At 36.2% G+C, this 57,671-nt stretch carries 49 protein-coding genes (1 of these 49 only partly in view); 22 read left to right on the top strand and 27 right to left on the bottom strand.

Going from position 1 to position 57,671, the window contains the following annotated elements:
* Window positions 1-195: 195 nt before the first annotated feature.
* The 4 genes from carB to EG359_RS00455 form a co-directional block, all read right to left on the bottom strand.
* Window positions 196-3,378, bottom strand: coding sequence for a carbamoyl-phosphate synthase large subunit (gene carB, locus EG359_RS00470; RefSeq protein WP_076354280.1), 3,183 nt, complete (start codon window positions 3,376-3,378; stop codon window positions 196-198).
* Window positions 3,379-3,437: 59 nt separating this feature from the next.
* Window positions 3,438-3,791, bottom strand: coding sequence for a four helix bundle protein (locus EG359_RS00465; protein ID WP_076354278.1), 354 nt, complete (start codon window positions 3,789-3,791; stop codon window positions 3,438-3,440).
* A gap of 41 nt (window positions 3,792-3,832) precedes the next feature.
* A complete protein-coding gene (locus tag EG359_RS00460; protein WP_076354276.1) occupies window positions 3,833-4,906 on the bottom strand; it encodes a carbamoyl phosphate synthase small subunit in 1,074 nt (357 codons plus the stop codon).
* 167 nt (window positions 4,907-5,073) lie between these two features.
* Window positions 5,074-5,964, bottom strand: coding sequence for an aspartate carbamoyltransferase catalytic subunit (locus EG359_RS00455; protein WP_076354274.1), 891 nt, complete (start codon window positions 5,962-5,964; stop codon window positions 5,074-5,076).
* A 240-nt stretch (window positions 5,965-6,204) separates the two neighbouring features.
* Here EG359_RS00455 and EG359_RS00450 point away from each other — a divergent pair, with 240 nt between their 5' ends.
* Window positions 6,205-6,666, top strand: a complete 462-nt coding sequence (locus EG359_RS00450) for an Lrp/AsnC family transcriptional regulator (protein ID WP_076354272.1) — start codon at window positions 6,205-6,207, stop codon at window positions 6,664-6,666.
* A 413-nt stretch (window positions 6,667-7,079) separates the two neighbouring features.
* Here the strand turns inward: EG359_RS00450 and argH are convergent, their stop codons facing one another.
* The 8 genes from argH to EG359_RS00410 form a co-directional block, all read right to left on the bottom strand.
* A complete protein-coding gene (gene argH / locus EG359_RS00445) occupies window positions 7,080-8,384 on the bottom strand; it encodes an argininosuccinate lyase (protein WP_076354270.1) in 1,305 nt (434 codons plus the stop codon).
* Between the two features lie 268 nt (window positions 8,385-8,652).
* Window positions 8,653-9,735: a M20 family metallo-hydrolase gene (locus EG359_RS00440; protein ID WP_076354268.1), complete on the bottom strand. Its 1,083-nt coding sequence runs from the start codon at window positions 9,733-9,735 to the stop codon at window positions 8,653-8,655.
* Window positions 9,710-10,504 (bottom strand): acetylglutamate kinase, encoded by a 795-nt coding sequence (gene argB / locus EG359_RS00435; RefSeq protein WP_076354266.1) that lies wholly within the window; start codon window positions 10,502-10,504, stop codon window positions 9,710-9,712. Before argB ends, EG359_RS00440 begins: the two co-directional genes overlap by 26 nt.
* Before the next feature lie 91 nt (window positions 10,505-10,595).
* On the bottom strand, window positions 10,596-11,549 hold the full coding sequence (locus tag EG359_RS00430; RefSeq protein WP_076354264.1) for an N-acetylornithine carbamoyltransferase: 954 nt from the start codon (window positions 11,547-11,549) through the stop codon (window positions 10,596-10,598).
* A 227-nt stretch (window positions 11,550-11,776) separates the two neighbouring features.
* Window positions 11,777-12,916 carry an aspartate aminotransferase family protein gene (locus EG359_RS00425; RefSeq protein ID WP_076354262.1) on the bottom strand — a complete coding sequence of 380 codons (1,140 nt, stop codon included), beginning with the start codon at window positions 12,914-12,916 and terminating at the stop codon, window positions 11,777-11,779.
* Window positions 12,917-13,199: 283 nt separating this feature from the next.
* Window positions 13,200-14,165, bottom strand: a complete 966-nt coding sequence (gene argC, locus EG359_RS00420; protein ID WP_076354260.1) for an N-acetyl-gamma-glutamyl-phosphate reductase — start codon at window positions 14,163-14,165, stop codon at window positions 13,200-13,202.
* A gap of 51 nt (window positions 14,166-14,216) precedes the next feature.
* Window positions 14,217-15,413, bottom strand: a complete 1,197-nt coding sequence (locus EG359_RS00415; RefSeq protein ID WP_076354387.1) for an argininosuccinate synthase — start codon at window positions 15,411-15,413, stop codon at window positions 14,217-14,219.
* Window positions 15,385-15,981 carry a GNAT family N-acetyltransferase gene (locus EG359_RS00410; RefSeq protein ID WP_228435047.1) on the bottom strand — a complete coding sequence of 199 codons (597 nt, stop codon included), beginning with the start codon at window positions 15,979-15,981 and terminating at the stop codon, window positions 15,385-15,387. Before EG359_RS00410 ends, EG359_RS00415 begins: the two co-directional genes overlap by 29 nt.
* 161 nt (window positions 15,982-16,142) lie before the next feature.
* On the opposite strand from EG359_RS00410, the gene EG359_RS00405 reads away from it, so the two are divergent.
* The 12 genes from EG359_RS00405 to nhaA all read left to right on the top strand — a co-directional run bounded on the left by EG359_RS00405 (window position 16,143) and on the right by nhaA (window position 31,596).
* Complete coding sequence (locus tag EG359_RS00405; RefSeq protein WP_076354259.1) at window positions 16,143-16,559, top strand: IS1/IS1595 family N-terminal zinc-binding domain-containing protein; 417 nt, start codon at window positions 16,143-16,145, stop codon at window positions 16,557-16,559.
* Between the two features lie 215 nt (window positions 16,560-16,774).
* Window positions 16,775-18,154, top strand: coding sequence for a porin (locus EG359_RS00400; protein WP_076354258.1), 1,380 nt, complete (start codon window positions 16,775-16,777; stop codon window positions 18,152-18,154).
* Window positions 18,155-18,206: 52 nt separating this feature from the next.
* The gene (locus EG359_RS00395; protein WP_076354257.1) at window positions 18,207-19,787 is read left to right on the top strand and encodes an MFS transporter; all 1,581 of its coding nucleotides are present in this window, start codon (window positions 18,207-18,209) and stop codon (window positions 19,785-19,787) included.
* Window positions 19,788-19,830: 43 nt separating this feature from the next.
* Entirely contained in the window at window positions 19,831-20,058 is a 228-nt protein-coding gene (locus EG359_RS00390; protein WP_076354256.1) for a DUF6814 family protein, read from the top strand.
* Window positions 20,059-20,133: 75 nt separating this feature from the next.
* Window positions 20,134-20,328 carry a hypothetical protein gene (locus EG359_RS00385; protein ID WP_076354255.1) on the top strand — a complete coding sequence of 65 codons (195 nt, stop codon included), beginning with the start codon at window positions 20,134-20,136 and terminating at the stop codon, window positions 20,326-20,328.
* The gene (locus tag EG359_RS00380; protein WP_076354254.1) at window positions 20,321-23,023 is read left to right on the top strand and encodes an ATP-binding protein; all 2,703 of its coding nucleotides are present in this window, start codon (window positions 20,321-20,323) and stop codon (window positions 23,021-23,023) included. Before EG359_RS00385 ends, EG359_RS00380 begins: the two co-directional genes overlap by 8 nt.
* Before the next feature lie 9 nt (window positions 23,024-23,032).
* On the top strand, window positions 23,033-23,398 hold the full coding sequence (locus tag EG359_RS00375; RefSeq protein WP_076354253.1) for a response regulator transcription factor: 366 nt from the start codon (window positions 23,033-23,035) through the stop codon (window positions 23,396-23,398).
* A 22-nt stretch (window positions 23,399-23,420) separates the two neighbouring features.
* Complete coding sequence (locus EG359_RS00370; protein WP_076354252.1) at window positions 23,421-25,307, top strand: AMP-binding protein; 1,887 nt, start codon at window positions 23,421-23,423, stop codon at window positions 25,305-25,307.
* Between the two features lie 186 nt (window positions 25,308-25,493).
* Window positions 25,494-27,401: an acetate--CoA ligase gene (gene acs, locus EG359_RS00365; RefSeq protein ID WP_076354251.1), complete on the top strand. Its 1,908-nt coding sequence runs from the start codon at window positions 25,494-25,496 to the stop codon at window positions 27,399-27,401.
* Window positions 27,402-27,730: 329 nt separating this feature from the next.
* Window positions 27,731-28,096 carry a hypothetical protein gene (locus EG359_RS00360; RefSeq protein WP_076354250.1) on the top strand — a complete coding sequence of 122 codons (366 nt, stop codon included), beginning with the start codon at window positions 27,731-27,733 and terminating at the stop codon, window positions 28,094-28,096.
* 108 nt (window positions 28,097-28,204) lie between these two features.
* On the top strand, window positions 28,205-30,415 hold the full coding sequence (locus EG359_RS00355) for a RelA/SpoT family protein (protein ID WP_076354249.1): 2,211 nt from the start codon (window positions 28,205-28,207) through the stop codon (window positions 30,413-30,415).
* A 2-nt stretch (window positions 30,416-30,417) separates the two neighbouring features.
* Window positions 30,418-31,596: a Na+/H+ antiporter NhaA gene (gene nhaA, locus EG359_RS00350; protein WP_076354248.1), complete on the top strand. Its 1,179-nt coding sequence runs from the start codon at window positions 30,418-30,420 to the stop codon at window positions 31,594-31,596.
* Here the strand turns inward: nhaA and EG359_RS00345 are convergent.
* Window positions 31,593-32,606: a YihY/virulence factor BrkB family protein gene (locus tag EG359_RS00345; protein WP_076354247.1), complete on the bottom strand. Its 1,014-nt coding sequence runs from the start codon at window positions 32,604-32,606 to the stop codon at window positions 31,593-31,595. The two genes, nhaA and EG359_RS00345, sit on opposite strands and share 4 nt — an antisense overlap.
* 364 nt (window positions 32,607-32,970) lie before the next feature.
* On the opposite strand from EG359_RS00345, the gene EG359_RS00340 reads away from it, so the two are divergent.
* Window positions 32,971-33,444: a 23S rRNA (pseudouridine(1915)-N(3))-methyltransferase RlmH gene (locus tag EG359_RS00340; protein WP_076354385.1), complete on the top strand. Its 474-nt coding sequence runs from the start codon at window positions 32,971-32,973 to the stop codon at window positions 33,442-33,444.
* A gap of 54 nt (window positions 33,445-33,498) precedes the next feature.
* On the opposite strand, the gene EG359_RS00335 is transcribed toward EG359_RS00340, so the two are convergent.
* The 4 genes from EG359_RS00335 to EG359_RS00320 all read right to left on the bottom strand — a co-directional run bounded on the left by EG359_RS00335 (window position 33,499) and on the right by EG359_RS00320 (window position 35,829).
* Window positions 33,499-33,954 carry a tRNA (cytidine(34)-2'-O)-methyltransferase gene (locus EG359_RS00335; protein WP_076354246.1) on the bottom strand — a complete coding sequence of 152 codons (456 nt, stop codon included), beginning with the start codon at window positions 33,952-33,954 and terminating at the stop codon, window positions 33,499-33,501.
* A 154-nt stretch (window positions 33,955-34,108) separates the two neighbouring features.
* Window positions 34,109-34,924, bottom strand: a complete 816-nt coding sequence (locus tag EG359_RS00330; protein WP_076354245.1) for a tetratricopeptide repeat protein — start codon at window positions 34,922-34,924, stop codon at window positions 34,109-34,111.
* Complete coding sequence (locus tag EG359_RS00325) at window positions 34,921-35,487, bottom strand: phosphatase PAP2 family protein (RefSeq protein ID WP_076354244.1); 567 nt, start codon at window positions 35,485-35,487, stop codon at window positions 34,921-34,923. Before EG359_RS00325 ends, EG359_RS00330 begins: the two co-directional genes overlap by 4 nt.
* 3 nt (window positions 35,488-35,490) lie before the next feature.
* Complete coding sequence (locus tag EG359_RS00320; protein WP_076354243.1) at window positions 35,491-35,829, bottom strand: Sec-independent protein translocase subunit TatA/TatB; 339 nt, start codon at window positions 35,827-35,829, stop codon at window positions 35,491-35,493.
* A 267-nt stretch (window positions 35,830-36,096) separates the two neighbouring features.
* Between EG359_RS00320 and EG359_RS00315 the strand changes: the two genes are divergently transcribed.
* On the top strand, window positions 36,097-37,044 hold the full coding sequence (locus tag EG359_RS00315) for a hypothetical protein (protein ID WP_076354242.1): 948 nt from the start codon (window positions 36,097-36,099) through the stop codon (window positions 37,042-37,044).
* Window positions 37,045-37,168: 124 nt separating this feature from the next.
* On the opposite strand, the gene EG359_RS00310 is transcribed toward EG359_RS00315, so the two are convergent.
* Window positions 37,169-38,389, bottom strand: coding sequence for a TCR/Tet family MFS transporter (locus tag EG359_RS00310; protein ID WP_076354241.1), 1,221 nt, complete (start codon window positions 38,387-38,389; stop codon window positions 37,169-37,171).
* Window positions 38,390-38,619: 230 nt separating this feature from the next.
* The gene (secD, locus tag EG359_RS00305; protein WP_076354240.1) at window positions 38,620-41,514 is read right to left on the bottom strand and encodes a protein translocase subunit SecD; all 2,895 of its coding nucleotides are present in this window, start codon (window positions 41,512-41,514) and stop codon (window positions 38,620-38,622) included.
* 216 nt (window positions 41,515-41,730) lie between these two features.
* Between secD and EG359_RS00300 the strand changes: the two genes are divergently transcribed.
* Complete coding sequence (locus EG359_RS00300; RefSeq protein WP_076354239.1) at window positions 41,731-43,104, top strand: PQQ-dependent sugar dehydrogenase; 1,374 nt, start codon at window positions 41,731-41,733, stop codon at window positions 43,102-43,104.
* Between the two features lie 115 nt (window positions 43,105-43,219).
* Here the strand turns inward: EG359_RS00300 and hemN are convergent, their stop codons facing one another.
* The 3 genes from hemN to EG359_RS00285 form a co-directional block, all read right to left on the bottom strand.
* Window positions 43,220-44,578: an oxygen-independent coproporphyrinogen III oxidase gene (hemN, locus tag EG359_RS00295; protein ID WP_076354238.1), complete on the bottom strand. Its 1,359-nt coding sequence runs from the start codon at window positions 44,576-44,578 to the stop codon at window positions 43,220-43,222.
* A 205-nt stretch (window positions 44,579-44,783) separates the two neighbouring features.
* Complete coding sequence (locus EG359_RS00290) at window positions 44,784-45,794, bottom strand: WD40/YVTN/BNR-like repeat-containing protein (RefSeq protein WP_076354237.1); 1,011 nt, start codon at window positions 45,792-45,794, stop codon at window positions 44,784-44,786.
* Window positions 45,795-45,839: 45 nt separating this feature from the next.
* A complete protein-coding gene (locus EG359_RS00285) occupies window positions 45,840-47,357 on the bottom strand; it encodes an amino acid permease (protein WP_076354236.1) in 1,518 nt (505 codons plus the stop codon).
* Window positions 47,358-47,521: 164 nt separating this feature from the next.
* Between EG359_RS00285 and pnuC the strand changes: the two genes are divergently transcribed.
* From pnuC to EG359_RS00260, 5 genes are all read left to right on the top strand, one after another.
* Window positions 47,522-48,193 carry a nicotinamide riboside transporter PnuC gene (gene pnuC, locus EG359_RS00280; protein WP_076354235.1) on the top strand — a complete coding sequence of 224 codons (672 nt, stop codon included), beginning with the start codon at window positions 47,522-47,524 and terminating at the stop codon, window positions 48,191-48,193.
* Window positions 48,194-48,197: 4 nt separating this feature from the next.
* The gene (locus EG359_RS00275) at window positions 48,198-48,881 is read left to right on the top strand and encodes a hypothetical protein (protein ID WP_076354233.1); all 684 of its coding nucleotides are present in this window, start codon (window positions 48,198-48,200) and stop codon (window positions 48,879-48,881) included.
* A gap of 91 nt (window positions 48,882-48,972) precedes the next feature.
* The gene (gene dapF / locus EG359_RS00270; RefSeq protein ID WP_076354231.1) at window positions 48,973-49,740 is read left to right on the top strand and encodes a diaminopimelate epimerase; all 768 of its coding nucleotides are present in this window, start codon (window positions 48,973-48,975) and stop codon (window positions 49,738-49,740) included.
* Window positions 49,741-49,773: 33 nt separating this feature from the next.
* A complete protein-coding gene (gene mltG / locus EG359_RS00265; protein WP_076354229.1) occupies window positions 49,774-50,799 on the top strand; it encodes an endolytic transglycosylase MltG in 1,026 nt (341 codons plus the stop codon).
* A 132-nt stretch (window positions 50,800-50,931) separates the two neighbouring features.
* Entirely contained in the window at window positions 50,932-53,541 is a 2,610-nt protein-coding gene (locus tag EG359_RS00260; protein WP_076354227.1) for a TonB-dependent receptor, read from the top strand.
* Window positions 53,542-53,587: 46 nt separating this feature from the next.
* Here the strand turns inward: EG359_RS00260 and EG359_RS00255 are convergent, their stop codons facing one another.
* The 5 genes from EG359_RS00255 to EG359_RS00235 are packed head-to-tail and all read right to left on the bottom strand — an operon-like array spanning window position 53,588 to window position 57,395.
* Window positions 53,588-54,040 (bottom strand): adenylyltransferase/cytidyltransferase family protein, encoded by a 453-nt coding sequence (locus EG359_RS00255; RefSeq protein ID WP_076354225.1) that lies wholly within the window; start codon window positions 54,038-54,040, stop codon window positions 53,588-53,590.
* A gap of 11 nt (window positions 54,041-54,051) precedes the next feature.
* A complete protein-coding gene (locus EG359_RS00250) occupies window positions 54,052-54,816 on the bottom strand; it encodes a methyltransferase domain-containing protein (protein ID WP_076354223.1) in 765 nt (254 codons plus the stop codon).
* A gap of 12 nt (window positions 54,817-54,828) precedes the next feature.
* A complete protein-coding gene (galE, locus tag EG359_RS00245; RefSeq protein WP_076354221.1) occupies window positions 54,829-55,851 on the bottom strand; it encodes a UDP-glucose 4-epimerase GalE in 1,023 nt (340 codons plus the stop codon).
* A 9-nt stretch (window positions 55,852-55,860) separates the two neighbouring features.
* A complete protein-coding gene (locus EG359_RS00240; RefSeq protein ID WP_076354219.1) occupies window positions 55,861-56,271 on the bottom strand; it encodes a hypothetical protein in 411 nt (136 codons plus the stop codon).
* Window positions 56,271-57,395, bottom strand: coding sequence for a DegT/DnrJ/EryC1/StrS family aminotransferase (locus EG359_RS00235; RefSeq protein WP_076354383.1), 1,125 nt, complete (start codon window positions 57,393-57,395; stop codon window positions 56,271-56,273). Before EG359_RS00235 ends, EG359_RS00240 begins: the two co-directional genes overlap by 1 nt.
* Window positions 57,396-57,483: 88 nt before the next feature.
* Between EG359_RS00235 and EG359_RS00230 the strand changes: the two genes are divergently transcribed.
* Window positions 57,484-57,671 carry the start of a S8/S53 family peptidase gene (locus tag EG359_RS00230; RefSeq protein ID WP_076354217.1) on the top strand. Its footprint extends 1,417 nt past the window's final position, so 188 of the gene's 1,605 nt are visible here — the first part of the coding sequence; it begins with the start codon at window positions 57,484-57,486; the stop codon falls past the right edge of the window.

The following is a 57,671-nucleotide window of genomic DNA, read 5'->3' as shown; positions in this document are numbered from 1 at the left end:
AGTCAAGAACATTCTGCAAGTTCTATTATGAAAATAAAACTTAAAAATCCTATAGTAATTGACTTTATCCTCATTGTATTGAAGTTTAAATGGCTTTTGCAAAAGTAAACACAATTCTTTGTTTTCCCGGATTAATTGATAAAAAACCCCGCAAGAAAACTTACGGGGCTTATACTATTTATTTTGTATTCGAAATTACATCGTCTCCATTTTGAAGCTCATGCTTTCAATTACTTTTAAGATTGCTTCTACAGTATCCATTGACGTTAGACAAGGAACACCGTTTTCAACACTCATTCTTCTGATCTGGAATCCGTCTCTTTCAGCTTGCTTCCCCTTTGTAGTGGTATTCACAACATACTGAACTTTTCCTTTCTGGATCAGATCGATAAGGTTTACACTTTCTTCTCCTATTTTGTATCCGATTTTGCAAGGGATTCCTTTTTCTCCAAAGAATTTCGCTGTTCCTTCTGTAGCCCAGATTCTGAATCCTACTTCATGGAATCTTGCTGCTAAGTCAGCCGCTTCTTCTTTATGCTTATCTGCCACTGTGAAAAGGATAGATCCGTGCATAGGAACTTTTCTTCCTGCTGCTACAAGACCTTTGTAAAGCGCTTTTTCAAGGGTTGTATCTTTCCCCATAACTTCTCCTGTAGACTTCATTTCTGGTCCTAAAGAGATATCAACTTTTGTTAGTTTTGAGAAAGAGAATACCGGTACTTTTACAAAAACACCCTCTTTGTTTGGTACTAACCCGTCTTTATAGCCTAGATCTGCAAGTTTCTGACCTAAGATTGCTTTTGTAGCAAGGTTAGCCATTGGAACCTCTGTAATTTTGGATAAGAAAGGAACTGTTCTTGAAGAACGTGGGTTCACTTCGATTACATATACGTTTCCTTCAAAAAGTACGTATTGAATGTTCATCAATCCAATAACCTTAAGGCCTTTTGCCAGTCTTCTTGTATAATCTACTAAAGTATCAATTTCGCTTTGTGAAATATTCTGTGGCGGATATACTGCGATAGAGTCTCCGGAGTGAACTCCCGCTCTTTCGATATGCTCCATAATCCCAGGGATTACCACTGTTTCACCGTCGCAGATTGCATCTACTTCAATTTCCTTTCCTACCATGTATTTGTCAACCAAAACAGGGTGTTCAGGACTTGCATCTACTGCATTCTCCATATAGTGAGCCAGTTCTGCTTCTGCGTATACAATTTCCATTGCTCTACCTCCAAGAACGTAGCTTGGACGAACCAATACGGGATAACCAATTTCGTTGGCAATTTTTATAGCTTCTTCCTTAGAAGTGGATGTTCTTCCTTTTGGCTGAGGAATTCCCATCTCCTGCAGGGCTTTTTCAAATTTATCTCTGTTTTCAGCTCTGTCAAGGTCTTCCAGAGAAGTTCCCAGAATCTGTACTCCGTGAGAAGCCAATTTATCTGCAAGGTTAATTGCAGTTTGTCCTCCAAACTGAACCACCACTCCTTTTGGCTTTTCAAGATCGATGATATTCATTACATCTTCTTCTGTAAGAGGCTCGAAGTATAGTTTATCTGAGATTGAGAAGTCTGTGGAAACCGTTTCAGGGTTGTTATTGATGATGATTGCTTCGTACCCCATTTCTTTGATTGCCCAAACTGAATGAACTGTTGCGTAGTCAAATTCAACTCCTTGTCCGATTCTGATTGGCCCTGAACCTAGTACAATGATTTTTTCTTTATCTGAAACTACACTTTCGTTTTCTTCCTCGTATGTTCCGTAGAAGTATGGTGTTTCACTTTCAAATTCAGCAGCACAAGTGTCTACCATTTTGTAAACCGGCATCACTCCGTTTTCTTTTCTGAAGTTGAAAATTTCACGTTCTTTTACATCCCAAAGAACAGCAATGTTGATATCTGCAAATCCTAACTTTTTAGCTTGGATCAGCGTTTCTTTATCAAATTTATTTTCAGCAATTACTTTTTCGAAGTCAACTAGTTTTTTCAGTTTCCAGATGAAGAATTTATCAATTTTACTCCATTCTACAATCTGTTCCCAGTCGTAACCTCTTCTTAAGGCATCGCCAATGATGAATAATCTCTCATCATCACAAACTCTGATTCTTCTTTCGATTTCTTCAGCAGTAAGTGCCTGAGCTTGTTTTGTTTTTAATCCTAAGTGCTTGATTCCTGTTTCTAAAGAACGGATTGCTTTTTGTAAAGACTCTTCAAAGTTTCTTCCAATTGCCATTACTTCACCCGTTGCTTTCATTTGGGTAGAAAGTCTTCTGTCCGCAGTTTCGAATTTATCAAATGGGAATCTTGGGAACTTAGTTACCACATAATCCAGAGCAGGTTCGAAACATGCGTATGTTTTTCCTGTTACCGGGTTCATGATTTCATCCAGTGTTAATCCTACCGCAATTTTTGCAGCGATCTTTGCAATCGGATACCCTGTTGCTTTACTCGCCAGCGCTGATGAACGGGAAACTCTTGGATTCACCTCAATGATATAATATTCGAAAGAGTGTGGATCTAAAGCCAACTGTACGTTACATCCACCCTCAATTCCAAGGGCTCTGATAATTTTAAGAGAAGCATTTCTCAGTAACTGATACTCTCTGTCTGAAAGTGTCTGAGAGGGTGCCACTACAATTGAGTCTCCTGTGTGAACTCCTACAGGATCTATATTTTCCATGTTACAAACCACAATCGCATTGTCATTTGCATCACGCATTACTTCGTATTCAATTTCCTTGAAACCTGCGATTGATTTTTCAATAAGACATTGTGTAACAGGGCTGTATTTCAAACCAAGTTCAGCAATTTCCTTTAATTCTGCCTCTGTAGAAGCAATACCACCTCCGGTACCTCCCATTGTAAAGGCAGGACGAACAATTACAGGATAACCAATCTCATCAGCAAAGGCAATAGCTCCTTCTACTGTGTTTACAATATCAGACTCAGGAACCGGTTCGTTCAATTCTCTCATCAGTTCACGGAAAAGGTCTCTGTCTTCTGCTCTGTTGATTGCGGAAAGCTTGGTTCCTAATACCTCCACTTTACATTCTTCAAGAATTCCTGATTTTTCCAACTCAACCGCCATGTTCAGACCAGTCTGACCTCCAAGTGTTGGTAATAATGCATCCGGACGCTCTTTTCTGATGATGTGGCTTACAAACTGTAATGAAATCGGCTCGATGTATACTTTATCAGCGATTTCCACATCCGTCATGATTGTTGCAGGGTTTGAATTGATCAAAATTACCTTGTAGCCTTCTTCCTTTAAAGACAGACAAGCCTGCGTTCCTGCGTAATCAAATTCAGCTGCCTGACCAATAATGATAGGTCCTGAACCGATTACTAAAATTGTTTTTATATCTGTACGTTTTGCCATTTTTCTTTTTTTAGATACAAGATGTTAGATGTCAGATTTCAGACATCCAACAGGATGTTTTACTTTTTTAAATTAGATTTGAATGTATAAATCATTCTTTGAATTTCATTCAGGTTTGATATTAAACTGTTAACTTTTTCTACATCAAGTAAATTTAATTCTCTAGTTAAAATTAACTGGGTCTGCAACTCAAAAGAGGAAGCATTTGCAATACCAAGAAAATGATAAAATTCTGTATCATTATTTCTTCCTGCGCCTTCCGCTATATTTGAAGGAATGGAGATTGCAGATCTTTTAATTTGAGAAATCAAACCAAACTTTTCATCTTTGGGTAATTCTAAACAAATGATATAAACCTGTTTTGCAAGTTCAATCGATTTTTGCCAAAAAACTAATTTCTCAAAGTTATGCATGATAGAGTCTGTTATCTGATGTCTAATATCTGAAGTCTTTCTTACTTTTTAAAGTCTTCCATCATTTGAATAAATTCATCAAACAGGTAGTTTGCGTCCTCTGGACCTGGGCTAGCTTCAGGGTGATACTGAACAGAGAAGCAAGGATGAATCTTATGTTTTAGACCTTCGTTTGTTCTGTCGTTCAGCGCGATGTGCGTTTCGATAAGGTCTGTTCCTTTTAAGCTTTCCTGATCTACCGCATAACCGTGGTTTTGAGAAGTTATTGCTACTGTATTTTTCTCCAGATCCAATACCGGGTGGTTTCCTCCTCTGTGTCCGAATTTCAATTTGAAAGTTTTTGCACCGCAAGCAAGACCGATCAATTGGTGTCCTAAGCAGATTCCAAAAATTGGAACTTTTCCTAGTAAGCCTCTGATCATATCTAAAGCATGTGGTACATCTTCCGGATCTCCAGGACCGTTTGAAAGCATGATCCCGTCTGGATTCATCAATAGGATTTCTTCTGCTGTTGTATCATGAGACACTACAATGATATCACAGTTTCTTTGTGATAATTCTCTGATGATTCCCAGTTTTGCACCGAAGTCTACCAATACTACCTTGAAACCTCTGTTTGGGTTTGCATAAGGAGTTTTTGTAGAAACCTCCTCTACCTGATTGGTTGGGAAACTTGTAGACTTCAGCTCAGAAGCTACTGCAGTTTCATCAGCATCAGCGTTTACAATTTTTCCTTTTACTACTCCAGAGTTACGAAGAATTCTTGTCAGTCTTCTTGTATCAATTCCTGAAATTCCTGAAAGGTTTTTCTTTTTAAATAATTCATCTAAAGTAATCTGAGTACGGAAATTGGAAGGAAGATCGCAAAGTTCTTTTACGATAAGCCCCTTGATTGCCGGCTCGATACTTTCATAATCATCACGGTTAATACCATAATTTCCGATAAGCGGATAGGTCATACAAACTATCTGACCACAATACGATGGGTCAGAAATCAATTCCTGATACCCTGTCATTCCGGTATTGAAAACTACTTCTCCTGCAGTTTCCAATTCTGCGCCGAAACCTTCTCCATGAAACACTTCACCGGACTCCAGTATTAATTTTTTCTTCATTTTTAAAAATTAGATTTTCTATTATTTTCTTTTTGTACAATGTCAGCTGTAAAATGTATCTTACCTGCCTGCTGTACTTTTACTATTCTTTTTTTTATAATGTCGGATGTACAATGTACTTCGCCCCGATTTGTATCTTGTACTTTTTACACTATACTTTTTACAATTTACTTAAACGTAAACCCTTTTTCTTCTAACGCTTCTTTCAAGATTGCCATTCTTGCAAAGACTCCGTTTTCCATTTGCTTGAAAACTCTTGAACGTTCACATTCCACCAGATCAGAATCTATTTCTACCCCTCTGTTGATAGGCGCCGGGTGCATGATGATTGCTTGTTTCTTCATCGCCTGCTCTCTTTCTTTAGTCAAGCCGTATCTTTTATGATATTCAGATGCAGTAAAACTCATTGCCGCATCATGTCTCTCATGTTGGATTCTTAATAGCATCAGAACATCTACTTCAGCAATAAGCTCATCAAGCGCAAGGTAAGTTCCGTTGATTAAAGCTCCCTCATCAAACCAGTGTTCCGGTCCCGAGAAGTATACCTTAGCTCCTAATCTTCTTAAGGCCTCAGCGTTTGAATTGGCTACACGACTGTGTTTTACATCTCCTACAATTCCTACTTTTAACCCCTCAAATTTTCCAAACTCCTGATAGATCGTCATCAAATCCAGCATACATTGCGATGGATGATTTCCAGTTCCGTCTCCTCCATTGATCACAGGAATCTTAATATTCTTTAATTCCTCGAAGTATCTGTCCTTTTTATCACGGATGACAACCAAATTTACTCCCAGGCTTTCAATGGTCTTCACGGTATCATAAAGACTTTCTCCTTTATTTACAGAACTGTGCGAAGCATCAAATGGAACAACCTGAAGTCCCAGTTTTCTTTCTGCAATATCAAAGCTTGTCTTTGTTCTTGTACTGTCTTCGAAGAAAAGGTTTGAGCAAAAAACTTCTCCTTCAATTTTAGCAGTTTTCCCGTTTGCAAAAGCTAGTGCTTCTGTCAGTATACTGTTGATTCTCTCGGTACTTAGTTCTGTAATCGTAAACATAATTCTAATTTTTGGGCATAAAAAAAGCGAAGACAACAATCTTCGCTAATAACAATAAATATCGTAAAGGGCGCTTTCGCCCGGTAAATCTAATGATATAAATGCTTTTTTATTCATTAGGTGCAAAGATACAGAAATTTTATGAACCTACAAAATCAAAGTTTCAAATAAATTAAAACCTTTGGTATTTTCTTATTCTCATTTAAAAGTGATATTTTTGTTAAAACTCAAATTAGTTTTATGGATTTAAAAGACAAAATGATTCTCAGCATTATACAGGAAGACTCCACTTTATCTGTTAAGGAAATTTCAGAAAAGATTGGTCTTACCTTTACTCCAACGTATGAAAGAATCAAACAATTGGAGAAGCACGGGATCATTGAAAAGTATGTTGGCCTCTTAAACCGTGAAAAACTGGGTTTAAATATTGTAGTCTACTGTAACGTTCGTCTCAAGGAACAATCCAAGAAAGTATTGGAAACCTTTGAAAAACATATTGGAAGTCATGATGAAGTACAGGAAATCATCAGTCTTTCCGGAGAGTACGATTATATGTTAAAGATTATTGCAAAAGACATCAACTCTTATAATGAATTTGCGGTTAATGTGATTTCCAATCTTCCAAACATTGGGCAATACCACAGTTCCATAGTTTTGCATGAGGTAAAAAAATCTACCAAGTTCAAGATTGATCTGGAATAATCCCTTTTATTTTAAACTCATTATTAATTCCTATTTCACTTGCTGAAAATCTTAGATTTTCTTGCGTTTTGAAAATGCTTTGCGTTTTCCAACAGTTTTTTCTGATCTTTTATTTTATTAGAAAAACGCAAAGACGCAAAAGAAAATTATAAACTTTATGCTTTAAGGCGCAAAGATTTTATCTCTGATAAAATTGTATGCAGAAGATTTTCTTAACTTACCTTCAAGTCTTCATCCACTTAATAGTTCAATTTATCAATCATCAAATTCAAAGAGCGGAATAAAAAACCATTAAGACAGCCTAAATAAATAAGATTAAGGATTTACAAACGATAAAAAAATAAGGCGTGATCTAAAAGTAATTTTAGATTGTATGTCTACTCAGGCCTTTTATTATCTTAATGGTTTATGTTTTAGCCCAATAATTTATTTTTCAATTTATTGAACTGATATTCTATTTTATCCAGGCAAAGATTTCCTATACTTCCCTGGTGGGTATGATCTAAGTTTCCTAGCTCAAAGTCAAACTCATTGTTTTCAATCTCCTGTCCTACTTTTACATAAGCATCACGGAAAGAACTTCCATTTTTCACTTCTTCATTAATCTTCTCTACGCTGAAAAGGTATTTGTACTTTTCATCCTCCAGAATACCATCCTTTACCTGAATATTCGGCAAAGTATAGCTTAAGATCTCCAGACATTCCTTCAGGGAATCTATTGCAGGGAAGAGAATTTCCTTGGTCAATTGTACATCTCTGTGATATCCTGACGGAAGATTGTTGGTCAATAGGATTAACTCATTTGGTAAGGACTGGATTCTGTTGCATCGTGCACGAACCAGTTCAAAGATATCCGGGTTCTTTTTATGTGGCATAATGCTGCTTCCTGTTGTAAACTCCTTTGGAAAGCTTATAAAATCAAAATTTTGATTCAAATACAAGCACACATCATAGGCAAATTTCCCCAGTGTTCCAGCTAAGGTAGCCATTGACATCGCCAGTAATTTTTCTGACTTTCCACGGGTCATCTGGGCATATACCGAATTATAATTCATCGACTGAAATCCCAGGTTATAGGTAGTACTTTCACGATTAATAGGGAAAGACGAACCATATCCTGCAGCAGATCCCAATGGGTTTTTGTTGATGATATTTTTTATTGAAAACAGCATTTCCACATCATCCAAAAGAGCTTCTGCATAAGCTCCAAACCATAATCCAAAGGATGATGGCATAGCAATCTGCAAGTGGGTATATCCTGGAAGCAGAACATTTTTATGCTGGTCTGCCAACTGAATTAAAATCTGGAAAAACTCATCAGTAAGCGCTGTTATTTCACGAATTTCATCTAATAGGTACAGTTTAATATCCAACAAAACCTGATCATTTCTCGATCTTGCGGTGTGGATTTTCTTTCCTGTATCTCCTAATTCTGCAATTAGGATTGCTTCTATCTGAGAATGGATATCCTCAGCATCTTTATCAATTTCAAAACTCCCATCTTCAATTTTATTTAAAATATCATTCAGTACAGATAGCATCTGTTCTGATTCTTCGTTGGAGATAATTCCGGTTTCTGCAAGCATTTTGCAGTGCGCCATGGAACCTTTGACATCATATTTTGCCAAACGTTCATCAAAGTCAAGATCCTTTCCTACTGTAAAGTTATTGACTAATATATTGGTGGCCAGGTCGTCCTTTTGCCATATCTTTTTCATATTATTATTGATTTTTCTGAGATCATCTACAACCTTGTAACGGCTTCACAATGATCTGATTTAAAATATTTGATTGATTTTGACATGCCCAGCGAGGCGATCCTTATTACTATTAACTATAAAAAAACATGTCCTTAATGTAAAGTCGTTGTTTCTAATTATTCTTTTTTGCATAAATCCTTATTAAAAACGTAAACTTTAATGCCTGCTGAGCGTAGTCAAAATATATATTTCAGAGGTTAGCTATTAAAAGTTTCTAAGCCCTCTTTTATAACACTTTTCCCAAAGTTTGGATGTAGATATCAATCCCTTCTTCTATTTCATTAATATAGATGAATTCATCCGCTGTATGGGAGCGCCTACTGTCTCCAGGTCCCATTTTCACTGATGTGCATGGAATAATTGCCTGATCTGAAGAGGTTGGCGAACCGTATGTTGTCCTTCCTATTTCAATCCCGGCCTTTACAAATGGATGATCCATTTCTATTTTTGAGGAATTCAGCCTGAAAGACCTTGCAGTAAGTGTTGACTTCATTTGCGACTGAATGATTTCAAAGGCTTCTTTATTAGAATAAGCATCTGTTACTCTTACATCCAGTGTAAAATTACATGACTCAGGAACTACGTTATGCTGTACTCCGGCATGAATTCCTGACAGGGTAATTTTAACTTCACCCAGATATTCTGAAACCTTTGGAAATTTAAAGTCTAAGATATTCTGAAGATCCTGCATACATTTTACAATCGAATTATCATCATTGGGATGAGCAGCATGAGAAGGAGTTCCTTTCATTTCCCCGTCTATCACAAGCAATCCTTTTTCTGCAATCGCCAGATTCATCTGCGTGGGTTCTCCTACAATGGCGAATTCTATATTAGGTAGTTGTGGAAACAGGGCCTCAATTCCGTCAAAACCTGAAATCTCCTCCTCTGCCGTCAAAGCAATCACTAAATTATATTTTAAATCTTCTTTATCATAAAAGTGCAGAAAAACCTGCGCCATAGAAACCAAAGAGGCCCCGGCATCATTACTTCCCAATCCATACAGCTTTCCGTCTTTTTCTATTGGAACAAACGGATCCAAAGTGTAAGCTTTGTTGGGCTTCACTGTATCATGATGCGTATTCAGCAGAACAGAGGGTTTGAAAACATCAAAGTTCTTATTGACCGCCCAAATATTATTCTTGAAACGCTTTGTCGGGATCTGATGCTTTTTGAAAAAATTCTCAATCTCTACAGATGTATTGAATTCATCTTTACTGAATGAAGGAATTTCAATCAAATTTTTAAGCAATCCCACCGCATTATTCAACAATTCTTCTTTATTATAAACAGATTTCAGTTCCTGCATGATGACTCTCTATATGGTTTTTCAATTCGGTTTCTTTAATAAGAAACACTTTATTTACATTATTCTTTATTGCTCCAAGAGCATTTTCAAGTTTGGGCAAAATCCCTTTGTGCAGCTTTCCTTTTTGTTTTAAAACAGTAAAGTCCTCTTCGGAAATACTTTTAATAAGGGATTCGGGATCGTCAACATTTTCCAGCACTCCCACCTTATCAAAACAATACAACAACTCTACTTCATATTTGGATGATAATGCCTGTGCCATTACTGATGCAATGGTATCTGCATTGGTATTGAAGAGATTTCCCTTTTTATCATGAGTAATGGCAGAAAACACAGGAACAAGGTTAAGCTTAATTAATTTTGAAAGCAGTTTCTTATTCACACTTTTTTTATCAATGTCCCCTACAAATCCAAAATCTATTTCCGGATGTTCTCTTTTCTTAGCCTTGATCAAATTCCCGTCTGCACCGGAAAATCCTATGGCATTGCATTTTTTTTGCTGTAATTTTTCAACAACATTCTTATTGATTCCTCCTGCATACACCATTGTTACAATATCCAATGTATCTTTATCCGTAATCCTCCTTCCGTTGATCATCTTTTGCTCCATGCCAAGCCTAGCTGCCAATTCTGTAGCTAATTTTCCTCCGCCATGAACAAGGATTTTCTTTTCTTTTATCTGGGAAAACTGATCTAAAAACTGATCCAGTAATCGTTCATCATCAATGAGCGCTCCGCCTATTTTTATGATGTACATTTTATTTTTCATAAGATTAAAGGATTTAATAGATGCGTCTTATTTTATTATTCAAAAACGCGTTTTATACAATGGATTAAATGGTTATCACCTGATTCAATTACTACTTTATATTATCTAATATTTCACTAAACACTGCTTGTGCCGAGAAAATACGGTTCTTTGCCTGCTGGTAGATGATTGAGTTTTCCCCATCCATTACCTCATCGCTTAGTTCAACATTACGACGAACAGGAAGGCAGTGCATTACTTTTGCCTGATTGGTGTTCGCTAATTTTTCATTCGTCAGCATCCAGTCCCCTTTTACTTCGGGCATTGCGGCATAATCATCAAATGAAGACCAGTTTTTCACATAGATAAAGTCTGCATCTTTTAAAGCCTCATCCTGATCGTGGATTACTTGTACGTCTTTCGTAAAGTTCTTATCAAGATCATATCCCTCAGGATTAGCAATTACCAGTTCAACATCCATTTCCTGCATCCATTCTGCAAATGAATTTCCTACAGCATGAGCAATTGGCTTAATATGGGGAGCCCAGGTTAAAACCACTTTGGGTTTATGATCTTTTTTCCAGTTTTCTGTAATGGTGATACAGTCTGCCAGACTTTGCAACGGGTGACGGGTTGCTGATTCCAAGGAAATAACAGGAACTTTTGCATGCTTTTCAAATTGACTTAGAATACTTTCATTCACATCATCTTCTTTGCTCTTCATTCCTGCAAAACAACGTACTGCAATAATATCACAGTATTGATTCAACACTTCAATAGCATCCTTAATGTGCTCTACTGTATCTCCGTTCATCACAGCTCCATCAGCAAATTCAAGATTCCAGGCTTCCTGTGCTGCATTTAAAGTCAATACATTCAATCCTAGGTTTTGTGCTGCAATCTGGCTGCTCAAACGGGTTCTCAGACTTGAGTTTAAGAATACCAGACCTATTGTTTTTCCTTTTCCTTTTTCCGTTTCGGAAAGAGGGTTTTCTTTTATTTGTAAAGCTTTTTTTATGATTTCCTGTAAGTTTTCAACATCACTTACAGCGGTAAAATTTTTCATTTTAAATTGATTTTAAAGATTTTGTTTACACATTAATTGTTGTTTTAACCCCAATTTTTATTAAAACACTTTAGAACACTTAGTTTTCAAAGTTTATTATTTTGAAAATATGTAAGCTCACATAAGATGAAAATCAAAGATTTTCAAAAACTTTAGTGCACTCTTTAAGCACTTAGTATTTTCTTACAATCACCTAAGTGTTTAAACTCTTTTGTGACTTTTGTGGTTTAAATTTTCTCCAATACTGTTTTCAGAGCATTGATGAAAAGATCAGTTTCCTCTTTTTTGATATTAAGTGCCGGAAGAATCCTTAAGACACTTTTATCATTAGAGTTTCCTGTGAAAATATGATGATCGTAAAGTAAACTACTCCTTACTTCCGAACAGTCCCTGTCAAGTTCTATCCCGATCATCAGTCCTTTCCTTCGGATTGATTTAATATGTGGTAAATCTTTAATTTCATTTTCAATATATTCGCCCATTTTCTGAGCATTTTCGATGAGACTTTCATCTTTCATCACATCCAGCACAGCAATTGAAGCCGCACATGCCAGATGATTTCCTCCAAAAGTAGTTCCTAACAAGCCATTACTTGCCTGAAATTTTGGACTGATTAGCACTCCGCCAACCGGAAAGCCATTCCCCATTCCTTTCGCAGTTGTAATGATATCTGCTTCTACTCCGAATTCCTGGTGAGCAAAGAAATATCCGCTTCTTCCGTATCCTGATTGTACTTCATCTAAGATCAAAACAACATCATATTTTTCACACAATTCTTTAATCTTAGATAGAAATGCTACAGTAGGAATCATGATTCCTCCCACTCCCTGAATTCCCTCAATGATGATGGAGGAAATTTCGCTTCCATGCACTGCAAAAGTTTCTTCAAGCTGTTCAATATTATTCCATTCAGATTTGATGAATCTTTCTGAAAAGTTGACAGGAGCCACAATTTTTGGGTTATCCGTTACAGAAACTGCAGCAGATGTTCTTCCGTGAAATGAACCCGAGAAGTAAAGGACCTTACTTTTTCCATTATGAAAAGAAGCCAGTTTTAAGGCATTTTCGTTGGCTTCAGCTCCTGAGTTACACAAGAAAAGGTTATACTCTTCATATCCTGAAAGTTGTCCTAATTTCTCAGCCAATTCAGCCTGCAATTCATTCTGAACAGAGTTGGAATAGAAAGAAATTTTTTCTAATTGCTCTTTAAGTTTATTCTGATAATGCGGATGATTATGTCCGATGGAAATTACTGCGTGACCACCGTAAAAATCAAGATATTGTTCTCCTTTATCATCCCAAAGAAAAGATCCCTGAGCTTTAACCGGATTGATATTAAATAATGGATATACGTTGAATAAATTCATTTTTTATTTTTTTATATTTTTCTTTTGTCTTGAAACAAAAGAAACAAAAGTTCAAGACGTGGAAACTTTCGCTAAAAAATATTTTTGTTCTCTAAAAATTCTAAAACTTGTGCGAAATCGGCATTTGTTCTTCGGTTCGACATTTTTGTCGCACTTCGAACAGTAGAATTTTCTTAACATTCACAAAATTATTTTTCTTAACGCTCCATTTTCCTAGGTCGACTTTGATTAAGCTTTAAAAATTCACGATTAGCTTATTGACAATTGACTTTTAAGTTTTCTTTTAAAATGCAATAGGTTTTAAGTTTAATCCTGCATTTTCTTCCCAGTTCATCGCAATATTCATATTCTGTACTGCCTGCCCTGAAGCTCCTTTTAACAAATTGTCAATCGCTGAGTGAATAACAACAACATTTCCACTCTTTTCAATCTGAATCACACAGCGATTGGTATTGACAACCTGTTTTAGGTCCATTGCCCTTTCACTGATGGTAACAAAAGGCTCCTCTGCATAAAAATCCTGATACAATTGCTCTATTTCCTCTAGCTCCAAATTTGTTTTCACTGTAGAGCTTGTAAAAATCCCTCTTGCAAAATCTCCTCTCCATGGAACAAAATTCAGGTTTACTTCTTTATTATTAAATGAAATCAGCTGTTGTAAAATCTCATCCACATGCTGATGCGTCAAAGTTTTATAAGCTGAAACATTATCATTTCTCCAGGTAAAATGAGTGGTTGGCTGCAGGGATTGTCCGGCTCCTGTAGAACCCGTGATCCCTGTGGTGAAAACCTCATCCAACAACCCTTTTTCCGCCAATGGAAGCAATGCTAACTGAATGGCTGTTGCGAAACATCCCGGATTTGCAATACTTTTTGCACCTTTCAGTTGTTTTTTATTAATTTCAGGCAGTCCGTAGATAAAATCTCTGTTTTCAAAATTTCCATCCAAACGGAAATCATTTCCCAAATCAATTACTACTGTTTCATCCTTAACCGGATTTTGGGTTAACCAATTCTGACTTTCCTTATGGGGAAGACATAGAAAAAGAATATCTACCTCTTCAGGCTTATCCGTCAACACCTTTTCACAAACCGTCGTTAAATCCGGGTACAGATCCGAAATTTTTGTTCCCGAATTTGAACGACTATATAAAAAACTCAATGTCACATGGGGATGAAAAGCCAGTAAGCGTATCAACTCACTTCCTGTATAGCCATTGGCTCCTACAATTCCTACTGTTTTCTTCATATTTTAATCAATAGGACTTGTCCTATCTTTTATTAAATCGTCCCTTCGGAACTAGTTGATATTTTGGTTAATCTGATGATATATATTTAAGGAATTGCTTACAATTTTTGTATACCCTTTCACATCATCTCCTGTCCATGCTCTGTTCGCCTCTCCATAACTCCCGAATTTATCAGACATCAGGTCGTGATCAGATTCAATTCCGTTTAAGATAAATCTGTACGGGTGAAGGGTTACGAATACTTTTCCACTTACCGTTTTCTGGGAATCTCCTAGGAAAGACTCAATATTTCTCATCACAGGATCCAGGAAAAGCGCTTCGTGAAGCCAGTTTCCGTACCAGTCGGATAATTGAGACTTCATCATTTGCTGATATTTTGAAAGCGTATGTTTTTCCAATAAATGATGGGCTTTGATAATCACTGAGGCCGCTGCTGCTTCAAATCCTACTCTTCCTTTAATTCCTACAATGGTATCTCCTACATGAATATCACGCCCAATACCGTAAGCAGAAGCCAATTCTTCTATTTTTTGAATCGCATATACGGAATGTTCAAAACTTTCTCCGTTTACAGCAACCACTTCTCCATTTTTAAATTCAATCTCCAATTCTGATGGTTGAGTTTCCTTAATTTGCGATGGAAATGCTTCTTCCGGCAGGTAATTTCTTGAAGTTAAAGTCTCTTTTCCTCCTACAGAAGTTCCCCAAAGTCCTTTATTCACTGAATATTGTGCTTTATGGAATTCCATTTCATAGCCATGACCTTTCAGGAACTCAATTTCTTCCTCTCGGGATAAGGCCATATCACGAATAGGCGTAATGATCTCAATATTAGGACACATCACTTGGAAAATCAAATCAAAACGAACCTGATCATTTCCGGCACCTGTACTTCCGTGAGCAATGGCATCAGCCTTTACTTCAAGGGCATATTTTGCGATTTCCTGCGCCTGAATCGTACGTTCAGCACTTACAGAAAGAGGATAAGTGTTATTTTTCAACACATTCCCGAAAATTAAATACTTCACACAAGAATTATAGTAGTCCTCCTGAGCATCTACGCACCTGTACTCCTTTACCCCAAGATTTAAAGCTTTTCTCTCCAACTCTTTTTCCTCTTCCTTAGAAAAACCTCCGGTATTTACAGTAACTGCATACACATCATATCCCAGTGTTTCACTAAGATATTTAGCACAATAGGAAGTATCCAGACCTCCACTAAACGCTAAGATGACTTTTTTCTTCATAATATTTATTTTCAGGCTGATTGTTGACAGCCTCATTTCCTTTTATATTGTCCGGAACAAATAACATAGCTGTACAAAGACAGTTTTTACGTTCCTTTTTCATTAATATTTCATAATTCACACAGTTCTTGCAGCCGTTCCAGAATTCCTCGTCCTGAGTCAGTTCTGAATAAATCACCGGCTTATATCCCAAATCACTATTGATTTTCATTACGGCAAGCCCTGTTGTTAATCCGAATACCTTGGCTTCCGGATATTTTTCTCTAGATAATTGGAAAACCTTATGCTTGATTTGAGTAGCAACACCTCCGTTCCTGAATTTGGGCGAAACAATCAAACCCGAATTGGCAACAAATTTCCCATGTGACCACGTTTCTATATAACAGAAACCTACCCACTCCCCGTTTTCAGTGGCTACCACAGCATTGCCCTCTGAAATCTTTTTACTCAAATATTCGATGGAACGTTTTGCGATTCCCGTTCCTCTACGCTGTGCAGAATCATACATTTCCTGCTGTATTTCACTCACATACATTAGATGTTCGCATGAGGAAACTTCTATTTCCATTTATTTATCTAATTTTTTTGGCAAATTTAAAATATAATTACTTTAAAAACCAAATAAAAAAGATATTTTTTTTTGTTTTAAAAATTTATACAGGTAAAATTATCTTTATTGGAAAATATACATTTGCTAATTTATAATATATTTGCTAAAATAATATAGTTATGGAAAATACATGTCCTAAATGCCAGAGCGACAAAGTAGTTAAAAGTGGCATTATCAATGAAAAGCAACGCTTCCACTGCAAGAACTGCAACTATTATTTTACCGTTAAAAAACTCGGGAAACAAATTGATGATTATTATGTAACCAAGGCTCTTCAACTCTATCTTGAAGGTCTAAGTTATCGTGAAATTGAGAGAATTATTGGCGTTTCACATGTTACTATAAGTTCATGGATCAAAAAATACAACATTACAAGACCCCCTCATTCCGAGTTTCATCCTGTATATAAAATATTAAAACAAAATGAACTAATTGAATATATAGCTCAGGAAGAGAACATTAAAAATTCCGGGATTATTATTACCCAATTCGCTGATAAATACATGCTGATTAAATGGGAAAGGTTTAAGAAATAGATAATGAAACTTAGATTTAAGAATCAAGACTTCAGACATCAGACTTCAAAAAAATAGACATAAAATAAATCTCAAATAACTCAATAACTAACTGATAATCAACAATAATATTAATGTAACTATACTATTAGCAATAATATATATTAAATTTTCATAAATAAATTATTAATTACAATTTGGCTTTCACAAAAAACAACGCCAAAAATTGATAATTTATGAAGAAATTACTTACATTTATTGGATTAGCCTTAATCAGCGGATCAATGTATTCGCAGGGTTCTCCTGATTATGGCAGCGGACTGAAAGTAAACCTCAATCCTGAGGGAGACAAATTCATCAGATTTATTTTATGGGACCAGCTTTGGCTAAGAAACACCTCCATGAATCCCGGAAGTATGGTTGGAGGTGAGCCTACGGATAACTCCTGGAGCATAGGAAATAGAAGGTTACGAGCTTTAACATATGCACAGATCTCTAAAAGATACATGATCCTCCTCCATTTTGGAATCAACAATCAGACTTTCATCAATGGTGGTGCTACGGGAACTTCAGGAACGGGAGGCTATGGAAACGGAAAGAAAACCCAACTGTTTTTTCATGATGCCTGGAATGAGTACGCAGTTATTTTACCTGGAGAAGCGGGAAAATTCAGTTTATCTTTAGGAGCGGGGCTTCATTACTACATGGGACTTTCCCGTATGACCATGGCTTCCACACTTAATTTCCTTACGGTTGATTCTCCTGTTTTCTCATGGCCTTTAATTGATAATTCTGATCAGTTTGCAAGGCAGCTCGGAATGTTTGCAAAGGGTAAATACGGAAAGCTTGAATATCGTTTCAGCTTAAACAAACCATTTGCAACAGACCTTACACCAGTAAATGTAACTGACCCTTCAAGAGCTGTAGCCGTAGACAATAACGGAAATCCCAGTTTTTCAAAGGCTGGATATGTAGAGTATCAATTCCTTGATGAAGAATCTAATACACTCCCATTCAAAGTAGGATCTTATCTGGGAACTAAAAAAGTATTCAATGTTGGTGCAGGGTTTTATCATCAAGCCGATGGAACAAGAACCTCTGTTAATTCCAATATTGAAAAGCATGATATTACTCTTTTTGCTGTAGATGCTTTTGCAGATATACCATTGGGAGAAGCAAAAAACAAAATGGCAGTTTCTGCCTACGCCGGATATTACAACTATAATTTTGGACCTAATTATGTAAGAAATCTGGGAACCATGAACATTGCAGCTTCTGATCCTAATTTCATCGGAAACAAAGCCATAGCAGGTCCGGGAAATCTACAGCCAACCATCGGAACAGGTAATATTATCTACGCACAGGCCGGTTTACTATTACCAAGTCAGGCAGAAAAGCCAAAAATCAGGATACAGCCATTTGCTGCGTACACTCATAAAAGCTTTGAAGCATTCGACAAATCTTCTTCACAGTTTGACATAGGAGCCAACTGGTTTATAGACGGACATCACGCAAAAATCACTACACAATATTCCACAAGGCCGGTTTACACTAGCCCTACAGAAAGTCCATCCTCAAAAGGAGAATTCATTCTACAGTTTCAGATTTACCTATAATCCGGAAATGGATTCAATTATCATTTTCTACTAACATCAAAAACTAATCAATATGAGCGAAAATCATCACGAAAGCTACGAGAATATGACCGATAAGCAGAAAAACCGCACCATTTGGAGCGTGATCACTGCTTCATCTCTCGGAACATTGATAGAATGGTATGACTTCTATATTTTTGGGAGTTTGGCCATTGTTTTAGCCACAAAGTTTTTCCCTGCAGATAATCCTACAGCAGCATTTTTATCTACACTAGCCACCTTTGCAGCAGGATTTGTTGTAAGGCCTTTTGGCGCCTTGTTCTTTGGACGGCTGGGAGACATTATCGGAAGAAAATATACATTTCTTGTTACGTTACTCATCATGGGATTCTCTACATTCCTTATCGGATGTATCCCAAGTTATAAAACCATTGGGTTTATGGCTCCTGTTTTGGTTTTAATCCTAAGATTGTTACAAGGATTAGCTCTTGGAGGTGAATACGGAGGTGCCGCAACCTATGTTGCAGAATATGCACAACCTCATCGAAGAGGCTACTGGACTTCATGGATCCAAACCACCGCTACGGCAGGACTTTTCATTTCACTGATTGTTATTTTAATTACAAAAACCTCACTTTCTCCGGAAGAATTTGACAACTGGGGCTGGAGGGTTCCTTTCTGGATCTCTATTTTGATGGTAGGTGTTTCTTATATCATCAGAAAAAACATGAAAGAATCTCCACTTTTTGCAAAGGCTAAAAGTGAAGGGAAAACTTCTAAAAACCCTTTAAAGGAAAGCTTCGGTAATAAATATAACTTTAAATTTGTTCTTCTGGCCTTGTTTGGAGCCGCAATGGGACAAGGGGTAATCTGGTATACAGGACAATTCTACGCCATGAGCTTCCTGCAAAAGGTAATGAATGTAGATTCTATGCAGGTAGATTATTTAATGGCCACTGCCTTATTTTTAGGGACGCCATTCTTTGTATTTTTCGGTTGGCTATCTGATAAGATCGGAAGAAAAGCCGTTATGATGACGGGAATGCTGATTGCTATCTTGGCTTACAGGCCTATTTATGACAGCATGTTTAAAAGTGTTAATCTTGAGAATAAAACGATTGCTTCCAACGGAATTACCGAAAAAAGAATAGCAAAAATCCATAACGACATCGCAACAGACAGTTTGGTTACTTTCCACAAGGAAACTCTTTATACTGATGGAACTTTAATCAAAAAAGACAGTATTATCCACTGGTCTCCGAGCGGACCTGTAATGAAAGATGGAAAAGCTGAAGAACCGAAAGTATCCCAAACTTTAAAACTAAGTGATGATACAAAATGGTATTTGGTGTTCCTTGTATTTATTCAGGTCATTTTTGTAACCATGGTTTACGGACCTATCGCAGCATTCCTTGTTGAAATGTTCCCTGTGAGAATCCGATACACCTCAATGTCTTTACCTTATCACATTGGAAACGGGGTGTTTGGAGGACTTCTTCCGGCAGTAGCCACCTATCTTGTAACCACGGGCAAGGAAGCAGGACATGCAACGTGGTACCTTGAGGGACTTTGGTATCCGATTGGAGTTGCAGCAGTATGTTTGATCATCGGGTTATTTTATCTTAAAAATAAGAACAATAATCTTCATGATTAATCATTAAATCACTCAAATTTTTATTAATTTTAAAACTACTAAAATGAACAGACTAAAAAAAATATTAGGCATTCTCTGGATCGTAATAGCGGCGGTTGTAGGATATTTCGGAATTACAGTACTGGGAATTCCAAAGATCACCTCAGGAAAGCAGGAAGATTTGGTTTTCGGGATCATTATCTTATTTGTACTAATGCCTATTATCTCAGGCGGAATGGCCATCTTCGGATATTATGCTTTAACAGGAGAATATTCTGACGACAAAATATAGTTATAAAAATAAGTGATAATTGATGAATGATACACCAATATCCATTCATCAATTATCTTTTACAAACCATCATCTATGAAAAAAAGACACGAACAAAAACTGGTTATCCTGAGCATCGGACTGATGATTGCTTTCAGTATTCCCATATCATTGCTTTTCAACAGTGACCGGGAAGTTTTAGGGTATCCAATGATCTTGATCTACCTGTTCGCTGTCTGGATGACCTCCATCATCATTTCTTTTGTAATCGTAAAAAAATATGATGAGTAGTTTTGCATTATTTTTCGTAGTTCTGTTTTACCTGGCTCTTTTATTCTTAGTTGCTCATCTGGCAGAGAAGAAAAGAAGTAAGCTCTGGATCAACAATCCTTACATTTATGCACTGTCTTTGGCTGTGTATTGTACGGCATGGACTTATTACGGAAGTATTGGTGTGGCTGCTACAAGCGGATTAAACTATCTACCCATCTACATTGGTCCCATTATGATTATCCCAGCCTGGATCTACATTAACACAAGAATTGTAAGAATTTCCAGGGTTAATAAAATCAGTAGTCTTGCAGATTTTATTTCTCTTCGATACGGAAACAGCAGAAGCCTTAGTGCCATCATCACGATAGTCTGTCTTCTGGCCATTGTTCCTTACATCGGGCTACAGATTAAGGCGATTTCTGAAACTTTTCATTTGGTGACAGAAACTCCACTGTCTAAGGATATTTTAACGGATAATGCTACTTTTGTTGTAGTTCTCATTGCATTATTTTCGTCTTACTATGGAACCCGTTATGTAGATGCTTCGGAAAAGCGTTTAGGCATTATTTCAGCTATTGCCCTTGAAAGTTTTTTAAAGCTGTTTTTCATCATCATTCTTGGGCTGTTTGTAATCTATTATGTATTTGATGGTTTCTCAGACATTTATCAGAAAGCGAGTCAGTTTGAAGATTTTAAAGAAAAAAATACATTTAACGGAGTTGAGGGCGCCATGAACTGGATGGTTTTATGCATGATTTCCGCTACAGCCATTTGTATTTTGCCAAGACAGTTCCATACAGCCATTGTTGAAAACAGACAGGAAAAGCATATCAGAACCGCAATCTGGTTTTTCCCACTTTATCTTTTGATATTTACAGTCTTTATCTTTCCCATAGCATGGGGAGGAAGATTAATTTTTGATGGTCAAAAAGTAAACCCGGAGTTCTACTCTATCCTGATTCCACAACATTTTGACAATACACTGATTACTGTTTTGGTTTTTCTTGGAGGACTAAGCTCATGCATTTCCATGATCATTATTTCTGCCATTACATTGTCTATCATGCTTTCCAACAACCTTATTATTCCATATGGATTGCTTGGAAAATTTAAGTCTGAAAATGAAGAGCAAAATACAAGAAACATTACCAATATCAGAAAATTCAGCATTTTCGCTTTGATTATCATGGCATTTGTTTTCTACAAATACTTTATTTTGAAAACTTCACTGGATTCTGTAGGACTGATTTCCTTTGTAGTGATTGCCCAGTTGGCACCCGCATTTTTCGGAGCTATATTCTGGAGAAGAGGGAGCTACAAAGGTGCCGTTGTTGGGCTTGCGGCTGGATTGGCAATCTGCTATTTCGGATTGATTATTCCACAGTATTACTTCTCGTATAATCAGGAATTCAAAGGAGTTTTAAGAGATATGTACAATTCCTTTGACTTCTTCACCATTCCTTATCTGGCAAAAATTCCACAGATTTTCTTTTGGTCACTGTTGGTAAATACGGGTTTATTCACTGTTATTTCAGTCAGTACAAAAGGGAATTATCGTGAAAGAAACTTTGCAGAACTGTATGTAGATATTGACAAATACATTCAGAACCACGAGAATGCGTTCATCTGGCGAGGAACAGCTTATATTTCTGATATTCAAAATATTTTGGAAAGATTTTTAGGCAAAAACAAAACTGAGCAGGCTTTAAGAATCTTTAATTTAAAATATAATATCGATTCCAAAACCGAAACAGCCGATTCAAGATTCATAAAGTTTTCAGAGAACCTTTTGGCAGGAAGAATTGGTACAGCATCAGCCAAGATTTTAATTGAGGGGGTAACCAAAGAAGATAAAATATCCTTAAAAGAAGTATTAAATATCCTTGAAGAATCCAAGGAAAATATCAGCATCAATAAAAAACTTACGGAACAGTCTGAAGAATTACAAAAGCTTTCGGATGACCTAAGAACAGCCAACGAAAACCTTATTGTTAAAGATCGTCAGAAAGACGACTTTCTGGATTCCGTTGCCCATGAATTGAGGACCCCGATCACTGCAATCCGGTCAGCAGGAGAAATCTTGGCAGACGATGATGATATTCCTTTTGACATTAAGCAGGAATTTTTGAATAACATCATCACAGAATCAGACAGATTAAGCGAAATCATCAATGATATTCTTTATCTTGACAAGTTACAGCATGGCGAAATCTCGTTAAATATTCAACAAAATAATATTCTTGAAACCTATAAAAAGGCCCTTAGCCCACTTCTCCACCTGATCCAGCAGAAAAATATTCATTTAAGCGAGGTCAATCTTTTGAATCAGTTTATATTTGAGTATGATGAAGCAAGAATGATTCAGCTGTTTCAGAATATTTGGGGAAATGCCTTAAAATTTACAGATGAACAGGGAACGATACAAACTAAATTATTTGAAAAGGATGACCAATTGATTATTACCATTTTCAATACAGGAAAGCATATTCCTGAGGAGGATCTGGAAATGATCTTCGACAAGTTTTATCAATCCAAAAATCAGAATATTTTAAAACCGACAGGAAGCGGACTTGGGCTGGCTATTTCAAAAAAGATAATACAGGCTCACAATGGAAGCATAAAAGCTGAAAATAGTGGTCTTGGTGTAACTTTCACCATCAGCTTTCCTGGAAAAACAATTAACGAGATTAAAAATGAAGTTGAACAACTTTAAAAAGCATTTATGAGAAAGATAATCATTGCAGATGACGAACACAAAATACTAATGTCACTGGAATACAGCTTTAAAAAGAACGGCTATGATGTGTATATTGCCCGGGACGGAACGGAGGTACTCGATTTTTTAAAAACAATGGTTCCTGATGTCATTCTTCTCGACATTATGATGCCTAACCTTGATGGCTACAGTACATTAGACATCATCAGACAGGATGAAAAACTAAAAGATGTAAAAGTTATTTTCCTGAGTGCAAAAAACAACCCAAGAGACATTGAAAAAGGATTGGAAATGGGCGCTGATGCCTATGTAACAAAACCTTATTCGATAAAAAAACTGATACAGCAGATTGAGGAAATTTTTGGAGAATAAAAAACACTAATACGATATTAACATGAATGCAGATATTCAATTTAAACATAGCATAGAAAACAAGGAGGATTTCTGGAAAGAACAGGCTGCAGAAATACAGTGGTTTGAATTTCCACAGCAGATTCTCTCTAAAGACATCAAAGATTACCCACAATGGTTTTCGGATGGCAAGCTTAACATGTGTTATTTATGCATTGATAAACATATTGAAGATGGCTTTGGAGAGCAGAATGCGATTGTGTATGATTCTCCTGTAACGGGTCAGAAGAAAACCTACACTTTCAATCAGGCAAAGGAAGAAATTTCAAAACTTGCAGGCGGGCTTGCTTCTTTGGGACTGAAAAAGGGAGACACAGCAGTTATTTATATGCCCATGATTCCGCAGACTCTTTTTGCCATGTTAGCTTGTGCAAGAATTGGTGTGATTCATAATGTCGTTTTTGGAGGATTTGCCCCTCATGAACTGGTGGTAAGAATTGATGACTGTAAACCTAAAGTCTTAATCACGGCAACCGCAGGAATAGAAATCGCAAAAAGAATCCCCTATCTTCCTTTGGTAGAAAAAGCAATTGAACTCGCACAGGACAAAGTGGCCAACATCATTGTTTACAATAGAAAATTAGTAGATAACCAACATGAAATGTTTGATGGATTAATTGACTATGAAGAGCTGGTTCAAAAGTCAGAACCCGCAGACTGTATTTCCGTTGAGTCTACTCACCCACTTTATCTTCTTTATACCTCGGGAACTACAGGTAAGCCTAAAGGAATTGTTCGTGATACCGGAGGATACGCCACGGCATTAAAGTATTCCATGAAATATATCTATGGCGTGGATCCCGGAGAAACCTATTGGGCAGCATCAGATTTTGGATGGGCCGTTGGACATAGTTTTTCAGTGTACGGGCCACTAATCAACAGAAATACCACGATTATTTTTGAAGGAAAACCAATCATGACTCCTGACGCAGGAACTTTCTGGAGAATTATTTCGGAATACAAGGTTTCTGTAATGTTCACTGCTCCGACAGCGATCAGGGCCATCAAAAAAGAAGATCCCAATGGAGAATTGGTTAAAAAATATGACCTGTCACATTTTAAAAAGCAATTTTTAGCAGGCGAAAGGTGCGATGTTGCCACATTGGATTGGTTTGAAGAACACATAGGGGTTCCCGCGATTGACCATTGGTGGCAAACCGAATCAGGATGGCCGATGCTGGGATTAATGACTTTTGATGATCAGTACAAAATAAAAAGAGCTTCCGCAGGAAAACCAATTCCAGGATATGATATTAAAATTTTTGATGAAAACGGACTGGAACTCAACCCACATCATGAAGGCTATCTGGTAATCAAACTTCCTCTCCCTCCAGGGGCACTTCTTGGAATCTGGAAAGACCATGACCGTTTTGAAAACAGTTACTTATCACAATATAAAGGCTACTATTTTTCAGGAGATGGCGCCATACAGGATGAAGACGGCTATATTTTCATTACAGGAAGAGTGGATGACGTGATTAACGTTGCCGGACACAGGCTTTCTACTTCTGAAATGGAAGAAATTGTTTCCTCACACCCTGATGTTGCCGAATGTGCGGTAGTAGGCATTGATGACGATTTACGGGGACAAGTTCCTTTTGCCACCGTCGTTTTGAAAAATGGGTCCGAAATTTCAGAAGAAAATGTAGAAAAAGAAATCATTCTGAAAGTCAGAGAAAAAATAGGAGCTGTTGCTTTTTTGAAAAGCGTAATGGTGGTAAAAAGGCTTCCAAAAACACGCTCCGGAAAGATTCTAAGAAAATTAATCCGAACATTATTAGACGGAAAGGATTTTCAGATTCCATCCACCATTGATGATGAGAAAATCATTGAAGAAATTCAGGAAAAAATCAATGAATATAGGGCCTAGACGAAAAATTAAACATATATTTAAATATCATTTTTAATCGTTTTAAACGACAAAAGAAAGGAAAGTTCTAAGCACTTTCTATTACTTAATTTTTAAAACTTAAACAGTTTAAACTTTAAGACCACATAAGCAAAAGACAATCAACAAATTATCAATACAATTCAAATTTCAAAAAACGAAAGGGATATGAGAAATTACTTAATAGAAGATTTACCACAATACTTTGAAGATTATAAAAAGTCTATCAAAAACCCAAAGAAATTCTGGGATAAGGTAGCCGATCAAAACTTTGTGTGGTACCAAAGATGGAGCAAGGTTGTTAAGTATGATATGAATGAAGCGAAGATTACATGGTTCAAAAATGCCAAGCTCAATATCACAAAAAACTGTATCGACAGGCATCTTGCCATAAGAGGAGATAAAACAGCCATTATTTGGGAACCTAACGACCCCAAAGAAGAAGCTCAGCATATTTCTTACAACGAATTATACACCCGTGTCAACAAAACAGCAAACGTTCTGCGCGATATGGGAATTGAAAAAGGAGACAGAGTATGTATCTATCTTCCCATGATCCCTGAACTGGCTGTTACCATGCTGGCTTGTGCTAAATTGGGAGCCGTTCACTCCGTTATATTTGCCGGATTCTCTGCCTCTGCTGTTTCTTCAAGAGTGAATGACTGTGAGGCTAAAATGGTGATTACATCTGATGGAAGCTATAGAGGAAGCAAGGTTTTGGACCTGAAAAGCATCGTAGATGAAGCGCTGGAAAAAACGCCAACTGTTGAAAAAGTCTTGGTGGTAAAGAGAACCCACAACGAAATCAAGATGAAGGAAGGAAGAGATTACTGGCTGGCTGATCTTTACGAAAAAGCTTCTCCGGATTTCGTTACAGTCATCATGGATTCTGAAGACCCGCTGTTCATTCTGTACACATCCGGTTCTACAGGAAAACCAAAGGGGATGCTTCATACCTGTGCCGGTTATATGGTGTATACTGCCTACACTTTTAAAAATGTTTTCAACTATAAGGAAAATGATATCTATTGGTGCACCGCTGATATAGGATGGATCACAGGACACTCTTATATTCTTTACGGACCATTATTGAACGGAGCTACAACTGTAATTTTTGAGGGAGTTCCTACCTATCCTGAACCGGATCGTTTCTGGGAAGTAATTGAAAAACATAAAATTACTCAGTTTTACACCGCTCCTACTGCCATCCGCTCGCTAGCCAAGGAAAGTACAGAATGGGTAGACAAACATGACCTGAGTTCTTTAAAAGTAATTGGTTCTGTAGGAGAACCTATCAATGACGAAGCATGGCATTGGTTCAACGATCACGTTGGAAAGAAAAAATGTCCTATTGTAGACACATGGTGGCAAACTGAAACAGGAGGAATTATGATTTCGCCTCTTCCTTTTGTTACGCCTACAAAACCGACCTATGCTACCCTGCCTTTACCTGGCATACAGCCAGTATTGATGGACGACAAGCGTAATGAAATCACAGGAAATCAGGTTACAGGAAACCTTTGTATCCGTTTTCCGTGGCCGGGAATTGCAAGAACAATCTGGAGAGATCACCAAAGATACAAGGAGACTTATTTTACAGCTTTCCCCGGAAAATATTTTACCGGTGATGGCGCCTTAAGGGACGAAGTAGGTTATTACAGAATTACAGGGCGTGTGGATGATGTCATTATTGTTTCAGGACACAATTTAGGAACAGCTCCTATTGAAGACAGTATTAATCAGCATCCTGCCGTAGCAGAATCTGCAATTGTAGGCTATCCGCATGATATTAAAGGAAATGCTTTATATGGCTATGTAACACTTAAGGAAACCGGAGAAAGCCGTGATAAAGATAATCTGAAAAAAGAAATAAATCAGTTGATTGCAGATCAAATAGGACCTATTGCCAAACTGGATAAAATACAATTCGTTTCAGGTCTTCCGAAAACACGTTCAGGTAAAATCATGCGTAGAATATTAAGAAAAATTGCTGAGGGAGACTTTAGTAACTTTGGAGACATCAGCACATTATTGAATCCGGAAATTGTAGAAGAAATTAAAAACGAAAGAATCTAATTACGTTTTAAAATAACAAGAAAGAGCCTTAGAAGTAATTATTTCTAAGGCTTTTATTTTTTATTCGAGTCAGAAATATCAAAGAAAAAGTTAGAGTTAAAATAGTGCCACTTCTCTCAATATCTTTATATTAAAGAAACAGATTAAATGAATAGAATTATAAGTCCATTTATTTAATTCAAAAAATCAATCATATGTTTGATAGATATACTCAAGTATTTTAACATTATTATATAGATAAAATATTAATAGGTTAATTTTATTAAATTTATAATAAAAAATAAGTTTTTTTTTACTAACTTTAATCACAACTTTAAAACCCATTAATTATGTCAAATATATTAGCTGGGCTATTTGAGCACCATAGCAATTACAAAAAGCTTGAAAGTGATCTGGAGGATTCCGGATTCCAAAATTCAGATTACATCATATACCTTAATAATGAAACGGACAATACACAATACCTGGCCAGTGTTGCGGTAAAAGATATGGAGCAGCTGGATACTGCCCGGAGTATTTTCACACAAAATACAGTTATAAAAACCTATTTGTTCGAAAACATGAGCATTGATCAAGCCAATTATGAAACGATTAAAAAGTATATTGATGCAAGAAATAGGGCTGAAATTCACAATAGCCCCGACATTAAAATCAAAACGTCAAGTGACGGGATGAATTCAGAAGTAAAATTCTAATCAATATAAAATCTAGTAACCGAGAATCCGTAGTACAAACTACGGATTTTTATGTTTGAAAAAACTAAAAATTTTCGTATTTTCGTCTAAATATAGGCATCTACACAAATGAGTTACGATCTAGAACAAGAGAATAAAGAGATCCTTGCCAGATATAAGGACCTGATTTCTAACACATACAGAACATTGGATGAGGAAAATAACAAACTCATCCGAAAGGCATTCGACATTGCATTGGATGCCCACAAAGATCAAAGGAGAAAATCTGGTGAACCCTACATCTACCACCCTATCGCTGTAGCCAAAATTGTAGCAACAGAGATTGGTTTGGGAGCTACTTCCATTGCCTGTGCGCTTTTGCATGATGTAATTGAAGATTCCGACTACACTTATGAAGATCTTAAAAAGATCTTTGGAGAAAAGATTGCCAATATTGTGAATGGATTGACTAAGATCTCCATCATGAATCATCAGAATATCTCTGTACAATCAGAAAATTACAGAAAATTACTGTTGACACTGTCTGAGGATTTCAGGGTAATTCTTATCAAAATTGCAGACCGTCTTCACAATATGAGGACGTTGGAAAGCATGGCTCCGGATAAGCAGAAGAAAATTGCTTCGGAAACCGTTTACATCTACGCCCCAATGGCACACCGTCTTGGGCTATATAACATCAAATCCGAATTAGAAGATCTTTCCTTAAAGTACAACAGCCCTGAAGTCTATAATGAGATTACAGAGAAATTGGAACTCGCTAAGGAAAGCCGTGAAAGGTATATTGAGGAATTCAAAAAAGAAGCATCGGAAAGACTTCGTGAAGAAGGATTAAACTTTAAAATCAAGGGCCGCGCAAAGGCAATTTCTTCCATTTACAGAAAAATGCTGAAGCAGGGAGTTTCCTTTGAGGAAGTTTTTGATAACTATGCCATCAGAATTATCTATAAATCTGACGCCAAGAATGAAAAGTTTCTTGCATGGAAAATCTACTCCATTGTTACAGATGTTTACCACAGTAACCCATCAAGGATGCGTGACTGGATCACCCAGCCTCGTTCTACAGGATATGAAAGTTTACACTTAACAGTTTTAGGCCCTGATAGAAAGTGGATTGAAGTACAGATTCGTTCAGAGCGTATGGACGAGATTGCAGAAAAAGGAGTTGCGGCCCACTACAAATACAAGGAAGGCTATAAACAAAGTTCTGATGACCGAAACTTTGAAAAATGGGTAACAGAAATTCGTGAAGTTCTTGAACAGCAACAGAACCTTTCTACCTCAGAACTTTTAGACAATATCAAACTTAATCTTTATTCAAAAGAGGTGTTTGTATTTACCCCAAAAGGGGAAATTAAAATTTTACCAACCAATGCAACGGCACTGGATTTTGCCTTTTCCGTTCACTCCGATTTGGGAATGAAGTGTTTGGGCGCTAAAATTAATGGAAAATTGGTTCCCATTTCCTATATTCTTCAAAACGGAGATCAGATAGATATTCTTTCTTCTCAGAATCAGAAGCCAAAATCTGACTGGCTGGAATTTGTAGTTACATCAAAGGCCAAATCCAAGATTAAAAGCTACCTGAATTCCCAGAAAAACCAATTGGTAGAAGAAGGCAAGGAAACTTTACAAAGAAAACTTCGTCATGCGAAAATCAATTTCAACGATGAGGAAGTTAATAAGCTTCAGAAATTCTTTAATTTAAAGTCTTCACAGGAACTGTTCCTTAAATTCCAGACCAACGAACTGGATGCAAGCAGTTTAAGAAAATATATTGAAAGTAAAAACGTATTCAACAACCTGCTTTCAAGATTTAGAAAGTCTCCTACAAAAAATCTTCGCTTCGAGGAACCTAAGGAGCAAAACCTAGACATGATTGTCTTCGGAAAGGATGAAGAAAAGCTAAACTACAGCTATGCAAAATGCTGTACAGTAATTCCTGGAGATAAAATCTTCGGATTTATCACTATTTCTGACGGAATCAAGGTCCATAGTGACAGCTGCCCAAATGCTATCAACCTTAGAGCACAGTATGACTATCGTGTCATTCCTGCCAAGTGGGTGAACGCAGAAAGCTTCAAGAACAGAGTAAAAATTGAAATTGAAGGCCTTGACAGAATGGGTATGATTAATGACATTACTACTGTCATTAGTGGAAGTATGGGAATGGATATGAAAAGTATGTCTATTGAGTCCAATAACGGAGTCTTTATGGGAAATATCAATCTCGAAGTCAAAAATAAGGGGCAATTGGAAGAAACTTTCAAAAAGCTCAAGAATATTAATGGAGTCTCGAGGGTGAGACGACTACAATCGTAAATATGAATTTATCACTTTATTTTAAAAAATTTTTCAACAACAGTCAGGCCTCAGGAATTATTCTTATTTTCTGTGTGCTTATTTCATTACTTATTGCCAACTCATCTGCTGCAGAAAGTTTTCAGCAGTTTTTAGACAAGGAAGTAGGTACTCACCTATTCCAACTGGAGTATCCTGTCAGCATCTGGATCAATGATGGTCTTATGGCGGTTTTCTTCCTCTTGGTAGGTCTTGAAATAAAAAGGGAACTGGTAGAGGGTGAGCTTTCATCTTTTAAAAATGCATCCCTGCCTATTTTTGCAGCCGTGGGCGGAATGCTTGTTCCGGCAGTTATTTACAGCATATTTAACGCAGGAACCGAGTACAGCAATGGTTGGGGAATTCCGATGGCAACGGATATTGCATTTTCTTTAGCCATTATTTCGATGTTGGGTAAGAAGATTCCCAATTCAATTAAGATATTCCTGGCGGCATTAGCAATCGTAGATGACCTTGGAGCTATCCTTGTAATTGCCATTTTTTATACTGAACAGATCCATTGGAGCTATCTTCTGCTATCTTTGGGAGTGACTGCTCTGCTGTTTATTTTAAATTTTTTAAAAGTTACCAAAACGATATTCTACATTATTCCGGGGATCTTTTTATGGTATTTCCTGCATCATTCCGGAATACATGCAACAATAGCAGGAGTTTTACTGGCCTTTTCAATTCCTACCAATGCTTCCAATGTGGAAATTTCACCACTGGAAAAACTGGAACATCAGCTTCATGTTCCCGTAAGCTTTCTAATTATGCCAATATTTGCCTTAACGAATACCAATATTACCTTTTCAAATGAAATGGTTGCAGGCGTTACAAGTACGTTAGGATTAGGGATTATCTTCGGATTAATCATTGGAAAACTGATTGGGATTAACTTATTCTCCTTAATTGCTATCAAATTAAAGCTTAGCTCTTTACCACAAAACAGTAACTGGCTTCAAATGATTGGTGTAGGCTTACTTGCCGGAATTGGTTTTACCATGTCCATTTTTATCGCTTTACTATCTTTCAAAGGGGAAATTATTATTCAGGATGAAGCTAAATTTGCCATTCTGATCGCTTCATTTGTTGCAGCTATCTTAGGCTTTACGATCTTAAGCTTAAGTTCCAGAGGAAATACAGTACCGGAAGAAGATTAATCTTTTTTCAGATTACCCAGCTTTCTTTGATGTTCTTCATCACTGTCAAAGTTGGGTTCTGTAATTTGAGAATGGTAGTGGACTGTTTCCTTTTGAATCTCGTCAGACAATAGTTTTTCTATTCTGAGCTTTCTGATAGCCATATTCAGTTCATTTCCGAATAACAGGAGATATACATTCACATTCACCCAAACCATCAGCAGAATCATACTTCCTATGGAACCGTAAAGAACGTTATATCGGGCAATATCCTTTACATAAATAGCAAAGATATACGTTGTGACCACAAACAATATAGTTGTGAGAACCGCACCCGGAATAGCCTGTCTGAATCTGGTAATTTTCACTGTTCCCAACCAGTAAAAAAGAGTCAGAAGAATAAAATAAAACAACGGAAACGAGACGAAACCAATGATACTGGAAAGGTTATCTACCAGCCATGAGACATCATACGCAGGAGTAAACAGTTTCATAACAACCTCTACATAGTACACTCCAAAAAGCGCTAAAAACACAATGGTAATAAAGCCTATTGTTATAAAAAATGAAAGAATAAACTCCTTTACATCACTCAGTTTTTCTTCTGTATTTTCATTAAACCCGTTGATAAGAGAAAAAGTACCGTTCGTGGCAAATATAAGCGCCAAGACAATCGTCAGATTACTGATTCCTTTCATATTAGGAATGATATTCGTTTCTATATAGCCTCTTACATCACCTTCCATATTGGACGGGAATACATTATGCATCAATACATCAAAAATATAAAACTGTAATTTGTCGTAATGCGGCATATAAGGCAGTACAGAAAGAAGAAACAAAATAAACGGAAATAAACTGATGGTAAAGCTCCAGGAAATAGCAGCAGCCTTTCGTCCTATCTTTCCCTTAAAAATCCCTGAGATATAGATCTGAAACATCTGCCAAAGCGATATTCCCAAAACAGGAATATGTATGTCATCAAAAAACTCCTGAATTTTCAGGATAAATTTGGGAACTGTTACACTCATCTATTGTTGTAGTTTCTTCATTAGCTACAAGATCAAATATCAGATAACTCCAATTAAAAGAGCTTTTTTTCATGATATTTTCTCTATCTCTCTTACAAATATAAACATTTTCCCTCTCCTCTTTCTCAACGAAAATTATATAGAATTGAGGTGGAGGAACAAGAATAACAAAAATTCTAATGTTTTCTCTTTTATCGGTATGATCCTATTTAAATTAATCGTAAACAATTAAAAATAATCAAAATTAAGCTTGTTTATATATATTTTGCCCGGAAACTCTTACATGACTGCCTTTGATGAGGCATCTGTGTTAATCTTAACCGTTAAAAAATTCCTATCTTTGCCGACTGAAAATTATCAAATAATGCGAATCAGTTTACTTTGTATCGGAAAAACAGACGATAAGGAAATTACTTCTTTAATCAATTACTACCTTAATCGTCTTCCTAAACACTGGAATTTTGAAATTACCGAAATTCCGGATGTTAAGAATGCAAAAAACCTGTCTGCTGATCTGCTTAAAAAAGAGGAAGCCAAACTATTCCTTAATCACATTGATAAAAACGATCTTGTTGTAATCCTCGATGAAAAAGGAAAGCAGTTTACCAGCCGCGAATTTTCCCAGAAAATAGATACATGGATGAATTCTTCTGTGAAAAAAGTTCATATACTGATTGGAGGTGCCTATGGTTTTTCTGAAGACATGTATAGCAGAGCCAATGAAAAAATGTCATTATCCAAAATGACATTTACGCATCAGATGATTCGATTGTTCATTGTAGAGCAGCTTTATCGTGCTGATCAGATCCTACAGGGGAAACCCTATCATAATGATTAAAGGGAAATTATTTTAAAATCTCAGATACCTTTAAAAAGTATTGTAAATGATGGGTTATATTTTTAACCCGATCTGCCTTTTAGCTTCTCCTACTACAAAAGCAACTGAATTGGCAATATTAAAGCTTCGGATTAATTTTGACATCGGAATGGTTAAATGATTTTCAAACTGATCCAGAACTTCCTTACTCAGCCCTACACTCTCTTTTCCAAAAACCAGCCAATCTCCATCTTGGAAATCATTTTCCAGATATGATTTTTCCGCATGTGAGCTCATTAAGAAAACCCTTGATGGGTCCGGAATACTTTTTATCCATTCTTCTACATTTGCATATTCGGAAACATCAAGATGTACCCAGTAATCTAATCCGGATCTTTTCAGATTTTTGTCATTAATTACAAATCCAAAGGGATGAACTAAGTGTAGTCTAGACTCTGTACCCACACACAGACGCCCAATATTTCCTGTATTATTAGGTATTTCAGGTTCTACAAGAACAATATTTAACATGTATATCTTTTATATGAATTAAAAAAAACAGCTAAAGTAAGGCATATGCTACATTTAACTGTTCTTTATTTATGATTAATAATAAATTTCCCCTTTAAAATAGTCCTGTTTATTGTTCAGTACTTTATCAGAAGAAAAGTTTATATCAGATCTGTTATTTCTTAGTACATTTAGCAAAGTAATCCGCTAGTATAGCCTTTTCATAGCCCAGCCCTACTGCTTTATTAAGATTATCACAAGCTTCCTTGGGTTTAGCCATTTCAAATAAAATCATTGCCTTGGTCACAAAGGATTGCGCAAATTTAGGATCAATGGAAATAGCTTTGGAAACATCTGCAAGGGCTTCCTTAGTTTTCTTCATTTTCAAGTAAACATCCGCTCTTCCGTTATATAATAATGATTCAGGTTTTTCGGCAATAAGTTTGTTGTAATCCTTTAAAGCCCCTTCAAGATCATCATTGTTTTTCTTCAAATTGGCCAATCCGGTTTTTGCAAAAATATTATCCGGTGCAAAGCTCAGAATCTGATTAAGATCTTTCATTGCCAGTTCTTTTTTACCCTGACTATCATAAATCTTAGATCGCATCAGATAGAAATCAGGATTTTCAGCATCCAGCTTAAGTCCATTTTCAATGTACTCCAATGCTTTTGTCTTGTCTCCTTTCTGGCTGTGTAATGAGGCTAAGTTTACATATACGGAAGCTGACCTAGGATCAGTCTTTAATGCCTTTTCATAAGATTTAAAAGCAAAATCCGTTTTTCCAAGTCTTCTTTGGGCTGTTCCCAGATAATTGTAATATTCTGACTTAAATTTTTGAATCTGTTCTTTTTCCGCCAATTGGGAATACTGTTCTTCAGCACATTTATAATCTGCCTTTTTAAAACATTCTTCGGCCGTTTTCTTGTCCTGACCGTAGATATTCAACGAAAAAAGACTGATGGATGCTAAGAGTAATAAAGATTTTTTCATGAAGTTATATTTTGTTTATTGATCACTTTTTTGGCGAGTGCACCAAATATCACTCCCAATAAAGATCCAACAAACGCCCCCACCAAAATATCAATTGGAAAATGCACTCCTAAATATATTCGGCTGTAGGAAACCACTATAGCCCACACAAATATAGCATATGGAAACCATTTAAGCTTATTTTTCAGTAAGATACTTAAAAAAGATGCCAAAAAGAACGTGTTAGAGGCATGAGCGGAATAAAATCCAAACTGCCCGCCACATTTTACAATTCTCATGTAATGTTCCAATGTGGGATCATGACAGGGCCTTAACCTTGCCACACCATATTTGAAAACACTTGCCAACTGATCTGAAACCGTTGCTCCAAGTGCTAAAAATATAAGAATAAAAACTAAGGATTTTAGTTTATAGTTTTTGTATAAAAAATAAAGGAATATAATATAAAGAGGTACCCAGATCCATGTACTGGATATCAACATCCAAAACTGGTCAAAGGCAGGGTCTCCTAAATTATTAAGGTATAAAAATACCTGTTTGTCTTCCTGAATAATTTCCTCCATACATTATCTGCTTACAGGCCCCTCGTAGGTTTCATCATCGGCGGGCTTTGGTTTTGGAGGTTCATTGGTAGTGGAAGCCGGATCTGTAAGAATATCTTTTTCAATATCCTTCATCGGATTGAAATCCTTTGCAGCATCTTTTACTTTCTCAATTTCACGTTTAATCTCAGAAACAGGATTATCTGTTTCTTTCATGATCTCAGTTTTGATATCTTCTACTGCTCCACGCATTTTTCTAACGCCTGCACCTAAGTCACGCGCAATCTGAGGCAATTTATCCGGACCGAATAATACAACGATTGCCACTGCAATCAATGCCATTTCTCCAATGCTTAATTCCATGGTGTAAAATTACAAAAGATTATACATTTATTTACGGTAAACTAAAAATTTAAACAAATTTTAAGATTTTATAAATAATACTCAAATGGTAAAGCTTAAAAAACAGGTTTGATCGTAAATATTCTCACAAAACAGCAAACCGTTTAATCCTCTATAGCTTAATATTTTCAATATAAATTTATCAATTAATAAATAATTAATTCAATTTATTGAGAATTAAACAGTATTTAAGTATATTTACAATACACAACCAAATAAATATTTATTATGAAAAAATTAATTACCGGCTTTAAAATTCTGGCCGTATTATCAGTATTGACACTCAACAGCTGTCGTGATGATAACAATGAAATTTCTAAACAGGAAACAATTCAGGCTAAAGTAACCACTGCTGATCTGAAAAAGGAAGTAACCTCTATTTCACAGGCGGTTCCGGAGATTGTACAGTCACAACTGAATGAATCTCAAAAGAGTCTTGAAAAGTATTTAAAAAGTGATTTACAATTTGCAGGAGTCGACGTAATCGGAAAAATTTCAACTCAAAAGGGTATCGAAATTTCTCAAAACCTGATTTCTGATAAGGATCAGTTTATAGCCCTTGGAAATCTTTTGGATCTTTCTTCTGTAAAAATGGGAAGAATTGGGGATCTTTATACGGGAGACGATCTTACCATTGCCCAAAACGGATTAAAAGAAATGGCTACTGAAGAAATAAAAACAGGCATCAATGTAATGGAAATCATTTGGAGCAGCAAAAACGGAAAGTTCACTACGCTTTGTTTTTATAATGATTCGGGAATTGTATGGGATAATATTCTTGGTGGCTTGGTGATGATGGATACAAGAGGAACCAGCGAAAGTTCTACCGGCAATGAGTCTGCAAGGGTTGCTTCTAAATGGTATAAGCAATGGTGGACCGCCAACTGGCTTTGGGGATCTAAAAGAGGTGAAGCGGGGTACCAGATCACTGTTTACTATACAGGATCAACAGTATCCAATACGGATGTAAATGACTGGGCTTATATCAGTTTAGGCAAAGCAAAAAGTGAGAGTAAGATTACAAAAAATACAGGAGCTTATGGACAGTGTCGTTATGCGTTAGGGCTTTGTACTCCTACAGGTTCTTTAAGCTTTAATTCCAGTAATTTCTCCGTTTCATTCTCAGGATTGGGAAGCAATGTTGTGAATAATGGGGTAAAATCTCTCTACCCTTAATTTTCATAGAATATAAAATTTTTCAAACAGTAAGGGAAGCCTATATGGGCTTCCCTTTATATTTTACACTAGTGTTTTCATTCTGTCATTATTGAATCTTTTCTCTTCCTTGGCCTATAACTGCTTAAATTTTCCCTTTTTTCTTAAAAGCAGAATAGGTAATTACAACGCTGATTGCCATTAAAATAAATGCAAGGAAGAAAGGCGCTCCTGAAAACTTAAATGGTGCTTCATCATGCGTGAAAAAGTAGAACAGATTCGTCATCATTGGAGGTCCGATAATGGAAGTAGCGCTCATTAAACTGGTTAATGCTCCCTGAAGTTCACCTTGCTCATTGGAAGGAACACTTTTCGTAATCACAGACTGTAAAGCCGGTCCACAGATTCCTCCTAAACAGTAGGGTATCAAAAAAGCAAACATCATCCACCCTTCAGAAGCAAATGCAAACAACAAAAGACCTAGCGCATATAGGGCAAGTCCATAATAAATACTTTTCTGTTCACCCAGCCTTGGCGTTGTCCATCGGATCAAAAGCCCTTGTACCAAACCAACCAACAAGCCTACAACTCCTAAAGAAATCCCAACCATTCTTTCTGTCCATCCAAACTTATACATGGTAAAGAAACTCCAGTTACTTTGTACAGCATGCCCTGCAATGTAGATTAATATTAGTGCAGCAATAAGTCCTGAAATCTCAGGGTGTTTTCCTAAAAATTTAAAAGATCCTACTGGATTAGCTCTCTTCCAGTCAAATTCTCTTCTTTTATCTTTATCTAAACTTTCGGGAAGAATGAAGTATCCATAAAGGAAGTTAAGTAAACATAAACCTGCTGCCGCATAGAAAGGGACTCTGGCACCATAATGTCCCAGAACACCGCCTAAAACAGGCCCTATAATAAATCCTAAACCAAATGCTGCCCCAATCAGACCAAAGTTCTTTGCTCTGTCTTCATCATTTGAAATATCTGCAATATAGGCACTGGCTGTAGTTACACTTGCTCCGGTAACCCCTGCAATAACTCTTCCCAAAAACAGCCACCAGATTGTGGGGGCCAATGCCAGGAAAATATAGTCTACTGCAAATCCGAAAAGCGAAATCAAAATAACAGGTCTTCGTCCGTATTTATCACTTAAATTTCCTACAAGAGGAGAAAAAATAAACTGCGTAAATGCATAGGCAAATCCTAGCCAGCCACCATATTTTGCTGCTTCACTGATGTCTGCATGAATCAATTCTTCAATCAATTTGGGAACAACAGGGATAATGATTCCCCATCCCGTAATATCAATCAGTAAGGTTATAAATATAAAGCCTATGGCCGCTTTTTTCTTTGAATTTTCCATGATGGTGCAAAATTAATCAAATCTTAAAAATAATGATTCTAAATTTCATTATATTAAAGAAGTATAATATTGAATAACAGAATACTATTAAAAAAACAATTTATTTTAATGGTGTATACAATAATAAACCTCAAAACAAGATGTTACAAAATGCTTGAAACAAATTTTAAATTCAGATAACAAAAAAGCCTTTCTTTCGAAAGGCTTTTACTAATTTATTGTAGTTTGTTTTACTTTGAAGCAAGTACTTCTTTATCTGAAGTAGTTTTTCCATGTACTTCATCTTCTTTTCCTTTCTTAAGGAAGTCATAAGCAATTGCCGATGCAATAAAGATAGATGAGTAAGTACCGAATCCAATACCAATTAGCATTGCAAACATAAATCCTCTAAGGTTATCACCTCCAAAGATGAAGATCGCAAGGATTACCAAGATTGTAGTAAATGACGTGTTGAACGTTCTACCCAATGTACTTGAGATAGAGTCATCAAATAATCCTGCTAATGTTAATGATTTCTTCTCTCTTAAATATTCTCTAATTCTGTCGAAGATAATTACAGTATCGTTAATTGAGTACCCTAATACAGTAAGGATTGCAGCGATGAAATCCTGGTTGATCTCCATGTTGAACGGCATATATTTGTGAAGCAATGAATACGTTCCTAAAATAATAACCGCATCGTGGAATAGAGCCGCAACAGCACCTAAAGAGAACTGCCACTTTCTAAATCTGAATAAGATGTATAAGAAAATACCTCCTAAAGCAGCCACTACAGCAAGAATACCGTGTGTCTGAATATCGTCTGCCACAGTAGGACCTACTTTTTCAGAAGAAATGATACCAGCGTGATCTTTATCTGCAGATTTGAAATCGTGTAATGTAATGTTAGCTGGAAGATCTCCTTTTAACCCCTCATATAATTTCTGTTCAATTGTCTGGTCAGCCTTTAAAGACTCATCTTCGATTAGGTAATCTGTAGAGATTTTCAACTGATTGGCATTTCCAAAAGTCTTAGCTTCTACAGAAGAGTTCTTACCGTCTTCAGTCTTGAATAGTTTTACTAATTTCTCTTCTACATCATTAGCATTTACCGGTTTGTCAAATCTTACCACATAGTTTCTACCTCCTGTGAAGTCAATACCATATTTAAACCCATGAGTAACCATGGAGAAAATACAGATCACTGTTAATACAGCAGAGATAATATATGCATACTTTCTCTTACCAATAAAGTCGATCCAAGTATTTCTGAATAGGTTTTTCGTTGGTGGAGTCCATACAGAAAGGTGTTTACCTTTATTTAATCTACTAAAGATCATTACTCTTGAAAGTAATACAGAAGTAAACAATGTCATTACGATACCAATCATCAATGTCAAAGCAAATCCTTTGATAGGTCCTGTTCCGAAGAAGAACAATACAACTGCCGTCAATAAAGTAGTTGAGTGACCATCGATAATTGCACTTAATGCGTGTTTGAAACCATCCTTATAAGCTTCTAAGATACTCTTACCTGCAAATAATTCTTCTTTCGTTCTTTCGTAGATAATTACGTTTGTATCTACCGCCATCGCCATCGTCAATACGATACCTGCGATACCAGGAAGCGTCAATGTAAAGTCACCGGAATCCATAATTCCGAAAATATAGAATAAGTTAATTACCATTGCAATTACAGCGTACACACCGGCACCACCGTAATAGAAAATGATATAAACAATAATAATCAAGAATGCGATTGCAAATGAGATCATCCCTGCGTTGATAGATTCCTGTCCAAGAGACGGACCTACCTGAGTCGCCTGTACTACTTTTGCACCCGCCGGTAATTTACCAGCTCCTAAAACGTCAACCAATTCTTTAGCTTCCTCTTGAGAAAAGTTACCAGAGATTTGAGTTCTACCGTTAGGAATAGCATTTACAACGTTTGGTGCAGTGTACACTCTGTTATCAAGTGTTACAGCAACTGGCTTCCCTACGTTTTTCTCAGTTAAAGTTTTCCAGTCTTTTGCACCTTTAGAATCCATCTGCATGTCTACTACTACTCTTCCAAGTTCATCGTAGCTAATGCTGGCAGTTTCTACAGCACCGTCTACCGGAGCTTTTTGGTTGATGTTACTTCTGATTGCATACAATACCAAATCATCAGGACTTGTAGCCTCAGGCTTGTAACCCCACATAAACTGCGTATATTTAATGTTTGCCGGACGTAAAGCCAAACCTACCTTGCTATTTAAAATTTTATTTACAACAGCAGTATCAGATAATTTTACGTTAGCTACACCATTCGTTCTTAATTTGTCAAGCTGTAAAAGGTTGATGAAGTTCACATTTTTTGCAACTCCCATAGAATCTCCTTTTGCAGCAACCATAGTGGTTAATGTTTGGAAATAAGGTGCAATTTCAGGAACTTGTTGTACTTCCCAGAACTGAAGTTTTGCAGAAGTCTGAAGCATTTTCTTTACCTTATCGATATCCTTCATACCAGGCATTTCCACAGAAATTCTAGCTGTACCCGGTACTCTCTGAACGTTTGGCTGGATTGCTCCAAGTTTATCAATTCTCGTTCTGATTACCTCGAAAGCTGTTCCTACAGAAAGATCAATTCTTCTTTTCACAATACTTTTTACCTGCTCATCAGTCGTGTTGTACTTGATTTCAGATAAGTTTGTGTTTCCGAAAAGTTCCGGATCAGCAAGCTTAAGGTTGGTACCTTTTGCTTTGTTAACCGCATCGAACTGTTCAAAGAAGTTGTCGATGTAAGATTTTGTTGAGTTTTTCTGAGCTTCATCAGTCTTGTTCAAAGCATCAATAAGAACAGGATTTGTTGAATAATTGGTTAAATCATTAACCAAATCTCTCTGGTTGATTTCCAATAGAACGTTGATCCCTCCTTTTAAGTCAAGACCAAGTTTCATTTCCTTGTCTTTAGCTTTTGAATAATAAAGCTTTGTATACCCAAGATTAAGAGTATCCTCCTTGATTCGTTTGATCTCTTTCTCGTTTCCTTTCGCAGCTTCTATCTGCGATTCAATTTTGCTGGCGTACCAGGTTGGCAATAGCTCGTTTAAGCAAATCAACCCCAGGACAATAGCAACAATTGTAATAAGTCCTTTTCCTTGCATTTTGTTATAACTACGTTAAATTAAGTCGGCAAATATAATGATTTTCTTGTATTTTATGAATTTTTAACAACAGAAATGGTTTATTTTCAGATATATCAGCATTCTGATTTACATTTAAGATTTAACAATTTTTTTACTGTATCCTAGTGAAGTTTTCAAAAATTAATTGGTATAAAATTTTCATTCCTACATCAACACACTAACTATCAAAATATTATGAAAAAACAACTTTTTATCATCAGTATTTTTTCTTCCTTAATTGTTAATTCTCAAAGCATTAATTTGGAAGAATTTGCCAGTGGACTTACCAATCCCGTAGAGATCACGAATGCCAACGACAGCAGATTGTTTGTTGTACAACAAGACGGAATGATCAAGATTCTTCAACCTAATGGAGCCATCAATGCAACCAATTTCCTGAATATTTCAACAAAAATTCTCTATGGTGGAGAAAGAGGACTTCTGGGACTTGCATTTCATCCACAATACTCTACCAATGGGTATTTTTTTGTGTATTATAACAACACAGCCGGAAATATTATTGTGGCAAGGTATAACGTAAGTACTACCGATCCTAACTTAGCTGATCCCAATTCTGAAAAAATTTTAATGAATATCCCGAAACCATTCAGTAATCACAATGGCGGAAGCATTCATTTTGCTCCCGACGGAAAGCTGTGGATCATCACCGGTGATGGAGGAAGTGGCGGAGATCCCAACAACAATGCTCAAAATAAAAATGTGCTTCTGGGTAAAATGCTGAGGATTGATGTAGATGCTACCGGACCCTATAATATCCCCGCAGACAACCCTTTTGCAGGAGCTACAGTAGATGGAGCTGATGAAGTATGGGCCTATGGACTAAGAAATGCATGGAAGTTTTCTTTTGATTTGAATACAGGAAACGCTTGGATTGCCGATGTAGGACAGGGAGCTATTGAGGAAATCAATAAAATACCCATAACGCAACCCGGACTTAATTATGGATGGCGCTGCTATGAAGGCAATACTGCTTACAATACAACAGTTGGCTGCCCCAACTCTTCTACTATGACCTTTCCTATTGCCGTGTACGATCACTCCGGAGGAAAATGCTCTATCACAGGAGGCTATGTTTACAGAGGCACTCAATATCCGTCACTTCAGGGGAAATATTTCTTTGCAGACTACTGCTCTACCCAGATCGGAATCCTAAATCCTGATAATTCCATTGTGTGGACTTCTCCCTACAGCGGAAATAATTTTTCAACTTTTGGACAAAACTCACAAAAAGAATTATATGTAGCCGCCGTTAATAGTGGAAAGATTTTTAAAATCACAACCGGAACCCTGGGTACACAGGAGACTAATCAATTTGCAACCATAAAAATCTATCCTAACCCCGCATCAAAAGAGGTTTTTGTGAATGGAATTAAAGATAAAAATGTAACTGCAGAGATCATCAGCGCAGAAGGACGGAAAGTATTGGAAACAGGCTTAATTACAGAAGGGCAAAGAATAGACATTTCCAAAATACCAACAGGTGTATATTTTATCAATGTGAAATCTGGAAATTTAAAATCTTTTAGTCAAAAACTTGTTATTGAGTAAGTTCTATTTTTTACAAAGATGAATATTGTATCCAATACATCATTCGAGCATAGAGTGTCTAAACTAAAATTTTAAGTGAAATAAAAAAGCGGTTCAAGACTGAACCGCTTTCTCTTTATATCGTCATTGAGAAAATCCTCGTTTCCGGCTTATTTCTCATCATTCTAAGGTCAAATACCATTGCTACATTTCGGGTGAATGCTCTACCAGCTTCGGTAATTTTAACTTCATGGCCGTTAATCTCAACCAATCCGTCATTTTCCATTTCTTTTAACATATCCAGTGCATTTTCCAATTCAGGAAAGGAATTATGTGTGCTAAAAGTAGTTTCCAGCTGACACATCAAATTCAGAATATGTCTTCTTACAATCAGATCTTCTTCATTCAGAACATGTCCTTTCACCACAGGGATTTCACCCTCTTCCACCATTTTTTGATAGTCTTCCACGGTTTTTACATTTTGAGCAAACGCATACCAGGAATCTGAAATAGCCGACATTCCAAGTCCTACCATCAATTGGGTATTGCTTGAAGTGTAGCCCATAAAGTTTCTGTGAAGTTTTTTATGAATCAGAGACTGGTACAAATCATCATGTTCCAGAGAAAAGTGGTCCATCCCAACTTCAATATATCCAAGATCCTGAAGTAATTTTTTCCCATCTTCGTACAAGCGGCGTTTTTCTTCACCACTCGGCAGGTCATTTTCATCAAATCCTCTCTGCCCAACACCTTTTACCCATGGAACGTGTGCATAGGAATAAAATGCCAGTCTATCCGGCTTCAATTCCATTGTCTTTCTAATGGTATGTTCCATTGCTTCCCAAGATTGGTGTGGAAGTCCAAAAACCAAATCATGACTAATCCCCCTGTAACCAATTTCCTTAGCCCACTCTGTTACGTTTTTCACGTTTTCAAAAGGCTGAATTCTGTTGATTGCCTTTTGTACTTTAGGATCATAATCCTGTACTCCAAAGCTTACTCTTCTGAAGCCCAAGTCATATAAAGTCCGAAGATGGTCTCTCGTTGTATTATTAGGGTGTCCCTCAAATGAGAACTCAGGATGTTCTGCAATATCTACGGTTGCAAAAATTCCTTCCAGAAGTGTTTTTAAGTTTTCCGGAGAGAAAAATGTTGGTGTACCTCCTCCCAAATGCAATTCTTTCAGCTTTGGTCTTTCATTAAAAAGCTCAAGATAAAGCTTCCATTCCTTTAACACGCTTTCCAAATAAGGAACTTCAACACTGTGTTGTTTTGTTATACGCTTATGGCATGCACAGAATGTACACAACGCCTCGCAGAAAGGCAAATGGATATAAATAGAAATTCCCTCCTCTGCATTGCTTTCATGAAAAGACCTGATTACGCTCTCCTTCCATCCTTCTGGTGAAAATGTAGATTCATCCCAATACGGAACGGTAGGATAAGAAGTGTAACGCGGTCCGGGAATATTATACTTATCTATTAAAGAATTCATTTTGAAAAATAAAATTTTATAAGGTGAGGAAGTTTAACATCATTAAAATTCCATCCTACAAAATTAACCATTAGTTATGAATTTTTGCCTATGAATTATATTAGGTTATAGTTTAGAATGAGTCTAAATACACTGTTTAAACCTATTACAGAGATAATGATAAATTCTATTTATTTTATTGATCTTACGTATTTCTTCAAATCTTCTATTTCAACTTCAGCATCACAACTCTATCTTTCCCCGCAAGAACTACTCTATTTCCATCAATCCACTGGCAAACATACAAGCCTTTTTCATCGGAAATTTTCTTCCAAGTCTTTCCAAAATCTGAAGAATAGCTGATATGCTGATCACCTACCGCTATAATCTCTTTTCCTTTTGAGCCGGGTTTTATTTTCACACAAGTCATATATCCTGCATTGTGTCCTGAAGCCTGAATTTGCCAGGTTTCTCCGCCATCATTAGTTGTCGCAATATTATTGATATTAGCATCCTGCTTTGTATAATCGCCACCTACTGCAATTCCGAATTGGTCATCATTGAAATCAATGGAATACATTCCCTGTGAAGATTCCCCCTGAATGAAAGGGGTTTTGAAAATCTCCAGTTTTTCAGTTTTTAGATTCAACCTCAGAATTCTCGAAGCTTTCCCTCCTGTTGCTATCCACATATATTTTTTGGTAGAAGATATATTGGTATTGCTCGCTGCAAAGGCTGCTTCACCATCGTTTAATAACACATCGTTTTTAAACATTCCCCATCTTCCATCTCTATACACCGCTAATTTCAACAAATGATCCTTGTCTGCATCACTGAATGTATAGGCTAGTTTATCATTTACAAAATGTAAAGCATCATAGAATGCCGTTTTTGTAGTATCTGTGAAAACAATCTGTGACTTTAAATCTTTTTTATCAATCTTAAAGAAACGTCCCGGACTTTCAATATTGATGGCATAAAAGGAATTTTTATCCTGTGCCAGCGTTCTGAACTGAAGTTTTTCTTCAGAAAGCCTGATCTGTTTTTGATTTTTATAATCCTTAAGATCTACAAATCCAAACTTGGAATCTGTACCGCTATACCAAATCTTGCTGTCATCAACCTCAAGTGCCCTGATGCTTATTTTATCATTAAGAATTGTTTCTATATTTTCTACCTGTTGAGAAAATGCAGTCATTCCTACGGATAGGAATACAATGGACAAAATATTTTTCATACTATATATTCAACAAAAAAACCGCCGAAGCGGTTTATATTAATATTAATCTATTTCCTTGTATTTTTCAGGATTGTTAAGTTTACTGTTTGATTTTCCATAAAGGAAATATACTAGACCTCCTAGGAAAAGCCATACAGCAGAAAGTTCCAATGCGTGAGCACTTAGGTTAAATATTAAATACACATTAATAAATACACCTAATGCTACAACAATTTTGTAAGCAGGAACTTTGAAAGGTCTGATCAAATTAGGTTCTTTCTTTCTCATTACCCAAACTGCAATACAAACCAGTGTAAATGCAAACAGAGTTCCGAAACTTGTCATATCTGCCAATGTAGAAATTGGTGTAAATGCAGCAATAAATGCTACTACCACACCTAAAAGGATAATTCCTTTGTAAGGAGTTCTTGTTTTTGGGTGAAGTTCTCCGAAGAACCTAGGAATCAAACCATCTTTTGCCATTCCGATAAAGATTCTGGACTGTCCCATCATCATTACCATTACTACAGAAATCAATCCTACGGTGGCAGCAATTGTTACTACATTACTTGCCCAGTGCTTTCCTGCTATTTCAAAAGCATAAGCCACAGGAGCTTTAATTGCATCAGGATATTTCCCTTCCGGATTAAAGTCTGTATAGTGCATCATTCCTGTCAATACAAGAGATACACAGATGTATAATGCTGTACAAACTAACAATGAAACAATAATAGCAAAAGGAACATCTTTCTTAGGATTAATAGCTTCACCTGCTTGTGTAGAAACAGCATCGAAACCAATATAAGCAAAGAAGATAGCGGCGGCTCCGGAAATAATCCCTTTAATGCCATAGGCAGAAACCATATCTCCTTCAGAATTTCTAATGTTTACCTGATCAGGAATAAAAGGCTTCCAGTTTTTAACACCATCAACAGCGTTATAAAGATCAGTATTGGAAAAAATAATATAAACTCCGGCAATAATTACAAAAATAACCGCGGAAGTCTTCATCAAAACGATTAAGTTATTTGCTCCTGCTGCTTCCTTTGTCCCTTTTACCAACAATGCAGTAATCAATAAAACAAGGATGAAAGCAGGTAAGTTCATAGAAAATCCATCACCTGTATAACTTGACGGATCCGAGGTAAGATATCCTGGTAGATGAACGCCAAAGATCTTCAAAAATTTGGTAAAATATCCGGACCAACTCACAGAAACAGCCATACTGGCCATAGCATACTCCAGGATGAGACACCACCCCATGGCCCATGCAAAAATTTCTCCTACTGTTCCATAAGCATAGGCATAAGCTGAACCTTCAACAGGAATGATGGAGGCAAACTCTGCATAGCACAATGCTGCAAAAACACAGGCAATACCTGCTATAATAAAGGAGATTGCAAGCGCTGGTCCTGCGTGGTAATAGGCTCCCGTTCCCGTAAGAACAAAGATTCCACCTCCAATGATAGCACCTACTCCAATTGCTGTTAAACTCCATTTTCCAAGGACTTTTTTCAGCTCACTTTTCTTCATATCTGCCTCATAGGCACTTAGTGGTTTCTTAACCCAAATTTTCGACATGTTTTTTTATTTATTAAGGATTTACGAAAATATAAAAAATTTAGGAACTCCCACGTTTATCGTTAAACTTTCATCATTTATTTTACATTAAAGCCTCCAAAACCTAAGCAACACATTATTTAATTCATTTTAAAAAGTCCATTTTTTTGCTTATTTTTGATCGCATGAATTTATATGATCTTTTTGTAAAGCCTTATGAAAGCTATGATTTTCTACAAATCATGCTTGAAGCATCGGGTGCTATTTTCGGAACTCTGAGCGTATATTTTTCCATTAAAAAAAATATATGGGTTTACCCCACCGGCATCATCTCTACACTGATCTATGTATATATTCTTTTCAACTTTGGCTTATTGGGAGACTGCCTTATCAATGTGTATTATTCTGTGATGAGTGTGTATGGTTGGATTTTATGGGCAAAAAATTCTGAAGATCATGTTCATGTGGAAGTTACCTGGGCTACGAAAAAAGAATGGCTCTATGCCGTCATACTTTTTATCCTTAGTCTTGTACTGGTTACCGCTATCTATTATTATAAGCCTTATATTGATAATAAGTTTTCCATGGAAAGTACAAGTCTTGGATTATATCATTTGGATTGGGCTAATTGGATGGATATTTTTACCACTTCAATATTTTTAGTAGGAATGTGGTTTATGGCCAAACAGCGCATTGAGAACTGGATTTTCTGGATTATTGGAGATTTTATTTGCATGCCAATGATGATTTTTAAGGGTCTTGGTATCACTTCGGTTCAATATTTGGTATTTACTATAATGGCTATCTTAGGATACCTTAGTTGGAAAAAAAGTTTTAAAGAAAAAAAAGTACAATAAAGTCATGAAAAATTTATTTAAAATAGCAGTCAGTATTTTTGCTATTACCAGTTTAACATCTTGTTTAGCATATACAGACGGATATGGCAGCAATGGTGGTTATGGAGACCCATACTACAATAATGGATATTACTATGCTCCTTCTGGGTATTATGGAAATGGAGGATACTATGGTAATGACGGCTATTATTATAGAAATAACATTAATTATTATTATGATAATGGTATTCCTTACTATTATGATAATTACAATAACTCCAGAAGAAAAGTATACGTAGAAAGAAGAACTACGGTAACTTCACAAAGACCAAACAACGGATTCCGAAATAATGGAGGTTCATATAACAATGGTGGCTACTATAATAATGGCAGCTCCAATAGAAACTCCAACAGCGGAAGTAATAACAATAGCGGATTCAGAAACCAAAGTAGTGGTAACCAAGGAAACCAAAGCAGTAGCGGATTCAGAAATCAGAGCAGTAGCAGTTCTCAGGGAACCCAAAACAACCAAAGCAGTGGTGGATTCAGAAGCCAAAACAATGGATTTAGAAATGCTGAAAGCACTAGCAATAGCTCCAGCCGATCAGAATCTTCAAATAGCGGTGGATTTAGAAACAGCTCTGGCACCCAAAGTAGCAGTTCTGGCACTTCAACCAGACAGAACAGCAGCAGCGGAGGCTTTAGATAAAACGATTATAAATAAGGAAACGAACAGTTAACACTGTTCGTTTTTCATTTAAAATATATTAATTTTGTCTCTTCAATTTAGACAAAAATATATGGAATTTTATAAATATCAGGGAACTGGGAATGATTTTGTAATGGTAGACAACCGTGATCTACAGTTTCCAAAAGACAAAAATATCATTGAAAAATTATGTGACAGACGCTTCGGAATAGGTTCTGATGGGCTTATCCTTTTGGAGAATGATCCTGATTATGATTTTAAAATGGTTTACTATAATTCTGACGGTGGTGAAAGTACCATGTGCGGAAACGGAGGAAGATGTCTTGTCGCCTTCGCATTTTTTCTAGACGTTTTTGAAGACAAATGTAAGTTCATCGCAATAGACGGTGAACATGATGCTGAAATTCATAACGGGATCATTAAACTAAAAATGATTGATGTAAACACCATTTCACATGACGGAAACGATTCTGTTCTTAATACAGGCTCTCCTCATTATGTAAAATATGTAGAAAATCTGAAAGACTATGACGTTTATACAGAAGGTCACGGTATCAGAAATTCAGAAAATTATAAGGAAAAAGGAATCAATGTCAACTTTATTGAAAAAATTTCCGATAATGAAATTTTTGTAAGAACCTATGAACGAGGCGTTGAGGACGAAACTTATAGCTGCGGCACAGGAGTTACAGCTTCGGCTTTAACTTTTCTTCAAAAAGACAATCTAACTTCTGTAAAAGTTAAAACCCTGGGAGGAAATCTTAAGGTATATGCTGAAAAAAGTGGAGATTCTTTCTGTAACATTTGGCTGGAAGGACCCGCAAAGCAAGTTTTTAAAGGAAAAGTAGATATTCTTTAAAATCAAAAAACTTTTAATCAACATTATTTAAGAATGAAAAAAGCTATTCTCATTATCATTCTGCTGGTTTTTGTAGTCGCAGGATTTTTTGGTTTGAGATTTTATAATAAATACTTTGGAAACAATGTAAAAAAGGACGGCTATATTTTGATCCCTCATAAGGCAGAATTTAAGCAGATCCTGGACTCTATTGCTCCATACATTAAAGACCGCGAATCTTTTGAGTCTGTAGCCAAGGATAAAGGTCTTAATACAAGCTTTAAAGCCGGACGTTATCATATTGAAAGCGGTAAAGGCAATACGGACCTGGTAAACATGATTAAGGCTGGTAATCAATCTGCAAATTCTTTCAGAATCGGAGATTTTGGAGATATGTACCAAATGATTGGCAAGGTTACCAAAAAAACAGAACTGGATTCTTTACACTTTGTGAATGATCTGGATGGAGTTGCTCAGGAAAAAGGATACAAAAGCGTTGAAGATTTAAAAAAATATTTCTTCATTGATACTTATAATTTCTTCTGGACAGTAAGCCCAAGAGAATTCTTCGCAAAATTTGAAGATCAGTACAATGACTTCTGGACAAGTGAGAGAAAGAATAAAGAACAGCAGTCTGGGTTAACAAGGGACCAAATTTATGCCCTTGCTTCCATTGTTTATAAGGAATCCGGAGGAAAAAAAGATGAAATGAAAACGATTGCAGGATTATATTTAAACCGTTACAGAAAAGGCATGAAGCTTCAGTCTGATCCTACGGTGATTTATGCAATTAATAAGCAGACTAATTTTAAAGAACCTATTAAAAGAGTATTATATAAACATTTGTCTACTCCATCTCCTTATAATACATATGCCAATGCAGGTATCCCTCCGGGACCCATTTGTGTGGTAGATAAGAATTCGGTGGATGCTGTTTTGAGTGCAGAAAACAACAATTATATATTTATGTGTGCAGATCCTGCAAGATTCGGCTATCATAAGTTTACGGCAAGTGCTGAAGAGCATGCTGTAAATGCAAAAGCTTATCAAAACTGGCTCAATTCAAAAAATATAAAATAGGCAAAGCAGGCATCTAAAATTTATACAGTTAAAAAACAATAAATAAATCATAATATTTTAAAAATCAAACCGATATAAACTTTTAAAATATTAAGGGTTATCCTTTCACGATTTTATACAAAAAAATAACCTATGAAGAATAAGACAGAAATTGTCAATATTTTCACAAGAAAAACACTAGGACTTACTTTAGTACTTTCGGCGGCAGCAATGGCTTTCGCACAGGAAAAAGCAGGGGTTTCAGGGATCATTGTCAACAAGAAGAACCAACCGGTTCCCTATGCGTCTGTAACTTTTAGTAATAAAGCCAACACTGCATTAAGTGATGCTGTACTTACAGATGAAAAAGGACAGTACCAATTACAGCTTACTCCCGGAGCTTATGACATTACCGTAGAAGCTATTGATTACAAAAAAAGTGTAGTTAATAAAAATATTACCGGAGCCGGCAACATTGGAGCATTATCCATAGAAGCAGAGGCAACTTCTACTCTAGATGGAAAAACGAAGGAATTACAAGGTGTTGTTATTACTGCATCAGCAGCTAAGCCCTACAAAGTAGAACTTGACAAAAGAACTTATGATCCATCACAGGATATTGTCAGCAAAGGAGGAAACCTTCAGGATGTTCTGAGTAATGTACCTTCTGTTTCGGTAGATACGGACGGAACAGTTTCCATGAGAGGAAGTACGAATGTAAAATTCTTGATTAATGGAAAGCCGTCTTCTCTTTTGGGAATTGATGATGGTGCCAATGCACTGCAAAGTATCCCTGCCGATCAGATCGAAAGAATTGAAGTGATTACCAACCCTTCTTCAAAGTTTGAAGCAAGCGGAACTTCCGGTATTTTGAATATCATTCTTAAAAAGAATAAGAAAATTGGTTTTAATGGTAGTGTAGTTGGAACTTTGGGATATTTTCCAAGAACAGCCCTTAATGCCAATTTAAGCTGGAGAAAGAATAACTGGACATGGTTTGTGAACGGTGGCGGCGGATATACAGAAAACAAGACGAAAAATAATTCTGAAACAACCTACCATGATATTAAATTTCCAACGCTAGATCCAATTCCAACAACACCAGCAGAGATAGCAAAAGTCCCTAATGTCCCGGTTCACCAGTATCAAAACTCTGTCAATAAAACATATAATAAAAATTATAATGTAAGCGCAGGTTTTGTGTATGACATTTCTGATAAAACATCAGTCAATTTAACAGGATTGGTAAGAACATTTGAAGGAGATGGAAATGAGCTTGTAAATACCTACGATTCCTTTTATAAATACACTGGAGCAACGTCAGAGCCGTGGAAATTATTGAACCCTTACACGCTAAGAGATTCTAAAAGTGTTTTTAACAATCTGGCATTTCAAGGGGATTTAGGCTTAGATCATAAGTTTGATGATAACGGACAAAATTTATCCTTATCCTTAAGTTTACAAAGAAACAGAAGTAATAATAATGCTGACATTCTGGAAAGTGTTGACAATATACCCTCTGTACAAGATATTACCAGAAGACATTCTGTAAGCAAAACTGTAATTGGAAAAGCTGATTATGAGTTACCGGTAGGAGAAAATTCCAAAATTGAAGCAGGTTACAGATTGGATATCAATGATAATACTTATGATAATTTTGTAAGCAGCACTTCTAATAATCCTCTTATTCCGAACTATAATAACAATACGGATTATAAGGAAATGTTTAATGCATTCTATCTTCAGTTTAGAAGTAAAATAGGAAACTTTGGTTATCAGTTGGGATTAAGAGACGAAATTTCAAACGTTAAGATCAATTATATTAGCCAAAACCCTGATAAGGAACCATTAAATAAAACTAAGAATTACAACAACTTGTTTCCAAGTGTATTCTTAAGTTATGACATCTCTAAGAATAATCAGATCTTGGTAAACTACTCTCGTAGAATAGACAGACCTAGATCATTCTTCATGGTTCCTTTCCCTAATTACACGAATAATCAGAATATTTTTGAGGGGAATATTGATCTGAATCCATCTTATGTAGATTCTTATGAAGTAGGTTATAATATCACTAAGAAGAAGTTTACCATCAACCCTACTTTATATTACAGACATGCAACTGATGATACAAAAATGTTGGTGTACAGACCTGATGAAAGACAGAAAGTATTCTACACAAAACCTGAAAACCTGGGTAATGACGACCGTTATGGTTTGGATTTAAACTTTACATACGATCCTTTTGCATGGTTCAAAATCATGGGTAGTGTAGATTTATTCGGATACAAAACTTCCGGAATTGCAACTTATAAAACAATAGATGTAGACGGATTGACTCAGGTGCGTTCATTAGATTTTACAGGAAGTGGTTTTTCTACAAGACTACGTCTTAATACAACCTTTAAGCTTGATAAAACATTAAGTGTACAGTTGCAAGGATTCTATAGAGGAGGACAAAAAACAGCCAGCCAAGACAGAAAAGATATGTATGCCATCAACTTTGGAGCATCTAAAACGATCTGGAAAGGTGATGGAACACTTTCATTCAACATACAGGATATCTTTAATACAAGAGGTATGGAGGTGACTAACTACAGCAATGATTATACACGCAGCAGCTATATGCAATGGCAGCCAAGACAGTTCTCTATTGCCTTAACCTACAGATTTAAACAAGGTGAGAAAGTAGAGCAACCTAAGAAGAAAAAGGATATTAACTCCAATGAAACAGGCGACGATCAACAAGGTGGTCCAATCTAATAAAGTAAAAAATCCCGAAAATTAATTTCGGGATTTTTTTATTCGTTTATTTTACGGGTTCTTTCTGGGATGCTTTTTCTTTTTCAGCTTCATAGATTCTTTTTCTTAAGTCACTGGTAGAAAAGCGATGATCTCTTTTATTATAAAAAATCTCAATTCCCTTTTCTTCACAGTATTGCTTACCTGTAAAATCTCTGTCCATATAATCATCACCAATAATTCTTACATCAATTACAAAAGATTTTAAAATATCCAAAAGATCTTCTTCTGTATAGTAAGGAATGATTTCATCCACAGCATTTACCGCTTTCAGCTGAATGTATCGTTCAACGATAGTCTGGCTTGGCTTGTTTTTGTTGGGACGGTCATGAGAAGGATCAATTTGTAGCCCAACAATTAAGTAATCGCACACTGTTTTAGCTTCTTCAAGCATCTTGATATGTCCTGCATGCAGTAGGTCGAATGAGGAAAATGTAATACCTATTCTTTGTGTCTTCATATTAAATTTGGTTAAAACTTCGCTGAAATAAATGTTCTTTTAAATGGATAAAAGACAGGTGAATCAGGGAAGATGTTTTGTAATTCTTGTTTATAGTCTTTTTTAAATTGTTCTTTCAAATCATCAGGAAGTCGTTCTATATAAGGAAGCATTGCTGTTCCTGAAGCCCAAGTAAATACTGCTTCGGCATTTTCAAGAACATGAGGAAATACTTTCTCATAAACGGTAATTTCTCTTCCTTTATTGTCAAATAATATTTTAGCATAGTATTCTATCTTCAAAACAGGAGACTCTCTTTCCCATGAATGATAAGCTGTTTTATAAGGCTCTGTACCCGCTATTTTTCTTAACAGTTGATGTACAACATATTCATGATTGGATGGTATTTGTACTGCTAATTGGCCTCCTTTATTAACTTTACTGATTATTCTTGGAAAAAGTTCTTTATGATTATTACACCATTGGATTGCTGCATTTGAAATAATCAAATCATAGGTATCTCCCAAATGAAGCTGCTCTTCTATACTTCTTTTTTCAAAGATCAGCCTGCTTGTTTTGAACTGGGCTGCCTTTTCAAGCATTTCTTCTGAAGAATCTATCCCTAAAACCTTGGAATCTTCTAAATAATCTAAGAGCTTAGAAGTGAGCTCTCCGGTTCCACATCCCAGATCTATAACAGAGATTCCTGTCCTTGATTCAACAAGGTTTAATAAATCAAAAAATGGAGCTGATCGCTCTTCTTTAAACTGGTCGTATACTTCAGGATTCCAAGCCATGATTAATATTTTTTATGAGTTTCTAGAGTTCAGATACTTTTGCCATTCCCAGGTTGTTTTCAATGACTCTTCAAGTGAGGTTTCAGCTTTCCACCCAAGTTCATTTTCAGCTTTTTCTGGATTAGCATAAGCAATGGTAATATCCCCTTCTCTTCTTGCACAGATCTGATAAGGCACCTCTACATTATTTGCTGTTTCAAAAGCTTTGACTACTTCCAAAACAGATGAGCCTTTTCCTGTTCCCAGATTGTAAGTATCAATCAACGCTTCCTCAGACTGATCGTTAATAAGTTTTTTCAAAGCAGCAACATGGGCTTTTGCCAGATCAACAACATAAATATAATCACGAACAGCGGTTCCGTCTACTGTGGGATAATCATCACCCCAAATACTCAACTTTTCACGTATTCCTGCAGCAGTCTGCATTACGTAAGGAACCAAATTATTAGGAATTCCTATTGGCAATTCTCCAAGTTTTGCAGATGGATGCGCTCCAATGGGATTAAAATATCTTAATAACGAAATTTTTCGGTTGTATGCCTTTGCAAAATCAATAAGGATCTCTTCTCCCATTTGCTTGGTCTTTCCATAGACACTTTCAGGCATTTTTAAAGGAGTATTTTCGTCAATTGGCATCACATCAGCTTGTCCATAAACGGTGCATGATGAACTGAAAATAAAATTGGAAATCCCTCTTTCTTTAAACTCCTGCAAAATATTGATAAGGGAAAACATATTGTTTTCATAGTAATCTACAGGCTTTATCTGGCTCTCTCCCACTGCTTTGAAAGCAGCAAAATTAATACAGCCATCAATTTGGTGTGCATCAAAAACCTGATTAAGCAGTTCTTTTCGCTTTAGATCAAAGGGATAAAAAACCGGCTTTTTACCTGCAATTTCCTCAATATTTTTTAAAATAAACCTCTCTGAATTGGATAAATCATCTACAATAACCACTTCAAAGCCGTTATTAAGAAGTTCCACTACTGTGTGAGAACCGATGTATCCAAGTCCTCCTGTAACAAGTATTGCCATTTTTATTTTTTAATCTTCGTGTTTTCCTATGTTTTCTATTTCGTTAACTACCTTATACTCTTTTACTTTAAATACATTGACAATAATCAAAATTAATATGAATGAAACTAAAAGTTTAAAACCAAAATGTTCTAAAACATAATACCCATTTAAAAATCCTAAGAGTAAAGGATACCCTAAAACAATTATGGATAAAGATAAACTAAGGTTTAGAAACAAAACAGCTTTATCATATTTTTCAATCAAATTGATGAATGCAAATGCATTAATGACAAGTGAAATACAGATAACTAATGTCTTAAATATGCTGAAATTATCAAATAATTTCAAAATTGAAAATGCAGATATTATAAAAAGCAATAGGCTGGTAATTACAGCTAAGTAATAAACCAGCCTATGTTTAAATATCTTTCTTTTCATTATTTCATAAACTCAAGCACTGCGTCTGTAATATACTTCAACTGCTCTTCGTCTAATTCTGTATGCATTGGCAGAGAAACTACCTGATCCAGAAGTTTGTCTGTATTCACAAAATCTGCATCATTACTTTCCTGGAAGTAAGCTTTCTGCTTTCTTAGGGCCACTGGATAGTAAATCATTGCAGGAATTTCCTTTTCTGTAAGGAATTTCTGAAGTTCATTACGTTTTCCGTTCAGGATTCTTAAGGTATACTGGTGGAATACGTGGGTAGAACTCTCAGATCTTTTTGGAGTAAGTATATTTGGATGACCGGCAAATGCTTCATCGTAGTAATCTGCTGCCCTTCTTCTTGCCTCATTGTAAGAATCCAGGTGAGGAAGTTTTTTTCTTAAAACCGCTGCCTGAATACTATCCAAACGGGAGTTCACTCCTACTTCATCATGGTAATATCTTTCGTACATTCCGTGGTTTACGATTCCTCTTAAACGGTGAGCCAATTCGTCATTATTGGTAAAAATAGCACCACCATCACCATAGCATCCCAGGTTTTTTGATGGGAAGAAAGATGTTGTTCCCACAGTAGACATTGTTCCGGCATACTTTACCGTTCCGTCAGAAAATGTATATTCTGCACCTATTGCCTGTGCATTGTCTTCAATTACATATAAATTGTGCTCTTCAGCAATTTTAAGGATTTCTTCCATGTTCGCACATTGTCCGAACAAATGTACAGGAATAATCGCCTTTGTTTTTGGAGTAATTGCTTTTCTTAAATCATCTGTTGAGATTGTAAATGTATCATAATCTACATCTACCAAAACAGATTTTAATTTAAGCAAATGGATTACTTCTACTGTTGCAGCAAAGGTAAAATCAGCAGTAATAACCTCATCTCCTTCTTTCAGATCCAATGCCATAAGGGCAATCTGTAATGCATCAGTTCCATTAGCACACGGAATTACGTGCTTTACTTCTAAATAAGACTCCAATTCATTCTGGAAAGACTTTACTTCAGGACCGTTGATAAATGCCGCAGAATCCATTACATTTAAAACTGCATTGTCTACATCATTCTTTATTTTGTAATACTGACTTTGCAAGTCAACCATCTGAATTTTTTTCATAAATAAATATTTCTGTAAAAATAAGGATTTTAAAATCCTATCAAAAATTTTATTGGTTTTTGTTTTTATCTTTATACAAAATAATTTTATGAAAAAAATTTTACTCTTTTGTTTCCTCACAGGCTGTGCTTATGTATCTGCACAAACGCAGCTTGTGTTCGTATATTTTAAGGACAAGCCCAACAAAGCTGTATTCTTTGCCAATCCGCTTTCAGAGCTTTCGCAAAAATCACTTAACAGACGTATTGCCTTAGGAATATCGCTTAATGACCAGGA

The organism is Chryseobacterium joostei, assembly GCF_003815775.1.
Classification (GTDB): domain Bacteria; phylum Bacteroidota; class Bacteroidia; order Flavobacteriales; family Weeksellaceae; genus Chryseobacterium; species Chryseobacterium joostei.
This window is presented reverse-complemented; position numbering and strand designations above follow the sequence as displayed.

Bases quoted from the DNA above. Each gene is read 5' to 3' on its own strand.
- carB (WP_076354280.1), bottom strand. From the start codon at position 3,378: ATGGCAAAACGTACAGATATAAAAACAATTTTAGTAATCGGTTCAGGA.
- EG359_RS00465 (WP_076354278.1), bottom strand. From the start codon at position 3,791: ATGCATAACTTTGAGAAATTAGTTTTTTGGCAAAAATCGATTGAACTT.
- EG359_RS00460 (WP_076354276.1), bottom strand. From the start codon at position 4,906: ATGAAGAAAAAATTAATACTGGAGTCCGGTGAAGTGTTTCATGGAGAA.
- EG359_RS00455 (WP_076354274.1), bottom strand. From the start codon at position 5,964: ATGTTTACGATTACAGAACTAAGTACCGAGAGAATCAACAGTATACTG.
- EG359_RS00450 (WP_076354272.1), top strand. From the start codon at position 6,205: ATGGATTTAAAAGACAAAATGATTCTCAGCATTATACAGGAAGACTCC.
- argH (WP_076354270.1), bottom strand. From the start codon at position 8,384: ATGAAAAAGATATGGCAAAAGGACGACCTGGCCACCAATATATTAGTC.
- EG359_RS00440 (WP_076354268.1), bottom strand. From the start codon at position 9,735: ATGCAGGAACTGAAATCTGTTTATAATAAAGAAGAATTGTTGAATAAT.
- argB (WP_076354266.1), bottom strand. From the start codon at position 10,504: ATGAAAAATAAAATGTACATCATAAAAATAGGCGGAGCGCTCATTGAT.
- EG359_RS00430 (WP_076354264.1), bottom strand. From the start codon at position 11,549: ATGAAAAATTTTACCGCTGTAAGTGATGTTGAAAACTTACAGGAAATC.
- EG359_RS00425 (WP_076354262.1), bottom strand. From the start codon at position 12,916: ATGAATTTATTCAACGTATATCCATTATTTAATATCAATCCGGTTAAA.
- argC (WP_076354260.1), bottom strand. From the start codon at position 14,165: ATGAAGAAAACAGTAGGAATTGTAGGAGCCAATGGCTATACAGGAAGT.
- EG359_RS00415 (WP_076354387.1), bottom strand. From the start codon at position 15,413: ATGAAGAAAAAAGTCATCTTAGCGTTTAGTGGAGGTCTGGATACTTCC.
- EG359_RS00410 (WP_228435047.1), bottom strand. From the start codon at position 15,981: ATGGAAATAGAAGTTTCCTCATGCGAACATCTAATGTATGTGAGTGAA.
- EG359_RS00405 (WP_076354259.1), top strand. From the start codon at position 16,143: ATGGAAAATACATGTCCTAAATGCCAGAGCGACAAAGTAGTTAAAAGT.
- EG359_RS00400 (WP_076354258.1), top strand. From the start codon at position 16,775: ATGAAGAAATTACTTACATTTATTGGATTAGCCTTAATCAGCGGATCA.
- EG359_RS00395 (WP_076354257.1), top strand. From the start codon at position 18,207: ATGAGCGAAAATCATCACGAAAGCTACGAGAATATGACCGATAAGCAG.
- EG359_RS00390 (WP_076354256.1), top strand. From the start codon at position 19,831: ATGAACAGACTAAAAAAAATATTAGGCATTCTCTGGATCGTAATAGCG.
- EG359_RS00385 (WP_076354255.1), top strand. From the start codon at position 20,134: ATGAAAAAAAGACACGAACAAAAACTGGTTATCCTGAGCATCGGACTG.
- EG359_RS00380 (WP_076354254.1), top strand. From the start codon at position 20,321: ATGAGTAGTTTTGCATTATTTTTCGTAGTTCTGTTTTACCTGGCTCTT.
- EG359_RS00375 (WP_076354253.1), top strand. From the start codon at position 23,033: ATGAGAAAGATAATCATTGCAGATGACGAACACAAAATACTAATGTCA.
- EG359_RS00370 (WP_076354252.1), top strand. From the start codon at position 23,421: ATGAATGCAGATATTCAATTTAAACATAGCATAGAAAACAAGGAGGAT.
- acs (WP_076354251.1), top strand. From the start codon at position 25,494: ATGAGAAATTACTTAATAGAAGATTTACCACAATACTTTGAAGATTAT.
- EG359_RS00360 (WP_076354250.1), top strand. From the start codon at position 27,731: ATGTCAAATATATTAGCTGGGCTATTTGAGCACCATAGCAATTACAAA.
- EG359_RS00355 (WP_076354249.1), top strand. From the start codon at position 28,205: ATGAGTTACGATCTAGAACAAGAGAATAAAGAGATCCTTGCCAGATAT.
- nhaA (WP_076354248.1), top strand. From the start codon at position 30,418: ATGAATTTATCACTTTATTTTAAAAAATTTTTCAACAACAGTCAGGCC.
- EG359_RS00345 (WP_076354247.1), bottom strand. From the start codon at position 32,606: ATGAGTGTAACAGTTCCCAAATTTATCCTGAAAATTCAGGAGTTTTTT.
- EG359_RS00340 (WP_076354385.1), top strand. From the start codon at position 32,971: ATGCGAATCAGTTTACTTTGTATCGGAAAAACAGACGATAAGGAAATT.
- EG359_RS00335 (WP_076354246.1), bottom strand. From the start codon at position 33,954: ATGTTAAATATTGTTCTTGTAGAACCTGAAATACCTAATAATACAGGA.
- EG359_RS00330 (WP_076354245.1), bottom strand. From the start codon at position 34,924: ATGAAAAAATCTTTATTACTCTTAGCATCCATCAGTCTTTTTTCGTTG.
- EG359_RS00325 (WP_076354244.1), bottom strand. From the start codon at position 35,487: ATGGAGGAAATTATTCAGGAAGACAAACAGGTATTTTTATACCTTAAT.
- EG359_RS00320 (WP_076354243.1), bottom strand. From the start codon at position 35,829: ATGGAATTAAGCATTGGAGAAATGGCATTGATTGCAGTGGCAATCGTT.
- EG359_RS00315 (WP_076354242.1), top strand. From the start codon at position 36,097: ATGAAAAAATTAATTACCGGCTTTAAAATTCTGGCCGTATTATCAGTA.
- EG359_RS00310 (WP_076354241.1), bottom strand. From the start codon at position 38,389: ATGGAAAATTCAAAGAAAAAAGCGGCCATAGGCTTTATATTTATAACC.
- secD (WP_076354240.1), bottom strand. From the start codon at position 41,514: ATGCAAGGAAAAGGACTTATTACAATTGTTGCTATTGTCCTGGGGTTG.
- EG359_RS00300 (WP_076354239.1), top strand. From the start codon at position 41,731: ATGAAAAAACAACTTTTTATCATCAGTATTTTTTCTTCCTTAATTGTT.
- hemN (WP_076354238.1), bottom strand. From the start codon at position 44,578: ATGAATTCTTTAATAGATAAGTATAATATTCCCGGACCGCGTTACACT.
- EG359_RS00290 (WP_076354237.1), bottom strand. From the start codon at position 45,794: ATGAAAAATATTTTGTCCATTGTATTCCTATCCGTAGGAATGACTGCA.
- EG359_RS00285 (WP_076354236.1), bottom strand. From the start codon at position 47,357: ATGTCGAAAATTTGGGTTAAGAAACCACTAAGTGCCTATGAGGCAGAT.
- pnuC (WP_076354235.1), top strand. From the start codon at position 47,522: ATGAATTTATATGATCTTTTTGTAAAGCCTTATGAAAGCTATGATTTT.
- EG359_RS00275 (WP_076354233.1), top strand. From the start codon at position 48,198: ATGAAAAATTTATTTAAAATAGCAGTCAGTATTTTTGCTATTACCAGT.
- dapF (WP_076354231.1), top strand. From the start codon at position 48,973: ATGGAATTTTATAAATATCAGGGAACTGGGAATGATTTTGTAATGGTA.
- mltG (WP_076354229.1), top strand. From the start codon at position 49,774: ATGAAAAAAGCTATTCTCATTATCATTCTGCTGGTTTTTGTAGTCGCA.
- EG359_RS00260 (WP_076354227.1), top strand. From the start codon at position 50,932: ATGAAGAATAAGACAGAAATTGTCAATATTTTCACAAGAAAAACACTA.
- EG359_RS00255 (WP_076354225.1), bottom strand. From the start codon at position 54,040: ATGAAGACACAAAGAATAGGTATTACATTTTCCTCATTCGACCTACTG.
- EG359_RS00250 (WP_076354223.1), bottom strand. From the start codon at position 54,816: ATGGCTTGGAATCCTGAAGTATACGACCAGTTTAAAGAAGAGCGATCA.
- galE (WP_076354221.1), bottom strand. From the start codon at position 55,851: ATGGCAATACTTGTTACAGGAGGACTTGGATACATCGGTTCTCACACA.
- EG359_RS00240 (WP_076354219.1), bottom strand. From the start codon at position 56,271: ATGAAAAGAAAGATATTTAAACATAGGCTGGTTTATTACTTAGCTGTA.
- EG359_RS00235 (WP_076354383.1), bottom strand. From the start codon at position 57,395: ATGAAAAAAATTCAGATGGTTGACTTGCAAAGTCAGTATTACAAAATA.